39 protein-coding genes (1 of these 39 only partly in view) are annotated in these 40,549 nt (G+C 72.6%); 16 read left to right on the forward strand and 23 right to left on the reverse strand.

Features of this window, described 5'->3' with window-relative positions:
* The 3 genes from dop to arc all read right to left on the reverse strand — a co-directional run.
* Positions 1-1,166 carry the 5' portion of a depupylase/deamidase Dop gene (gene dop / locus NLX85_RS20230; RefSeq protein ID WP_091308764.1) on the reverse strand. 352 nt of this gene lie to the left of the window's left edge, so the window shows 1,166 of its 1,518 coding nt (coding positions 1-1,166); its start codon is at positions 1,164-1,166; its stop codon lies off the left edge, out of view.
* A 161-nt stretch (positions 1,167-1,327) separates the two neighbouring features.
* Positions 1,328-2,083: a hypothetical protein gene (locus tag NLX85_RS20235; protein ID WP_254337377.1), complete on the reverse strand. Its 756-nt coding sequence runs from the start codon at positions 2,081-2,083 to the stop codon at positions 1,328-1,330.
* Between the two features lie 94 nt (positions 2,084-2,177).
* Positions 2,178-3,959 carry a proteasome ATPase gene (gene arc / locus NLX85_RS20240; protein ID WP_254337378.1) on the reverse strand — a complete coding sequence of 594 codons (1,782 nt, stop codon included), beginning with the start codon at positions 3,957-3,959 and terminating at the stop codon, positions 2,178-2,180.
* 177 nt (positions 3,960-4,136) lie between these two features.
* Between arc and NLX85_RS20245 the strand changes: the two genes are divergently transcribed.
* Positions 4,137-4,430 carry a ferredoxin gene (locus NLX85_RS20245; protein WP_107077135.1) on the forward strand — a complete coding sequence of 98 codons (294 nt, stop codon included), beginning with the start codon at positions 4,137-4,139 and terminating at the stop codon, positions 4,428-4,430.
* 51 nt (positions 4,431-4,481) lie between these two features.
* Here NLX85_RS20245 and NLX85_RS20250 read toward each other — a convergent pair whose 3' ends face one another.
* The 3 genes from NLX85_RS20250 to NLX85_RS20260 form a co-directional block, all read right to left on the reverse strand.
* Positions 4,482-5,054 carry a hypothetical protein gene (locus NLX85_RS20250; protein ID WP_254337380.1) on the reverse strand — a complete coding sequence of 191 codons (573 nt, stop codon included), beginning with the start codon at positions 5,052-5,054 and terminating at the stop codon, positions 4,482-4,484.
* A gap of 167 nt (positions 5,055-5,221) precedes the next feature.
* A complete protein-coding gene (locus NLX85_RS20255) occupies positions 5,222-6,178 on the reverse strand; it encodes a tRNA (adenine-N1)-methyltransferase (RefSeq protein ID WP_254337381.1) in 957 nt (318 codons plus the stop codon).
* Positions 6,175-7,317: a site-2 protease family protein gene (locus NLX85_RS20260; protein WP_254337383.1), complete on the reverse strand. Its 1,143-nt coding sequence runs from the start codon at positions 7,315-7,317 to the stop codon at positions 6,175-6,177. Before NLX85_RS20260 ends, NLX85_RS20255 begins: the two co-directional genes overlap by 4 nt.
* A 140-nt stretch (positions 7,318-7,457) precedes the next feature.
* Between NLX85_RS20260 and NLX85_RS20265 the strand changes: the two genes are divergently transcribed.
* The 3 genes from NLX85_RS20265 (at position 7,458) to NLX85_RS20275 (ending at position 10,350) form a co-directional block, all read left to right on the forward strand.
* Complete coding sequence (locus tag NLX85_RS20265; protein ID WP_254337385.1) at positions 7,458-8,366, forward strand: PD-(D/E)XK nuclease family protein; 909 nt, start codon at positions 7,458-7,460, stop codon at positions 8,364-8,366.
* Between the two features lie 77 nt (positions 8,367-8,443).
* Positions 8,444-9,637: a sensor histidine kinase gene (locus tag NLX85_RS20270; RefSeq protein ID WP_254337387.1), complete on the forward strand. Its 1,194-nt coding sequence runs from the start codon at positions 8,444-8,446 to the stop codon at positions 9,635-9,637.
* Positions 9,638-9,666: 29 nt separating this feature from the next.
* On the forward strand, positions 9,667-10,350 hold the full coding sequence (locus NLX85_RS20275; RefSeq protein ID WP_254337389.1) for a response regulator transcription factor: 684 nt from the start codon (positions 9,667-9,669) through the stop codon (positions 10,348-10,350).
* Positions 10,351-10,368: 18 nt separating this feature from the next.
* Here the strand turns inward: NLX85_RS20275 and NLX85_RS20280 are convergent, their stop codons facing one another.
* Together NLX85_RS20280 and NLX85_RS20285 are read right to left on the reverse strand one after the other, a co-directional pair.
* Positions 10,369-12,456: a glycogen debranching N-terminal domain-containing protein gene (locus NLX85_RS20280; RefSeq protein WP_254337391.1), complete on the reverse strand. Its 2,088-nt coding sequence runs from the start codon at positions 12,454-12,456 to the stop codon at positions 10,369-10,371.
* Complete coding sequence (locus NLX85_RS20285; protein ID WP_254337393.1) at positions 12,453-12,875, reverse strand: SCP2 sterol-binding domain-containing protein; 423 nt, start codon at positions 12,873-12,875, stop codon at positions 12,453-12,455. Before NLX85_RS20285 ends, NLX85_RS20280 begins: the two co-directional genes overlap by 4 nt.
* A 162-nt stretch (positions 12,876-13,037) precedes the next feature.
* On the opposite strand from NLX85_RS20285, the gene NLX85_RS20290 reads away from it, so the two are divergent.
* The 4 genes from NLX85_RS20290 to NLX85_RS20305 all read left to right on the forward strand — a co-directional run bounded on the left by NLX85_RS20290 (position 13,038) and on the right by NLX85_RS20305 (position 19,042).
* Positions 13,038-13,418, forward strand: a complete 381-nt coding sequence (locus NLX85_RS20290; RefSeq protein WP_254337395.1) for an SCP2 sterol-binding domain-containing protein — start codon at positions 13,038-13,040, stop codon at positions 13,416-13,418.
* Complete coding sequence (locus NLX85_RS20295) at positions 13,415-15,454, forward strand: glycogen debranching N-terminal domain-containing protein (protein ID WP_254337396.1); 2,040 nt, start codon at positions 13,415-13,417, stop codon at positions 15,452-15,454. Before NLX85_RS20290 ends, NLX85_RS20295 begins: the two co-directional genes overlap by 4 nt.
* 271 nt (positions 15,455-15,725) lie before the next feature.
* Positions 15,726-16,493 carry an ABC transporter ATP-binding protein gene (locus tag NLX85_RS20300; RefSeq protein ID WP_254337398.1) on the forward strand — a complete coding sequence of 256 codons (768 nt, stop codon included), beginning with the start codon at positions 15,726-15,728 and terminating at the stop codon, positions 16,491-16,493.
* The gene (locus tag NLX85_RS20305; protein WP_254337400.1) at positions 16,493-19,042 is read left to right on the forward strand and encodes an ABC transporter permease; all 2,550 of its coding nucleotides are present in this window, start codon (positions 16,493-16,495) and stop codon (positions 19,040-19,042) included. The genes NLX85_RS20300 and NLX85_RS20305 overlap by 1 nt, the downstream gene beginning before the upstream one ends.
* Positions 19,043-19,101: 59 nt before the next feature.
* Here the strand turns inward: NLX85_RS20305 and NLX85_RS20310 are convergent, their stop codons facing one another.
* From NLX85_RS20310 to NLX85_RS20320, 3 genes are all read right to left on the reverse strand, one after another.
* Positions 19,102-19,749: an HAD family phosphatase gene (locus NLX85_RS20310; protein ID WP_254337402.1), complete on the reverse strand. Its 648-nt coding sequence runs from the start codon at positions 19,747-19,749 to the stop codon at positions 19,102-19,104.
* Between the two features lie 114 nt (positions 19,750-19,863).
* A complete protein-coding gene (locus NLX85_RS20315; protein WP_254337404.1) occupies positions 19,864-20,613 on the reverse strand; it encodes a neutral zinc metallopeptidase in 750 nt (249 codons plus the stop codon).
* A 97-nt stretch (positions 20,614-20,710) separates the two neighbouring features.
* On the reverse strand, positions 20,711-21,208 hold the full coding sequence (locus tag NLX85_RS20320; protein WP_254337406.1) for a hypothetical protein: 498 nt from the start codon (positions 21,206-21,208) through the stop codon (positions 20,711-20,713).
* A gap of 57 nt (positions 21,209-21,265) precedes the next feature.
* On the opposite strand from NLX85_RS20320, the gene NLX85_RS20325 reads away from it, so the two are divergent.
* Entirely contained in the window at positions 21,266-21,682 is a 417-nt protein-coding gene (locus NLX85_RS20325; RefSeq protein ID WP_254337407.1) for a hypothetical protein, read from the forward strand.
* 15 nt (positions 21,683-21,697) lie between these two features.
* On the opposite strand, the gene NLX85_RS20330 is transcribed toward NLX85_RS20325, so the two are convergent.
* Entirely contained in the window at positions 21,698-21,910 is a 213-nt protein-coding gene (locus NLX85_RS20330) for a hypothetical protein (RefSeq protein WP_254337409.1), read from the reverse strand.
* 51 nt (positions 21,911-21,961) lie between these two features.
* Here NLX85_RS20330 and NLX85_RS20335 point away from each other — a divergent pair, with 51 nt between their 5' ends.
* From NLX85_RS20335 to NLX85_RS20345, 3 genes are all read left to right on the forward strand, one after another.
* On the forward strand, positions 21,962-22,777 hold the full coding sequence (locus NLX85_RS20335; RefSeq protein ID WP_254337411.1) for a class I SAM-dependent methyltransferase: 816 nt from the start codon (positions 21,962-21,964) through the stop codon (positions 22,775-22,777).
* An 88-nt stretch (positions 22,778-22,865) separates the two neighbouring features.
* Complete coding sequence (locus NLX85_RS20340) at positions 22,866-23,267, forward strand: YciI family protein (RefSeq protein WP_254337413.1); 402 nt, start codon at positions 22,866-22,868, stop codon at positions 23,265-23,267.
* Positions 23,268-23,270: 3 nt separating this feature from the next.
* Positions 23,271-24,518 carry an RNA polymerase sigma factor gene (locus NLX85_RS20345; RefSeq protein ID WP_254337415.1) on the forward strand — a complete coding sequence of 416 codons (1,248 nt, stop codon included), beginning with the start codon at positions 23,271-23,273 and terminating at the stop codon, positions 24,516-24,518.
* A gap of 52 nt (positions 24,519-24,570) precedes the next feature.
* Here the strand turns inward: NLX85_RS20345 and NLX85_RS20350 are convergent, their stop codons facing one another.
* Positions 24,571-24,750 (reverse strand): hypothetical protein, encoded by a 180-nt coding sequence (locus NLX85_RS20350; protein WP_107074514.1) that lies wholly within the window; start codon positions 24,748-24,750, stop codon positions 24,571-24,573.
* Positions 24,751-24,948: 198 nt separating this feature from the next.
* Positions 24,949-26,778 (reverse strand): glycoside hydrolase family 15 protein, encoded by a 1,830-nt coding sequence (locus NLX85_RS20355; protein ID WP_254337417.1) that lies wholly within the window; start codon positions 26,776-26,778, stop codon positions 24,949-24,951.
* Between the two features lie 216 nt (positions 26,779-26,994).
* On the opposite strand from NLX85_RS20355, the gene NLX85_RS20360 reads away from it, so the two are divergent.
* A complete protein-coding gene (locus NLX85_RS20360) occupies positions 26,995-27,654 on the forward strand; it encodes an HNH endonuclease family protein (RefSeq protein WP_254337419.1) in 660 nt (219 codons plus the stop codon).
* A gap of 63 nt (positions 27,655-27,717) precedes the next feature.
* Here NLX85_RS20360 and NLX85_RS20365 read toward each other — a convergent pair whose 3' ends face one another.
* Both NLX85_RS20365 and NLX85_RS20370 read right to left on the reverse strand, forming a co-directional pair.
* Positions 27,718-28,143 carry a nucleoside deaminase gene (locus tag NLX85_RS20365; protein WP_254337421.1) on the reverse strand — a complete coding sequence of 142 codons (426 nt, stop codon included), beginning with the start codon at positions 28,141-28,143 and terminating at the stop codon, positions 27,718-27,720.
* Entirely contained in the window at positions 28,140-28,991 is an 852-nt protein-coding gene (locus NLX85_RS20370) for a TIGR03619 family F420-dependent LLM class oxidoreductase (protein ID WP_254337423.1), read from the reverse strand. The genes NLX85_RS20365 and NLX85_RS20370 overlap by 4 nt, the downstream gene beginning before the upstream one ends.
* A 93-nt stretch (positions 28,992-29,084) precedes the next feature.
* On the opposite strand from NLX85_RS20370, the gene NLX85_RS20375 reads away from it, so the two are divergent.
* On the forward strand, positions 29,085-29,543 hold the full coding sequence (locus NLX85_RS20375; RefSeq protein ID WP_254337425.1) for an Lrp/AsnC family transcriptional regulator: 459 nt from the start codon (positions 29,085-29,087) through the stop codon (positions 29,541-29,543).
* An 8-nt stretch (positions 29,544-29,551) separates the two neighbouring features.
* Here NLX85_RS20375 and NLX85_RS20380 read toward each other — a convergent pair whose 3' ends face one another.
* The 3 genes from NLX85_RS20380 to metH all read right to left on the reverse strand — a co-directional run bounded on the left by NLX85_RS20380 (position 29,552) and on the right by metH (position 34,546).
* A complete protein-coding gene (locus NLX85_RS20380; protein WP_254337427.1) occupies positions 29,552-30,334 on the reverse strand; it encodes a 1-acyl-sn-glycerol-3-phosphate acyltransferase in 783 nt (260 codons plus the stop codon).
* Between the two features lie 25 nt (positions 30,335-30,359).
* Positions 30,360-30,965, reverse strand: coding sequence for a TetR/AcrR family transcriptional regulator (locus tag NLX85_RS20385; RefSeq protein ID WP_254337429.1), 606 nt, complete (start codon positions 30,963-30,965; stop codon positions 30,360-30,362).
* A 65-nt stretch (positions 30,966-31,030) separates the two neighbouring features.
* A complete protein-coding gene (gene metH / locus NLX85_RS20390) occupies positions 31,031-34,546 on the reverse strand; it encodes a methionine synthase (RefSeq protein ID WP_254337430.1) in 3,516 nt (1,171 codons plus the stop codon).
* A gap of 215 nt (positions 34,547-34,761) precedes the next feature.
* Here metH and NLX85_RS20395 point away from each other — a divergent pair, with 215 nt between their 5' ends.
* Together NLX85_RS20395 and NLX85_RS20400 are read left to right on the forward strand one after the other, a co-directional pair.
* Positions 34,762-35,631, forward strand: a complete 870-nt coding sequence (locus NLX85_RS20395) for a PAC2 family protein (RefSeq protein WP_030504102.1) — start codon at positions 34,762-34,764, stop codon at positions 35,629-35,631.
* A 114-nt stretch (positions 35,632-35,745) separates the two neighbouring features.
* On the forward strand, positions 35,746-36,537 hold the full coding sequence (locus NLX85_RS20400) for a GntR family transcriptional regulator (protein WP_254337432.1): 792 nt from the start codon (positions 35,746-35,748) through the stop codon (positions 36,535-36,537).
* Between the two features lie 124 nt (positions 36,538-36,661).
* On the opposite strand, the gene mshC is transcribed toward NLX85_RS20400, so the two are convergent.
* The 4 genes from mshC to NLX85_RS20420 all read right to left on the reverse strand — a co-directional run bounded on the left by mshC (position 36,662) and on the right by NLX85_RS20420 (position 40,211).
* Positions 36,662-37,900, reverse strand: a complete 1,239-nt coding sequence (mshC, locus tag NLX85_RS20405; protein WP_254337434.1) for a cysteine--1-D-myo-inosityl 2-amino-2-deoxy-alpha-D-glucopyranoside ligase — start codon at positions 37,898-37,900, stop codon at positions 36,662-36,664.
* Between the two features lie 67 nt (positions 37,901-37,967).
* Positions 37,968-38,786 carry an SCO1664 family protein gene (locus NLX85_RS20410; protein ID WP_254337436.1) on the reverse strand — a complete coding sequence of 273 codons (819 nt, stop codon included), beginning with the start codon at positions 38,784-38,786 and terminating at the stop codon, positions 37,968-37,970.
* On the reverse strand, positions 38,783-39,361 hold the full coding sequence (locus NLX85_RS20415) for a DUF3090 domain-containing protein (RefSeq protein ID WP_254337438.1): 579 nt from the start codon (positions 39,359-39,361) through the stop codon (positions 38,783-38,785). The genes NLX85_RS20410 and NLX85_RS20415 overlap by 4 nt, the downstream gene beginning before the upstream one ends.
* Positions 39,362-39,509: 148 nt before the next feature.
* Positions 39,510-40,211: a histidine phosphatase family protein gene (locus NLX85_RS20420; protein WP_254337440.1), complete on the reverse strand. Its 702-nt coding sequence runs from the start codon at positions 40,209-40,211 to the stop codon at positions 39,510-39,512.
* Positions 40,212-40,549: the final 338 nt, after the last annotated feature.

Consider the following 40,549-nt stretch of genomic DNA (forward strand, 5'->3'; position numbering starts at 1 on the left):
TTGTGCGAGCCCCAGCCGAGCTTCTCCCGCTCCCGGTAGCCCTCCAGCAGCCGCAGCTTGGCCACCCAGTCGAGCTCGTCGGCGCAGAGGAAGGCGTCCCGGCCGAGCCGGTCCAGCACGCTCTCCCAGCGGTCGAGCACGTCGGCGGTCTGCGCGTCGACGTCGCTGCCGTAGCGGTCGTCCACGAAGGACCGGACCCGCTCCAGGTACGCCCACTGCACGTCGAGCGCGGTCAGCTTGCGGCCGTCGCGCAGCCGCATGAGGTGCTTGAGCGACGGGTCGTGGCTGACCGCGCGCAGCTCGCTGACCGGGTCGGCGATGCCCAGGTCGGCGCCGAGCGCCTTCTCCTCGATCATGGTGAGGATCAGCGCCGTGGTGCCGACCTTCAGGTAGGTGGAGATCTCGGAGAGGTTGGCGTCGCCGATGATGACGTGCAGGCGGCGGTACTTGTCGGCGTCGGCGTGCGGCTCGTCCCGGGTGTTGATGATGGGTCGCTTGAGGGTGGTCTCCAGTCCCACCTCGACCTCGAAGAAGTCGGCGCGCTGGGAGATCTGGAAGCCGCTCTGGCCACCGTCCTGGCCGATGCCGACCCGGCCGGCGCCGCAGACGATCTGCCGGGTGACGAAGAACGGCGTCAGGTACGCCACGATGTCGGCGAACGGGGTCTGCCGCCGCATCAGGTAGTTCTCGTGGGCGCCGTAGCTGGCGCCCTTGTTGTCGGTGTTGTTCTTGTAGAGGTGGATCGGGTGGGTGCCCGGGATGGTGGCGGCGCGCCTGGACGCCTCGGCCATCACCCGCTCCCCGGCCTTGTCCCAGCGCACCACGTCGAGGGGGTTGGTCACCTCGGGCGTGGAGTATTCGGGGTGGGCGTGGTCGACGTAGAGGCGGGCGCCGTTGGTGAGTATGACGTTGGCCAGCCCGAGGTCCTCGTCGGCGAGCGCCTCGGCCGGGTCGTAGGCCGCTCCGGAGTAGGTGAAGCCGCGGGCGTCGCGCAGCGGCGACTCCTCCTCGTAGTCCCAGCGGGCCCGGCCGCCCCGGTTGAGTTCCGGTCGCGCCCCGTAGGCGTTGACCACCTGGGAGGAGGTGACCATCGGGTTGGCCCCGGCCTGGCCGGGCACGGAGATGCCGTACTCGACCTCGGTGCCCATGATCCGTCTAACGCTCATCGACCTGCCCGCTCCGCTCGCCCGTCCCGGTCCCCCGTCACGTCGAGAGTAGTCGCCGCTTCGACGGTAGGTGGCGCGCCGGGCCCCGGCGCGCGCCGTTCCCTGGTACGCGGTGTGGGCGGGACGGCGTCCTCCGTCCCGCCCACGTCCGTCGGGAGGGGTCAGAAGACCTGGTACACGTCGGCCGTCGCGTCCTCGGTCTCCGACGCCTGCGGCGCGCTGATGGCGAGCGGCTCGCCGAAGCTGTGCAGCTTCAACTCGTTCCTGATCGCTCCGGCCGCCGTGTCGAAGGTGTAGGTGAGCAGGGTGAGCCGCCCCTCGGCGTCGAGGGTGGCCTCGAACGGCACCGACTTCTGCTTGAGCACCTTGAACGTCCGCCGGAGCATGGCGCGCTGGCTCTCGCTGCCCGCCGCGGCGATGGCCTTCTCGGAGTCGGCGACGCCCGTGTAGCGGCCATCGCCGGTCCGCTCGGCGGAGACGACCCCGCCGAGGATGCCGGCCTGCGCCCGGAAGTCGAGGCCCTGGGCCAGCTGTCCGTCCGGCCGGAGGCGGTCCCGGTCGAGCTTCAACCAGGGTTTGCCGGCCGAGTCGTCCTGCCGGATGTAGACGGCGTCCTCGGTGACGACCACGGTGACCGGGTCGGGAGTCTTCATGTGCAGCGTCATGCGGCCGGTGTCGGGTTCGACGGCGGAGGTCATGGTGATGGTCTGACCGGCCGCGGAGATGAGGACGTCCAGCTTGGCCGTCTGCTCCAGGCTCCGGTCGAAGCCCTGCCGGACCGCGGCGACCGGGTCGGCGACGACCGTGGAGGCGGACGCTGAGGCGGCCGGCGCGGGGCCGGCGTCGTCGGCGGTGCCGCAGGCGGTCAGCAGGGCGGCGAGGCCGAGGGCCAGGGCCGGGACGAGTGATCTTCGCACGCGAGGGACCTTAGCGGTTGCGTAGCGCTTCCGTGGCCCTACGGGAACGGCGGCCGGGGCGGCGCCTGCACGGCGCCGCCCCGGCCGACCGACCTCAGAGGTACTGGCCGGTGTTGCTGGCGGTCTCGATGGACCGGCCGGCCTCGGCGCCCTTGCCGCCGGAGACGAGCGTGCGGATGTAGACGATCCGCTCGCCCTTCTTGCCGGAGATGCGGGCCCAGTCGTCGGGGTTGGTGGTGTTGGGCAGGTCCTCGTTCTCGCGGAACTCGTCGACGCAGGCGTCGAGGAGGTGCTGGAGCCGGAGCCCCTTGCGCCCGGAGGTGAGGAACTCCTTGATGGCCATCTTCTTGCCCCGGTCGACGATGTTCTGGATCATCGCGCCGGAGTTGAAGTCCTTGAAGTAGAGGACTTCCTTGTCGCCGTTGGCGTAGGTGACCTCGAGGAAGCGGTTCTCCTCGGTCTCCGAGTACATCCGCAGCACCACGGCGTCGATCATGGCCGCGACGGTGGCCTGCGGGTCGCCGCCGTGCTCGGTCAGGTCGTCCGGGTGCAGCGGCAGCCCGGAGAGGATGTACTTGGAGAAGATGTCCTTGGCCGCCTCGGCGTCCGGCCGCTCGATCTTGATCTTCACGTCGAGCCGGCCGGGGCGCAGGATCGCCGGGTCGATCATGTCTTCCCGGTTGGAGGCGCCGATGACGATGACGTTCTCCAGGCCCTCCACGCCGTCGATCTCGCTGAGCAGCTGCGGGACGATGGTGTTCTCCACGTCCGAGGAGACGCCGGAGCCGCGGGTGCGGAACACCGAGTCCATCTCGTCGAAGAACACGATCACGGGGGTGCCCTCGCCGGCCTTCTCCCGCGCCCGCTGGAAGATCAGCCGGATGTGCCGCTCGGTCTCACCGACGTACTTGTTCAGCAGCTCGGGGCCCTTGATGTTGAGGAAGAAGCTGGTGTGCCTCTCCTTGCCCTCCCGCTCGGCGATCTTCTTGGCCAGGGAGTTGGCGACCGCCTTGGCGATCAGCGTCTTGCCGCAGCCGGGCGGGCCGTAGAGCAGGATGCCCTTCGGCGGCCGGAGCTGGTGCTCGCGGAACAGGTCGGCGTGCAGGAAGGGCAGCTCGACCGCGTCGCGGATCTGCTCGATCTGCGAGTGGAGGCCACCGATGTCGGTGTAGTCGACGTCGGGCACCTCCTCCAGGACGAGCTCCTCGACCTCGCTCTTCGGGATCCGCTCGTACGCGTACGCCGAGCGGGGCTCGATCATGAGCGAGTCGCCGGCCCGGATCGGCGAACCGATCAGGGTCTCGGCGAGGTGCACGATCCGCTCCTCGTCGGAGTGCGAGACCACCAGCGCGCGGTCACCCGGCGCGCCCTCGGGACCCGCGAGGATCTCCTTGAGCATCACGACCTCGCCGACCCGCTCGTAGCCGAACGCGTCGACGATGTTGAGCGCGTCGTTGAGCAGGACCTCCTGGCCGCGCCGGAGCTCGTCGACCTCCAGCGAGGGCGAGACGGCCACCCGGAGCTTGCGCCCGCCGGTGAACACGTCCACCGTGCCGTCGTCGTGCTTGGCCAGGAAGACGCCGTAGCCGCTCGGCGGCTGGGCGAGGCGGTCGATCTCCTCCTTGAGCGTCACGATCTGCGCGCGAGCCTCCTTGAGGGTGCTCACGAGCCGTTCGTTGTTCTCGGTCAGCCGCGCCAACTGCGCCTGGGTGGCGGCCAGCCGCTCCTCGAGCTGCCGGACGTGTCGGGGGCTTTCGGTCAACTTGCGCCGCACCAGAGCGAGTTCCTCTTGAAGGAACGCGACCTGCGTGGAGAGATCGTGGGCCTCCTTCTCCCACCGTGCGGCGCGCGAGTCCGCGTCGTCGCTGCGTGCCACGTCCCACCTCCCCGGGGGGCTTGAACGTTCTGAGCTAACACTAGCCGCTATGAGCCCGATTCGGTCCTCCGCAACGCGCTCGTCACCGAAGCTTGATCGCCAAGGGCTGGTCGACGGGCGGGTACGGGCGTTCGGGTACCGTCGGAGCGTGGGACGGGAGAACATGGGGGGTGCTTCGTGACCGACGTCGCGACGGACCAGTTGCAGGTCTGGGTCGATCAGGACCTGTGCACGGGTGACGGGCTGTGCGTGCAGTACGCGCCGGAGGTCTTCGAGTTCGACGTCGACGGCCTCGCGTACGTCAAGGGGCCGGACGGCGAGCTGCGGCTGGCCGCGGGCGCCCGGGTGGACGTGCCGGAGCACCTGCGCCTCGAAGTGATCGACTCGGCGAAGGAGTGCCCGGGCGAGTGCATCCACGTGGTGCGCGCCCGCGACGGCGCCGAGGTGGCCGGCCCGGAAGCCGAGGACTGACCTGACGGGCGCCGCGGGCCGGGGACCGACGTCCCCGGCCTGTGGCGTCTCTTACAGCAGCGGGCGGCCGACGACCGAGGCGACCAGCCGGGCGAACTCCTCCAGCCGGGCGATCTGCCCGGCGCCGCCGTCGTCGAGGGTCTTGCCGAAGCGCAGCGCGTCGTGCCGGGGCGCGCCGACCGCCTCGTCGCTGGGCGGCGCCTCGTCCAGCGAGCTGAGCAGCAGGTAGACGTCGATGCTGTCGACCCGGACCTCGCCGGTGTCGGAGCGGGTGAGCCGCCGGCGGCAGCCCACCTCGGTGACCGTGGAGACCGGCACCACCCGCAGCGAGGAGGTCATCGAGCCGGGCGGCCCCTCCCCCGGCGGGACGTCCTCGCCGTGCCAGAGCACCAGTCGGCTGCCGTCGCAGACGACGACCTCCTGCCACACCCCGTTCACCTCGTTGACGAAGCGTTCCAGGGTGAAGCCGAGCACGGAGGCGCCGCGCAGCACCCCGCCCAGGGCGTCCAGGGCGATGTCGGGGTCGCGCAGGTAGGCCCGGGCGGCCGACTCCAGGTCGGCGTAGGGCGACCAGTCGGGGAACACGGCGGGCAGGTCGCCGTTGCCGTAGCCGGGGCTGCTCATGCCACCGCCTCCCGGCCCGCGCGCCGCCACCGGTCCGGACCGCCGGGACGGGCGCGGCGCCCGCCGCGTGCCCCGATCCGCTCGCTCATGCCACCGTCTCCACCCGCTCGGTGTCGTCCCCGCCGGGAAACATGATCCGCTCGCTCATACCCGTCCGCGCCGCGGGGTCACGCCCGGTCCGGCTCCTCGGCCGCGGCGGCCGTCTGCCGGGCCGCCTCGGCGGCGCGCAGCGCGTCCCGGCGCTGGGCGTACGCCTCGGCGCCCTTGCTGGGCTTGCGCCGCCGCGGCGGCGCGGTGACCCCGGGGGCGAGCTTGCGCGCGGAGACCAGGAAGGCGGTGTGCGCGATCATGCGGTGGTCGGGCCGGACCGCGAGCCCCTCGGCGTGCCAGTCCCGGACCAGCGACTCCCAGGCGCGCGGCTCGGTCCAGCCGCCCCGCTCGCGCAGCGCCTCGACCAGTTCGGAGAGCTGCGGCGTGGTGGCCACGTAGCCGATCAGCACGCCGCCGGGGACGAGGGCCCGCTCGACCATGTCGAGCATCTCCCAGGGGGTGAGCATGTCGAGGATGATGCGGTCGAAACCGGTCTCGGTGCACTCGGCGACGTCGCCGACGTGCAGCCGCCAGGCCGGGTGCGGGCCGTTGAAGAACGCCTCGACGTTGCGGCGGGCGATCTGGGCGAAGTCGTCGCGCACCTCGAAGGAGTGCAGCTCACCCTCGGTGCCGACGGCCCGCAGCAGCGAGCAGGAGAGGGCGCCGGAGCCGGCGCCGGCCTCCAGGACCTTCGCGCCGGGGAAGATGTCGCCCATGGCGACGATCTGCGCCGAGTCCTTCGGGTAGATCACCTGGGCGCCGCGCGGCATGGAGAGCACGTAGTCGGAGAGCAGCGGGCGCAGCGCCAGGAACGCGGTGCCGCCGCCGGCCGTGGTGACCACGCTGCCGTCGGGGAGGCCGATCAGGGTGTCGTGCTTGAGGATCCCCCGGTGCGTGTGGAACTCCTTGCCGGGCTCCAGCGTCACGGTGTGCATCCGGCCCTTCGGGTCGGTCAGCTGGACCCGGTCGCCGGGGCGGAACGGCCCCCTGTGCACCGGGGGCAGCGCCGGGACGGTGGAGTTCTCTGCGGTCACGTGTTCGTCTTCCGTTTGGGTTCCAGGAGCTGGGCGAGATCCGCGATGTGCAGCACGCCGACCACATCTTCGCCTGCCGTCACGACGTACTGTGCGCCCGGGTGGGTGCGCACGGTCTCCAGCACCCGTTCGCCGTCCGCGCCGACCGGCAGCGCGGGCACGCTGGCCAGGTCGCGGGCCACCGCGTCCACCGCGAGCCACGGGCGCCGTTCCGGGGGTACGCCGGCGGCGCGGGCCGGGTCGACCAGGGCGACCGGGCGGCCGGTGGAGTCGACCACGGCGAGCGCGGCGTCGGGGGTGGCCCCTTCGGCGCGGCGGCGCTGCGCCTCGGCGAGCGGGGTGCCGGTGGGCACCGGCAGCAGCGGGCGGGCCAGCCGGGCCAGGTCGACAAGCGGCAGGCGGCGGCCGATGCGGGCCATCCGGATGGACTGGCCGGCGCCCCGCCACAGGGTCACGGCGACGAGCAGCATCAGCGGCAGGGCCAGCGGGGCGAGCGCCCGGCGCAGGGTGAGCAGCACCACCAGGGCCAGGGTGGCGACCGCCACGGCGCGGCCGATCCAGCCGGCCACCTCGGTGCCCCGGTGCCGGTCCCGGGTGACCGCCCAGACCGCGGCGCGCAGCGCCCGGCCCCCGTCCAGCGGCAGCCCGGGCAGGCTGTTGAAGACGGCCACCACGACGTTGCTGACCGCGAGCTGGAAGGCGAGCTGGTGGGCGAGGGTGCCGGCGGGCAGGGCCAGGGTGGCGGCGACCGCCCCGGCGCCCAGCACCGCCGAGACCGCCGGGCCGGCGAGGGAGACCAGGAGGTCGACCTTGGGGCTGGGGGCGTCCCGGTCCATCTCGGTGTAGCCGCCGAGCAGTTCCAGGGTGATCCCGCGCACACCGATGCCGTAGCGCCGGGCGGTCAGCGCGTGGCCCAGCTCGTGCAGCAGCACCGAGCCGAGCAGGGAGACCACGAAGCCGAGGCCGACCAGGTAGCCGCCGAGGTGCCCGAGGTCGAGCTGGCGGCGGGCCAGGGCGGCGTAGAGCACCGTGACGACCGCGGTGAGCAGCAGCATCGAGGCGTCGACACGCAGTGGCACCCCGAAGATCCGGCCGAGGGTCAGCCCGGGCCGGCGCGACGGTCGGGTCCGCTGCTCCATCGGCCCGATGCTACGTGAGCGCGAGGAGTGAGCCGCTTCTGCGAGCCCCGCAGTCGCGGACGAAGGACGGCACGCGGCGACGATCATGCACCGGTGCGGCGACGGCCGCCCTGTCACACCGGTGCCCTAACCTTCCGGGCATGACGGCGGAACCGGTGATCGACACGCAGCCCGACCCGACGGCCCCGCCGCCCACGGTGCGGGCGTCGCTGTCGCCGTCGCGGGCGGCCGATTTCAAGACCTGCCCGCTGCTCTACCGGTTCCGCAGCATCGACCGGCTGCCCGAGCGCCCGACGGTGGAGCAGGTCCGGGGCACGCTGGTGCACGCCGTGCTGGAGCGGCTGTTCGACCTGCCGGCGGCGGCCCGCACCCCGGAGTCGGCCGGCGACCTGGTCGCTCCGCAGTGGGACCGGCTGGTCACCGAGCAGCCGGAGCTGGCGACGCTGTTCGCCGAGGGCGACGCGGCGGGCGTGGAGGGGTTCCTCCGCTCGGCGGCGGCGCTGCTGGAGGGCTACTTCACCGTCGAGGACCCCCGCCGGCTCGAGCCGGCCGAGCGGGAGGCGCTGATCTCCGCGGTGGTCGACGACGAGCTGCTCATCCGGGGCTATCTGGACAGGCTCGACGTGGCGCCCGACGGCGCGCTGCGGGTGGTCGACTACAAGACCGGCGGCGCCCCGCGGGAGGCGTTCGAGGCCCGGGCGCTGTTCCAGCTGAAGTTCTACGCCCTGGTGCTGTGGCGCACCCGGGGGGTGGTGCCGCGGGTGCTGCGGCTGCTCTACCTCAAGGACGCCGAGGTGTGCGACTACTCCCCCGACGCCGACGAGCTGCTGCGCTTCGAGCGCACCGTGGTGGCGCTCTGGCAGGCCATCGAGCAGGCCACCGCGCGGCAGGATTTCCGCCCCCGGCCCAGCCGGCTCTGCGACTGGTGCAGCCACCAGGCGCTGTGCCCGAGCTTCGGCGGCACCCCGCCGCCGTTCCCGGTGGCCGGCCCGGCCGACCCGCTGACCGACGCCCGCTCCCGGCCGGCCGCCCCCGGCGCGGACGAGTGAGTCTCCTCCTCACGGAGGAGGCGGGGTTCGGCATCGGCGACGACCGGCCGGCTCCGGGCGGCGGCTAGCGTCGACGCATGACGAACCGGCTGCGCGCGTGGGCGCGGGAGCGGCCGCTGGCCGTGGACGCCGGCCTGGCCGTCGCGCTGGCGCTGGTGGACGCGGCGTTCCTGCTGCTGACCCCGCGGGAGCTGCGGCCCGACCAGCTCTGGGCGGCGCTGGGCTGGAGCGTGCTCTGCGCCGCCCCGGTGGCGATCCGCCGCCTCGCCCCGTGGCCGGCGGTCGGCGCGGCGGTGGCCACCCTGGCCGCCCCGGTGCTGTTCAACCTCGCGCCCACCACCCAGGGGCTGACCTTCGTCGTCCTCACCTACACCATGGCGGCGCACCGGCCGCTGCGCCCGGCCAGCCTCGCCGCGCTGCTGCTCTGGGTGCCGGTGGTGTTGGCGAACCTGGTCGCGCCGCTGGACGGCGTGCTCACCATGGGCCCCGGCGTCCTGGTGCTCAACAACCTGCTCACCGCCTCGGTGGCGTACGCGGTGGGCCGCGCGGTGCAGGCCCGCCGGCAGACCACCCGGATGCTGCGGGAGCGGGCCCGGATCGCCGAGGCCACCCAGCGGTCGCTGACCGAGCAGGCGGTCGCCGACGAGCGGCGCCGGATCGCCCGGGAGCTGCACGACGTGGTGGCTCACCACGTCAGCGTGATGGGCGTGCTGGCCACCGGGGCGCGCCGGGTGCTGCGCCGGGACCCGGACGCGGCGGACGAGGCGATGGCCACGGTCGAGGAGACCGGGCGGGCGACCCTGCGGGAGCTGCGCCGGCTGCTGGACGTGCTGCGCACGGACGCCGAACCGGCCGCCGAGTTGACCCCGCAGCCGGGGTTGACCGGCATCGAGGCCCTCGTCGAGCAGGTCCGCGACGCCGGGCTGCCGGTCACGTTGCGGGTCGACGGCACGCCCGGCCCCATGGAGGACGGGGTGGCGCTGACCGTCTACCGGATCGTGCAGGAGGCGCTGACCAACGCGCTCAAGCACGCCGGCCGGGCAACCGCGCTGGTCCGGCTCACCGTCACCGACGGCTTCCTGGCGGTGGAGGTCACCGACACGGGCCGCGGCCCGGCGCCGGTGCCCGACCGGATCGGGCACGGCCTGGTCGGCATGCGGGAACGGGTCGCCCTCTACGGTGGGGTCCTGCGGACCGGTCCGCGGCCCGGCGGCGGCTTCCGGGTGTACGCGCGGATCCCGCTGGAGTCGACCGGGGCGGTCCCGGCGTGACCGGCGCCATGGCCGAGCGAGGGAGACCGATGACCGACAGCACCGCCACCCGACCGGTGCGGATCCTGCTCGCCGACGACCAGCCGCTGCTGCGTACCGGTTTCCGGATGGTGCTGGGCACCGAGGACGACCTGGACATCGTGGCGGAGGCCGGTGACGGCGTGGAGGCGGTGGAGCTGTCCCGGCGGCTGCTGCCGGACGTGGTGCTCATGGACATCCGGATGCCGCGGATGGACGGGGTGGCGGCCACCCGGGCGATCGTGGACGCCCGGCTGCCGGTGCGGGTGCTCATCCTCACCACCTTCGACCTGGACGAGTACGTGGTCGGCGCGCTGCGCGCCGGGGCCAGCGGCTTCCTGGCCAAGGACGTGCCGGCCGAGGACCTGGTCACCGCGATCCGGACGGTGGCCGCCGGGGAGGCGGTGGTGGCGCCGCGGATCCTGCGCCGGCTGCTGGACCGCTTCGCCGACGTGCTGCCCGACCCGGCGGCCACCCCGCCGAAGGCGCTGGACGCGCTGACCGAGCGGGAGCGGGAGGTCCTCGTGCAGGTGGCGCGCGGGTTGTCCAACGCCGAGATCGCCCGGGAGCTGTCGGTGAGCGAGACCACCGTGAAGACCCACGTGGGGCACGTGCTGACGAAGCTGGGCCTGCGCGACCGGGTGCAGGCGGTGGTGCTGGCGTACGAGACGGGGCTGGTGCGGCCCGGCCGCTGATCGGCTCGGACACCGCGGTCACTGGGAGGCGGCCACCTCGGCCACCTGGCCCCGTGCGTCCCGCTCCCGGGGCGCCACCGTTCCGATGGCGTCGACCCGACCCCACCGGCCAGGAATGTCGAGCAGCTCGATCCGGCCGAACCGTTCGGGCATTTCCGGCTCGACCACCAGATCCTCGCCGTACGGCTCGAGCCCCAGCAGCGTGCGCACCAGCAGCAGGGGCGCTCCGGTGGCCAGGGCCTGCGGGTTGTTCGCCGCGGGATAGGAGACGGGGTGCCCGGTCAGCTCGCGCTCGTAGCCGCCGAACGCCTCCGGGAGGCGGCCCTGAAAGTGCCGGGCCGCGTCGAGGATTCCCTCGGCGATGCGTCCCGCCTCGCGGTGGAAGCCGTAGCGCCGCAGGCCCCAGGCGATGAAGGCGTTGTCGAAGGGCCAGACGGTGCCGACGTGGTAGCCCAGGGGGTTGTACCGCCCCTCTCCTTGCGCGAGCGTGCGTACGCCCCAGCCGGAGAAGAGTCGGGGGCCGAGGAGGTGTTCGGCGATCCTCGCGGCGCGGGATTGCTCGACGATGCCGCTCCACAGCAGGTGGCCGATGTTGGAGGAGAGGGCGTCGACCTGGTGGCCCTCGCCGTCGAGGGCGAGGGCGTAGTACTCGCCGTCGGTGACCCAGAAGTCGCGGTTGAAGCGTTCCTTGAGTTCGGCGGCCTCTCGTTCCAGGCGGTCGGCGTAGGCGGGATCGTGCCAGAACTCGCGGGCGAGGCGGGCGCCGCGGATCTTCGCGTCGTAGGCGTAGCCCTGCAGCTCGCAGGTGGCCCGGGGCAGGCCGGGCAGCCGCCCGTCCCGGAACGAGATCGCGTCCCAGGAATCCTTCCAGCACTGGTTCTCCAGGCCGGTGCGCTCGTTGCGGCGCTGGTACCAGACGTAGCCGTCGCCCATGATGTCGCCGTACTCGTCGATCCAGTGCAGGGCCGCGCGTGCCTCGTCCTCGAGCTCACGCACCGTGGCGGCGTCCCCGGTCCACCGCTCGTACTCGTCGAGCAGGACCACGTACAGCGGAGTGCTGTCGGCCGCTCCGTAGTAGGGCGCCTGGGGGCGCTCCTCGAACGCGACCATCTCGCCGTAGCGGAACTCGCGCAGGATCTTGCCCGGCTCCTCGTCCCGGAAGTCGTCGAGCACGGCACCCTGGTCGATGCCGAGCATGCGGAGGGTGTTGACGGCGAGTTCCGGCGCGAACGGCAGGGCCTGCAGGCTGGTGAGGATGGGGTCGCGGCCGGTGAGGGTCGCGTTCCATGGCAGGCCCGCCGCGGGCATCGGCTCGGTCGGCAGCGTCAGCGGCGCGAAACGCAGTGCGGCGAGATCGATCAGGCTGCGCCGGTAGGTCCACTCGAGGGGTTGCCAGTCGCAGCTCATCACCGGAGCCTTGTCGAGCCACTGCCGCAGGTCGTCCTGGAGCCGCGCCTTGTCGCGTCGGTGGCGCCCGGGATACACATGCTCCCGAACGTCCTCGCCGTCGGGGCGCAGCACCAGCCCCTGGACATGCAGCATCGTGGTCCACTGCCCATGCCCCTCGATGCGGATGTGGTAGGTGAGACCCTGTTCGTCGATCTCCGCGGGCTCGGACGTGGAGATCACCGTCTCCCGCCAGAGCTTCTCCCGCACATAACCGATGTGCAGGCGCCCGTCCTCCACACGCCGGTAGAGCCGGCCCGGCGGCGTGCGTTCCTCTCCGACCACCAGCAGCGGGATGAAGTCGCAGTCGGCGTCCAGGCGGACGGTGACCTCGGCCGGTTCCCCGGAGTGGTTGAGCACCGTCAACCGCTCCTCGAAGCTGCCGGCCACGGACCGTTCGCGGATCACCGACACCTTGGCGTCCACGTAGTGCGTCGGCGCTCCCGGCACCAGGAAGAACCGCACCTCGAAGTAGGACGGGTCGTCCATGGCCAGCGTGCTCACCCGTTCGCCGTTCACGGTCAGCCGCCACAGCGAGAGGAACCGGGTGTCGAACGAGAAGAACCCGCACGGGACGGTGGGCTTGGCCTCGATGTCGCCGCTGCTGTCGCTCAGTACGAAGATGTTCCCGTCCAGGATTCTGACGAGTTGCGTCCTCATCGCCGCCCCCCACCCTGACGGGCGGCGACGCGGGGATGACGCGAGCCCGGCGGCGGCGCGAAGAGCCGCTCGAGCAGCACGACGAACCGGAATTTCCCTTCGGACGTGATGTCGTTGCGCAGCCACGCGGGCAGCGGTTTGGCCTCGCCGCGCACCATCCGTTCGAAAAAGGCGTTGTCGGACCGGATGACCGCGTCGGCGTCGCTGTTCTGCTGTGACACCCGGACGCCACCGCCGCGGATCTCCACGAGCCAATGGTCGATCTCGTCGTCGTGCTCGAGGTCGAACCGTAGGGTTCCGGACGTCTTCCTCAGCACACGTTCGTGGCCGTGACGTTCAAGCTCATCGAAGAACCTCCTGGTCACCTCCGACATGGCACCACCACCCCCACGGATTTCGCGCCGGATCACCAGCAGCATTGCTCCGATCCCGGTGTTCAAACCTCGGCCGAGAAAGGGAGCGGCGGGCGGTGGCGGGCGGCCGCGGCGACGTTCACCCGTTCCGGGTGACGCGGCGCCGAACCGCTCCGCGTCATGGTGACGTCGCGGTTTCATGGGCCGGGACCACCGGAGGGCAGGCCCATGTCGAATCCCAGTGCGAACTTCTTCGACGGGCTGAGCCGCCGTGGCCATGAGCCCCTCCTCGAGGAGGCCACCGGAACCATCCGTTTCGACCTCCGCCACGAGCGGGGAATCGACCGCTGGCTCCTGATCATCGATCGTGGCGATGTCCGCGTTTCGGCCGACGGTGGTGGCGGGGCCGACTGTGTCGTCCACAGCAGCAGGGAGCTCTTCGACCGGATCGTCACCGGCGGGTCGCACATCTACACGGCGTGGGTACGCAACGAACTCACCGTGGAGGGGGACATCCGGCTGGCCCGGCTCATCCAGCGGCTCATGCCGGGGCCGCCCGCCGCCCATCACCCTCGGGACTTTGCCCGTCAGCGGAGGGGTACGGCATGAGTGACGGCCTCGTCCGGCTGCTCGACGGCAACACCTTCGTGGTCAGTGAGGAGACCGGCGACATCGACGCGTCCCCCACCATCCCGAGCGGTCTCTTCTCGTTCGACACCAGATTCCTGTCGAAGTGGATCCTGTCCATCAACGGCGAGCGGGTCAGCCCTCTCACCGTCGAGGAGATCGAATACTTCGAGAACCGCTTCGTCGTCGTCCCGACCATGCCCACACCTCTTGCCGACGTCAGCGTCTCGGCGATCCGCGACCGCTCTATCGGCGGCAGCTTCACCGAGCGGCTGACGCTGGTCAACCACGAACCCAAGCCTGTCGAGCTGCGAATCCGGATCGACGTCGCGAGCGACTTCGCCGATCTCTTCGAGATCAAGGATGTGCGGAACAAGCGAGGGCGGTACTACATCCGGGTCGGCGGCGGATGCCTGCGTCTCGGCTATCAACGGGACAAGTTCCGCCGGGAGACCCTGATCTCGTCCACCGCGCCGGCACAGATCGACGAACAGGGACTCACGTACGACGTGCGGCTCGGGCCGCACGACCGATGGACCACCGAGCTGCACGTGCAGGCGCTGGGCCTGGACGGGCGCGACCTTCGGGAGAGCCTGCAGGGCGCACGGGGCCGCGTCCGGAAGCAGATGCGGCAGGACCTGGCCGACTGGCTCGCGGCGGCACCCCGCCTCACGTGCGACTCGCCGACACTGGCGAGCACCTACCGGCGCAGCCTGGCCGATCTCGCCGCACTGCGATTCATGCCGTTGACCGCCGGCGGGCACGCCCTTCCCGCCGCCGGCCTGCCGTGGTTCATGGCGATCTTCGGTCGGGACAGCATCCTCACCAGCATCCAGGCGCTACCGTTCGCCCCCGAACTCGCCGCCACGACGCTCCGCCTGCTGGCGCTCCTGCAGGGCGTCGTCCTCGACGACTTCCGCGATGAGGAGCCGGGCAAGATCCTCCACGAGATCCGGTACGGGGAGACGACCGGCTTCGAGGAGCAGCCCCATTCGCCGTACTTCGGTAGCGCGGACTCGACGCCCCTCTACGTCATCCTGTTGGACGAGTACGAGCGGTGGACCGGCGACGCCGCCACGGTTCGACTTCTCGAGCGCTCCGCGAGAGCCGCCCTGCACTGGATCGACGAGTACGGCGACATCATGGGCGACGGCTACGTCTGGTACCAGCGCCGCAACGAACGCACCGGCCTGGAGAACCAGTGCTGGAAGGATTCCTGGGACGCGATCTCGTTCCGGGACGGGCGGCTGCCCGGCCTGCCCCGAGCCACCTGCGAGCTGCAGGGCTACGCCTACGACGCCAAGATCCGCGGCGCCCGCCTCGCCCGCGAGTTCTGGCACGATCCCGCCTACGCCGACCGCCTGGAACGAGAGGCCGCCGAACTCAAGGAACGCTTCAACCGCGACTTCTGGGTCACCGACGGCGAGTACTACGCCCTCGCCCTCGACGGCGAGGGCCACCAGGTCGACGCCCTCTCCTCCAACATCGGCCACCTGCTGTGGAGCGGCATCGTCGAGCAATCCCGCGCCGCGAGGATCGCCGAACACCTCCTCGGCCCCCGACTCTTCTCCGGCTGGGGCGTACGCACCCTCGCGACCGGCCAGAGCCGGTACAACCCGATCGGCTACCACGTCGGCACCGTCTGGCCCTTCGACAACGCCTTCATCGCCTGGGGCCTGCGGCGCTACGGCTTCCACCGCGAGGCGGGACGCATCGCCAAGGGGATCATCGATGCCGCCGGGTTCTTCGACGGGCGACTGCCGGAGGCGTTCGGCGGCTACGAGCGCGAGCTGACCAGGTATCCCGTGCTGTATCCCACAGCGTGCAGCCCGCAGGCGTGGTCCACCGGCACTCCCCTGTTGCTGCTGCGCACGATGCTCGGTATGGAACCACGGGGCGAGCACCTGGTGACCAGACCGGCCGTGCCGCCGGGAATGGGCCGGATCGAACTGCTCGACATCCCCGGACGGTGGGGCCGGGCCGGCGCGCTCGGACGCGCCCGCCCGGAGCGCCACTGACCGCCCGCGGGCGAGGTGGCGCCGGTCACCTACCGTGACCATCGGCGGCGAGGCGTGGTTGACCATGACGCGACGTGAGGTTCTAGCGTCGGCGGCGCCGGCCGGTCAGGGATGACCCTGAGCCGGCCTCGGGGGTGACCCCAACGGAAATTTCGGCGACGGTTCCGCCCCGGGGCGGACGGATCCGCGCCCGGCGGCACCGAGGATGGAACTGCCGCACCGGCCAGCGGGGGCGGTGCGGATCAGCAGGCTGACGGAAGAGGTAGATGACGTGACCGCGACGGTAGGGCAGCAGGCGCAGGCCGCGGCCCGGGCCAGCGACGTGTGGAAGGTGTACGGCAGCGGCGAGGCGCAGGTCATCGCGCTGCGGGGGGTGAGCGCCGAGTTCGAGCGGGGCCGGTTCACGGCGATCATGGGCCCGTCCGGCTCGGGCAAGTCGACGCTGATGCACTGCCTGGCGGGCCTGGACTCGGTGACCCGGGGCACCGTCATGATCGGCGACACCACGGTGACCGGGCTGGGCGACGCCGGCCTCACGAAGCTGCGCCGCGACAAGGTGGGCTTCATCTTCCAGCAGTTCAACCTGCTGCCCACGCTCACCGCGCAGGAGAACATCCTGCTGCCGCTGTCGATCGCCGGCCGCAAGCCCGACCCGGCCTGGTACGACACGGTGATCGACACGGTCGGCCTGCGGGACCGGCTCGGGCACCGCCCGGCCCAGCTCTCCGGCGGCCAGCAGCAGCGGGTGGCGTGCGCCCGGGCCCTGGTCTCCCGCCCCGAGGTGATCTTCGCCGACGAGCCGACCGGCAACCTGGACTCCCGCTCCGGCGCCGAGGTGCTCAACTTCCTGCGCAACTCGGTCCGCGAGCACGGCCAGACCATCGTCATGGTCACCCACGACCCGACCGCCGCCGCGTACGCCGACCGGGTGGTCTTCCTCGCCGACGGCCAGATCGTCTCGGAGCTGATCGAGCCGACCGCCGACACGGTGCTGGACACCATGAAGAAGCTCGACGCGCCGGCCGAGGTGGGCAACTGATGTTCCGGGCCACGATGAAGAGCCTGCTGGCGCGCAAGCTGCGGCTGCTGCTGTCCGGCCTGGCGGTGGTGCTCGGCGTCATGTTCGTCTCCGGCGCGTTCGTGCTCACCGACACCCTCGGCCGGTCCTTCGACGCGGTCTTCTCCGACGCGTTCTCGGAAGTCGACGTCAACGTGGCCGCGAAGCCGAAGGTCGCGCTCTCCGAGGTCGAGGGCGAGCAGGTGGCCGCCCCGGTGCCGGCGTCGGTCGTCGACCGGGTCAAGTCGGTGCCGGGCGTGACCGACGTGCGGGGCGTGGTCAACGCCGACGGGGCCCGGCTGATCGGCAGCAACGGCAAGGTGGTCACCTCGTTCGGCCCGCCGCAGCTCGGCGAGAACTGGCTCGGCGAGAGCGACCTGCTGAAGCTGCGCGAGGGGCGCGCGCCGCAGGCCGACGACGAGATCGTGGTCAACGTCGCGCTCGCCGAGGCCGCCAAGGTCAAGGTCGGCGACCGGGTCGGCGTGCTGACCCTGGCGCCGAAGAAGGAGTTCACCCTGGTCGGCGTCTTCGGCTACAGCGGTGGCCGGGACTCGGTCGGCGGCGTCAACGAGGTCGCCTTCACCACCCCGGTCGCCCAGCAGCTGATGCTCGGCAAGGCGGACGTGTTCTCGAACGTGACCGCGCAGGCCGCCGGCGGCACCACGCCCGAGGCGCTGCGCGACGACGTGGCCCGCGCCCTCGGCGCGGACTTCGAGGTCAAGACCGGCAAGCAGCTCGCGGACGACGCGTCCGCCAGCCTGAAGGAGGGCCTGTCCTTCTTCAACAAGATCCTCCTCGGCTTCGCCGCCGTGGCGCTGCTGGTCGGCACCTTCCTGATCCTCAACACCTTCTCGATCATCGTCGCCCAGCGCACCCGCGAGCTGGCGCTCATGCGGGCCATCGGCGCGAGCGGGCGGCAGGTCATCGGCTCGGTGGTGCTGGAGGCCGTGGCGGTCGGCCTGATCGCCTCGGTGCTCGGGCTCGCCGCCGGCATCGGGGTCGGCGCGCTGCTGGCGTACCTGTTCGGCAAGCTCGCCGGCGGGCTCACCCTCGCCGGCCTGGGCGTGCCGCCCGCGGCGGTGATCGGCGCCTTCGCGGTGGGTCTGGTGATCACCGTGGTGGCGGCGCTGCTGCCGGCGCTGCGCGCCTCGCGCATCCCGCCGATCGCCGCCATGCAGGACGTCGCCACGCCGGACCGGCCGCTGACCAAGGTGACCGTCGGCGGGTCCGTGGTCACCGCGATCGGCGCGGGCCTGCTCTTCCTCGGGCTCGGCGGCCACGCCGGCGACAACACCCTGGCCACCATCCTCGGTGGCGTGCTGTTCGCCTTCATCGGCGTGGCGCTGCTGACCCCGCTGATCAGCCGGCCGGTCGTCGCCCTGCTCGGCTCGATCTTCGCCTGGTCGGTGCCGGGCAAGCTGGGCCGGCTGAACTCCGGCCGCAACCCCCGCCGCACCGCGATCACGGCCGCCGCGCTGATGGTCGGCATCGCCCTGGTGACCGGGGTGACGGTGATCCTCGACTCGGCCAAGGGCAGCATCAGCGCGCTGGCCGAGGACACCATCAAGGCGGAGCTGGTGATCTCCGGCGCCCAGGCGGGCCCGCGGCCGGCGAGCTTCGACCCGGCGGTGCTGGAGAAGGCCGCCGACATCCCCGGGGTGCAGCTGGTCGACGGCGAGTACGGCGACATGGCCACGGTGAACGGCGAGCGGACCTGGGTGGCGGCGTCCAGCGACGTGGCCGCGCTGGAGCGGATCTTCGGGGCGAAGGCCAGCTCCGGTGACATCAGCCGGCTCGGTCCGGACCAGATGCTGCTCAGCTCGGACACCGCGAAGTCCCGCAACCTGTCGGTCGGCTCGACGGTGACCGTGCAGCTGTCCCGGGGCGAGGCCCGCACCTACACGGTCAGCGGCATCTACGAGAGCTCGCAGCTGACCAACCCGGTGGTGCTGCCGCCGCAGGCGGCCACCGACTTCGCGATCCCGCAGCCCATCCAGGGCTTCGTGCAGCTCGCCCCGGGCACCTCGGTCGACGCGGTGCAGCCGCAGATCGAGCGGCTGCTCGCGGACAGCCCCGAGGTGTCGGTGGCGGACCGGGCCGCGTTCATCAAGCAGCAGACCAGCCAGCTGGACACCCCGCTGCGGATGATCCAGATCCTGCTGGCGCTGGCCATCGTGATCGCGGTGCTGGGCATCATCAACACCCTGGCCCTGTCGGTGCTGGAACGCACCCGCGAGCTGGGCCTGCTGCGGGCCATCGGCCTGCGCCGGGCGCAGACCATGCGGATGATCACGGTGGAGGCGGTGGTGATCTCGATCTTCGGCGCCCTGCTCGGCGTCGTGGTCGGCACCGGCCTCGGCGCGGCCGTGGTCCGGGCGCTCAAGGACGAGGGCATCACCGACCTGGTCCTGCCCTGGAGCCAGATGGTGACGTTCCTGGTCCTGGCCGCGATCATCGGTGTGGTGGCCGCGGTGCTGCCCGCCATCCGCGCGGCGCGGATCAACGTGCTGGGCGCCATCGCCCACGACTGACCCGCCACGACACGAAAAAGGGGCCCCGCGAACGGCGGGGCCCCTTTTCCGCGTACCGGTCAGGCGGGGCGTTCGCCGAGCAGGGCCGCGAGCAGCTCCAGGTCCGCCGCGGTCAGGCTCTCCAGCTGGTGTACGCCGTCCGTCGGCGGCAGCGGCACCTCGGCCGGGACGGCCAGCACGGCGGCCCCGGCGGCGAGGGCGCTGGCCACCCCGGTCGGTGAGTCCTCGATCGCCACGCACCGCTCGATCGGCACGCCGAGCAGCCGCGCCGCGGTCAGGTACGGCTCCGGGTGAGGCTTCGCCGCGTCCACCTCGTCGCCGCAGACCACCGCGTCGAAGCTGTCCCGGCCGAGGGTGTCGAGGGCGACCTCGACCAGCGGCCGGGTGCTGGAGGTGACCAGGGCGGTGGGGATGCCGGCGGCGCGGACGGCGCGCAGCAGGGCCAGCGCCCCCGGCCGCCAGCGCAGCCCGTCGCGGAACAGCTCCAGGATCCGGGCGTTGATCCAGTCGGCGCTGGCCTGCGGGTCCCGCTCCGGCTGGCCCAGGTCGTCGTGCACGATCCGCATGGAGACGGCCATGCTGGTGCCGATGATCGCCGTGCGGGCGCCCTCGGAGAGGGTGCCGCCGTAGACCGCCGCGAGTTCCTGCAACGCGACGTCCCAGAGCTTCTCGCTGTCGACCAGGGTGCCGTCCATGTCGAAGAGCACGGCGGCGGGATGTCTGCTGCTCAGCGGGGGCCTCCTCGGGTGCGGGTACCCGCCGATCCTCTCAGCCGGGCCGCGCCGGACGGTCACCGTCCCCGGCGAGGGTGACCTGCGGCATCAGCCGAGGCCGCAGGCGTCCAGGGAGTTCTCGTAGCCGCGGAAGAACGAGTCGGTGCGCTGCTCGGCGGTGCCGTGCGAGCCCTCGGCGAACCAGGGCTGGTTCGGGTCGTCGCCGACCGCCAGCAGCCCTTCCCGGAACTCGTCCAGGTCACCCTCGGCCAGGGTCAGCGTCCCCGAGCGCACGTTGTCACCGATGTACGCCCCGGCCATGCAGTCCGCCTGCAACTCCTGCTGGATCGTGTAGTTGTAGCGGATGCCGAGGCGCACCTGGACGCCGTGGGCGTACTCGTGGCCGAGCAGGTAGAACAGGAAGGCGTCGCCGACCTGCCGGAAGGCTCCCACCGACCAGTTCACGTCGTAGGCGATGAAGTCGCCCGCCGAGCAGTAGACCGCGTTGTTGCGGGGCAACCCCTCGCCGCCGCAGGAGACCTCGCCGGACCTGGTGTACGGCACCACCCGCCGGATCGGCTGGAACTGCTTCCCGGAGGCCCGGAACCGGTCGGTCCAGTAGCGCTCAGCGATGCCCACGGCGTCGGAGAAGTCCTGCTTGAACTCGGCCACGCTGGTGGTGCCGTCGGCGCGGGTCGAGTCCGCTCCGGGGGAGGCCGCCCGGCCGCTGTCCCGCGGACCGGGCTGCTCCGGCTCGCCCTGGTCCAGCCCGCCGCCCATGCAGCCGGCCGCCACCACCACGGCCACCAGCAGCCCGGCCAGTGGCCCCGGTCGCCGACGTCCCGCCTTCTCCCCCACCGCTGCCTCCCGGCTGAGTCACTGTGTCAGCGCAGTACCCCGACCGCACGGGGTTGATGCCCACCGGGGATCACGTGCCGGCGGCGGCCTTCGTTCATCAGTCGGCGGCGGTGAACAGCAGCAGCGCCCGGTCGGGGTCGAACTGGACGCTGGCCCGGGTGCCCGCGTCGTACGCGGGGCTGCGGCGCCAGCGCACCTCCGGCGGCACGTACGCGCTCAGGCCCGGCCAGACCTCCACGGCCCCGCCGGTCACGGGCGCCCACGGGTAGCCGGCGGCCAGGGCGCGGGCGTCGGCCGGGGCCAGCCGCACGATCCCCTGGTACCGGCTGTCGGTCGGTCCCGGCGCGCGGGAGCAGGCGAAGCTCGGGTGGTCGACCTGCCAGTGGATCTCGGCGTACTCCCCGATGCCGGGCACGTCCTGCGCCGTCCAGTGCCGGTCGGTGCGGACCTTCGTCTCCTCGGCGGCGACCTGCGCCGCGCAGTCCCGCTCCTGCCCTCGCTCGGCCCGCGCCAGCCAGAACACACCGCCGCAGGCGGCGAGCAGGACGACGCCGGCCGCGGCGAGGACGGTCACGAGCAGCGGTCTGCGTTTCACGCCGGCAGGGTAGCCGTCGCCGGCCACCCCTGGTGGCGCCCCGGTACAGTGCCCGGCGTGACTGACCACGTGGCCCACGCCAGCATCGTCCACTGGCGACGGAGCATCTGGAACGGGCGCCGCTGCGTGCCGGTGCTCATGACCCTCGACCAGGGCTGGCTGCGGGCACGCGACCGGGCCGGCGCGGAGGTGTTCGCCGTCCCGGCCGGTCAGGTCGCCGGCCGGTTGACCCGCCTCGGCACGCTGCTGCTGACCGTCGACGGGCGCCGGTACGCGCTGGTGGGGCGCGGCGCCAGCGTCTCGCCGGACCCCAGCCCGGAGCAGAGGCGTGAACTCGTCGACTTCTGGGCCCACCGGACAGCGCCGACCGGCGACGGGCCGGGCTTCCTCGACCAGCTCTTCAACGGCGCCGCGGCCTTCAACACGCGGTCCTGGCGCACGGCCCCGGCCGCCGGCGGGGCCGGGGTGCGCTGACCACGCCGGACGGTCTCACCCGCTGAAGCCGTGCCCGCCGTTGTTCCAGCCGTCGTGCTGCGCGTGCTCCCGCTCGGCCGCCCGCCGGTGCTGCTCCCCGCGGGCCGCCCGGACCGCCGCCGGATCCTCCTCGGTGGCCCGCCGCCGCCGGTCCCGCCAGGAGACGTAGCCCACCACCGCGGCCACCACCACGGCCACCACCGCCAGTGTCACCAGCACCGTCGTCATGCCCGTGACGGTAGGACACTCGCGCACCCCGGTCGCGGCTACGCTGCGGCGATGATCGACACGGACTTCGACGCCCATGAACGGTCCCGGTGGGCGGGCCGGGCCGAGGCGTACGCACGCAGCTTCGGCCGGCTCTGCGCGTACCCGGCGGAGGCGCTGCTGGACGCGGCGGCGGTGCGGGCCGGACGGCGGCTGATCGACGTCGGCACCGGGCCGGGCACCGTCGCGGCGGCGGCCCTGGCCCGCGGCGCCGAGGTGGCGGCGGTCGACGCCGAGCCCAGCATGCTCGACGCGGCCCGGCGGACCGCGCCCGGCGCCGAGGTCCGCGCCGCGGTGCTGCCGCACCTGCCGTTCCCGCCCGGCGGTTTCGACGCGGCGGTGGCGAACTTCGTGCTCAACCACGTCGGCGACCCGGCGGCCGGCCTGGCCGAGCTGCGCCGGGTGGTCCGCCCCGGCGGCCGGGTCGCGGTGACCGTCTGGCCGTCCCCGCACCCGCCCCTGCAACGGCTCTGGGGTGAGGCCGTCGCCGCCGCCGGCGTCGCGACACCGCCCGACCTGCCCCGGCTGCCGCCCGAGCGGGACTTTCCCCGCACCGAGGCGGGATTCGCCGGGCTGCTGGCCTCCGCCGGGCTGGCGGACGTCCGGTGCGTGACTCTGACCTGGGCGCACCGCACCGACCCGGAGGACTGGTGGGCCGGCCCGGCCGCCGGCATCAGCGCCATCGGCCTGGTGCTGCAACGGCAGCCGGTGGCCGTGCGTGAGCGCATCCGCCGGGAGTACGACCGGCTCGCCGCCCCCTACCGGCACGCCGACGGGAGCCTGGCGCTGCCCACCGCCGCGCTGCTCGCCTCCGCCCGGGTCGACTGATCCACCCTAGGCTGGTGTCCGGGTGGGCTCCGTGGCTCCGACGTCCCCGGTGAGCGGCGCCGCGGGGCGCCGGCCGAGAGGAGACACCGTGAAGTACCTGATCATGCTCTACGGCAGTCAGCGGGACTACGACGCGATGGCCGGGCGGCCCGGCGACGAGCCGCCGATGAGCCCGGAGCAGCTCGCCGCCATGCACGCCCACATGGAGGCGATCCACAAGGACCTGGCCGAGACCGGGGAGCTGGTCGACGCGCAGGGCCTGTCCGCGCCGGTGCACGCCCGCCGGGTCCGGCTGCGCGGCGGGGCGCCCGTGGTCACCGACGGCCCGTACGCCGAGACGCAGGAGGTGCTGGCCGGCTACACGCTTGTCGAGTGCGCCAGCTTCGACCGGGCCACCGAGATCGCCGCCCGGTTCGTCAACCCGGACGCCGGGGGCGAGTACGTCGACGTGCGGCCGATCGTGGACGGCGTCGAGGAACTCCAGGGCTGACCGGTGCCCGCGGAGCGTGTCGAGGAGCTGCCGCGTGCCCTGGCGCCGCAGGTCCTCGGCGCGCTCGTCCGCCGGTACGGGCACTTCGACACCGCCGAGGACGCCACCCAGGAGGCGCTGCTCGCCGCCGCCACCCGCTGGCCCGTCGACGGGCTCCCGGACGATCCGAGGGCGTGGCTGATCACCGTGGCGTCCCGCCGGCTGACCGACCTGCTCCGGGCCGAGCAGGCCCGGCGCCGCCGGGAGGACGGGGTGGCCCGGGAGGCGCCGGCGGACCGCTGGGTGGCGCCGCCCGCGGACACCGTGCCGGACGACGCCGACGACAGCCTCGTCCTGCTGTTCCTCTGCTGCCACCCGTCGCTGCCGCCGGCCGGGCAGATCGCGCTGACCCTGCGCGCGGTCGGCGGGTTGAGCACCGCCGAGGTGGCCCGGGCGTTCCTGGTGCCGGAGGCGACCATGACCCGGCGGATCACCCGGGCCAAGCAGCGCATCCGGGACAGCGGCCTGCCGTTCGCCCCGCCGGCCGGCCCGGAGCGGGCCGCCCGGCTCGACGCCGTGCTGCACGTGCTCTACCTGATCTTCAACGAGGGGTACGCGAGCACCGCCGGGGAGCGCCTGCACCGGCCCGACCTGTGCGCCGAGGCGATCCGGCTGGCCCGGATGCTGCACCGGCTCACCGACGACGCCGAGGTGACCGGGCTGCTGGCCCTCATGCTGCTCACCGACGCGCGCACCCCGGCGCGGACCGGCCCGGACGGCATGCTGGTGCCGATGGCCGAGCAGGACCGGCGGCGCTGGCGGGCCGACCGGATCGCCGAGGGGACGAGGCTGGTCGGTGCGGCGCTGCCCCGCGGGACGGTCGGGCCGTACCAGCTCCAGGCGGCGATCGCCGCGCTGCACGACGAGGCCCCCGACGTCGAGTCGACGGACTGGCCGCAGATCATGGCCCTCTACGAGATGCTGCTGGCCCTGCACGACAACCCGGTGGTCCGGCTCAACCACGCCGTGGCGATGGCCATGGCGCGCGGGCCGCGGGCCGGTCTGGCGCTGATCGACGCGCTGGCGGCCGACCGCCGGGTCGCCGAGGACCACCGCCGGTACGCGGCCCGGGCGCACCTGCTGGAGCTGGCCGGGGAGCCGGACGCGGCGCGGGAGGCGTACCTGGCGGCGGCCCGCCGGTCGATGAACCTCACCCAGCAGCGCTACCTGCACGGCCGGGCGGCCCGGCTGGGCCCGCTCACCGCCGGTTGAGCACGCGCGCGTCCGGGCGCCCTCGCCGGGCGCCTGGCGTGTGGAGCGACCTCTAGTCCAGGCCGCGCATGATGTGCGGTTCGCCGTCGTCGTCGCCGAAGCAGCGGTGCAGGGTCTGCGCCCGGGCCCACAGGTCCAGGCTGCTCGGCGGCCCGACAGGCGGTGGACCGGCCGGCGCGCTCCGCACGGGGGCCGGGTCCGGCGGAACCTTCGAAGCGATGTCGTCGGTCATCTCCGCCCCTCTCGTCGTACCCCCATGCTCGTCCTCGGACGTCACAGCCGCATCTCCCGGGCTGCGCCGGCGTGGACGGCGGGCCGGGGCCCGCTGCTGGTCGGGGGCGCTTACCCGCCCGGGCCGGCCGGTAACCCCGACTCCGGTCACCGTAGCGGGCCGGACCCGGCGGCACAGCGGGTTTCCCACGCCCGGCGTTCAGCCGCGGCCGTCGAGGAGCCGGTCCAGGTTCGCCGCGGTGCTGATGAGGGCGAGGTGGCTGAACGCCTGCGGGAAGTTGCCGGCCTGCTCCCCGGCCGGGGTGATCTCCTCCGAGTAGAGGCCGAGCTGGCTGCTGTAGGTGAGCATCTTCTCGAAGGTCAACTGCGCGTCGTCGAGCCGGCCGGACTCCGCCAGCGCCTGCACGTACCAGAAGGTGCACATGGTGAAGGTGCTCTCCCCGCCGGCGAGTCCGTCCGACGTGGCGGCCGGGTCGTAGCGGTAGACCAGGCTGTCGGAGACCAGTTCGCCGTCGATCGCCCGCAGGGTCGACTGCCACATCGGATCGGTGGGCGCCACGAGGCCGAGCGAGGGCATGGCGAGCAGCGAGGCGTCGAGCACGTCCGTGCCGTAGTGCTGGACGAACGCCGCACGTCCCGGGTTGTAGCCGCGCGCCATGATCTGCTGGTAGATCCGGTTCCGGGCCTCCGTCCACCGGAGGATGTCGGCGGGTCGCCCGTGCCGGTCGGCCAACCGGACGGCCCGGTCGAGGGCCACCCACGACATCAGTCGCCCGTAGGTGAAGTCCTGACGGCCGGCCCGCGTCTCCCAGATCCCGTCCTCGGGTTCGTCCCAGTGCGCGCAGAGCCAGTCCACCATCCGCACCAGGTGCCGCCAGCTCTCGTGGGAGCCCATCAGGCCGTGCTCGCTGCCGAGGTACACGGCGTTGAGCACCTCGCCGTAGATGTCGAGTTGCAGTTGGTTCGCCGCGCCGTTGCCGATCCGCACCGGCGCGGACCCCCGGTAGCCCTCGAAGTGGTCCAGCACCTCCTCGGTGAGGTCCGGCGAGCCGTCGACGCGGTACATGATCTGCAGGGGCACTCCCCCGGCCTCGGCCTCCCGTATCCGGTCGTCGACCCAGTGCTGGTACTGCCATGCCTCGTCGGTGAAGCCGAGGCTGAGCAGAGCGTGCACCGAGAAGGACGCGTCCCGGATCCAGGTGTAGCGGTAGTCCCAGTTGCGCTCGCCGCCCACCTGTTCGGGCAGCCCGGCGGTGGGGGCGGCGATCAGGGCGCCGGTCGGCGCGTACGTCATGAGCTTGAGCGTCATGGCCGACCGCTCGACCATCTCCCGCCACCGTCCGGTGTAGCAGGAGCGACCGATCCAGCGCCGCCAGAAGTCGCGCGTCTGTTCGAGCAGCTCGCGCGCCTCCTCCGGCGGGTAGGGACGCGGTGGTCCCGGTGCCCCCGTCTCCATGACGAGGCCGCCGGCCTCGCCCTCGTGCAGGGTGGCCAGCAGGCAGACACCCTCCTCGGTCCGCTCGCGCTCGTGTTCGTCACTGAGGCGCTCGGCGTACCGGATGGGACTGAGGGTGAGCAGAGCCTCCGCGCTCCGGAAGATGCTGCCGTCCGGGTGCACCTCCATCTCGTGCCGGTCCCGCCCGTAGTTGAACCGGGGGGTGCACTCCAACCGGAACCGCATGCTGCCGCGGACCATCCTCAGCATCCGGACCAGGCGGTGGTGGTCGGTGGCCCGGTCGCCCGCCACCGGCATGAAGTCCACCAGCTCCCCGACGCCGTCCGCGCTGAGGAAGCGGGTGATGAGGATCGGGGTGCCGGGGAGGTAGAGCTGCTTGCTCGTGTAGTCGACGCCGTCCGGCGTGATCTGGAAGTGGCCGCCGCGACGCCGGTCGAGCAGGCCGCCGAAGATGCTCGGCGAGTCGAAGCGGGGTGCGCAGAACCAGTCCAGCGTGCCGTCCTTGGTGATCAGCGCCGCCGTCTGGAGGTCGCCGATCAGGCCGTGGTCCTCCACCGCGGGGTACGACTGCACCGGGACCTCCCGTCTCGTCTCGCCGCTGCCCCCGGCGTCTACCCCCGCCCCGCCGGCACACACCTGAGCCGCGGCGGTCCCGCCCGGTTGCGCGCCCGAAGCGGCGTCCGTCCGGTTCCCGGTCATCCACTGTTCACAGAACTTGATCTAGACCATTACTTCCAACTCTGTCTATATGGGTGCCAGCACATGCCAATCCCACCCGGATGGAGTCCCATGACCCGCACGCTGCGCGCCACGGCCATCAGCCTCGCCGCGATCCTGGCCGCCACCCTCGGCCTCACCCAGCCCGCCTGGGCCGCCAGCTACTCCGCCTCCCTGACCACCGCCGTCGCCGGCCTCCCCGTGGCCACCGAGGTCCGCACCGGCTACAGCCGCGACCTCTTCCCACACTGGATCGACGCCGACGGCGACGGCTGCAACACCCGCAACGAGGTCCTCTACGCCGAGGCCACCACCAAGCCCACGATCAGCGGCACCTGCACCCTCTCCGGCGGCCGCTGGTACTCCTACTACGACAACGCCTACTGGACGCTCACCGGCGACCTCGACATCGACCACATGGTCCCGCTCGCCGAGGCCTGGGACTCCGGCGCCCGCAACTGGACCACCAGCCGCCGCCAGGCGTACGCCAACGACCTGGGCGACTCCCGGGCGCTCGCCGCGGTCACCGACAACGTCAACCAGGCCAAGGGCGACCAGGATCCGGCCACCTGGATGCCGTCGTACGCCTCCGCCCGCTGCCGCTACATCGGCGAATGGGTCGCCGTGAAGCTCCGGTGGCGGCTCACCGTGGACAGCGCGGAGAAGAGCGCCCTGACCAGCTGGGCCAACAACTGCCCCGCCACGACCATCTCCGTCACCTACGCCTACTGACGCCCGCCCCTCCCCCGACCTTGGAGAGCCTCACGACGACTCTCCAAGGCGGCGGCGGATCCCCTAGTAGTGGTCGTCGATCGGCCGGCGCGCCTCGTCGAACAGGGCCGGCCCCTCGTACCGCACCGGAGGCAGCGGCGGGGTGGCCGGCTTGACCTGCTCGAACTGCTCCGCGGACAGGGCGTACACCACCCGACCGAGGCCGGACTGGGCGATCGCGGTCTCGCACATCGGGCAGGGCTGGCAACTGGTGAACATCGTGGTGGCGGCCGCGACCTCAGGGGCGAGTTCCCGAGCGGCCCAGCGGGCCAGCTTCAGTTCCGGGTGGGCGGTGATGTCGGATTCGGACACCACCGTGTTGTGGTCCTCGACCAGGACGGCGCCGTCCGCACCGACCAGCAACGAGCCGAACGGCCGTTCGCCGGACGCCCCGGCCATGCTGGCGAGTTCCACGGCACGGCGGAGAAACTTCTCGTCGTCGGGAGTCATCTGTCCTCCTGGGATCTGTGGTACGCGGCCACGGCCGCAAGGGTCCGCCAGGCGCGTTCGGGCCGGCGGATCTCGGTCAGGTCGCCGTTGAACGGGTCGAGCACCACCGTCTGCGCGCCGAGCAGGCGGAGCTGGTCGATGTCGGCGACGATCTGGTCGATGGTGCCGACACCGGCAAGCCGGTCCGGGCCGGTGACCGCTTCCCCGGTCTCCCGGAGTGTGATGCGTGGCATCAACGCGGGCACCGGGCGGCCCAGCTCGTCGGCGGTGGCCTTCAGCCGGCCGGCCGCCTCCGCCAGCCATCCGGGCGTGACCCGCAGCGGGTGCCAGGCGTCACCGAGCAGCACGGCGCGACGGATGCCGGCGTCGCTGTTGCCGCCGACCCAGATCGGGATCGCGGCCGTGTCGTAGTCGCCGGTGTTCCGCCAGGCGTCACGCATGACGTGCAGGTACTCGTCGGTCAGCGCGCCGCGCCGCCGGAACGGCACGCCGAGCGCCTCGAACTCCTGCCGGGCCCAGCCGACGCCGACGCCGAGGACGAGCCGGCCGCCGCTGAGCCGGTTGAGGTTCGCCGCCATCCGGGCGGTGAGCAGCGGGTGCCGGTACGGAACGATGAGCACCGTGGTGCCCAGCCGGACCCGCCGGGTCACCCCGGCCAGCCAGGACAGCGTGGTGAACGGCTCGTAGAACGGCGCCGGATACTGCTCGGCCACGTCCGGGGTCACCGCGATGTGATCGGAGACCATCAGCAGGTCGAAGCCGAGGCCCTCGACCGTCTGCGCCCACTGGCGCAGCAGGTCGGGATCGGTGCCCGGGCCGAAGTTCGGTACGTTCACGCCAATCTGCACGCTCCCACGCTAGTCACGCCAGGTCGGGGCTGTGAACACCGTGTTCCCGGCCTTTGCTGGCCTCGGCCGTGAATCCACCGGTAGATTGGCCGCATGGCCGAGGATCTTGATGCTGTCGATTGGTCCATCCTGATCGAGCTGCAGGACGACGGCCGCCTGCCCATCACCGAGCTCAGCCGCCGGGTCAAGCTCAGCGCGTCGGCCACCACCGAACGGGTGAGGCGGCTGGAGGCGACCGGCGTGATCACCGGCTACCGCGCCGAGGTCGACCTCGCCAAGGCGGGCTTCCCCGTGCTCGCGGTGGTCCGGCTGAAGTACCCCGGCAGCCGGCACGAACCGCTGCACCAGCTGCTGGAGCGACGGTCGGAGGTCCTGGAGTGCCTGCGCACCACAGGCGACGACTGTTACGTGCTGAAGGTGGCCGCGACGTCGATGGCGCACCTCGAACAGCTCGTCAACGAACTCGCCGCGCTGGGCAGCACCACCACCAACGTGGTCTACAGCGCCACCCTGCCCTACCGCGGCCCGCGCCCGGCACCGCCCCACTCGTGACCGACGTATCAACGCCCCCGGTATCGATCGGGTCGGGTGTCAGATGCCGGCTGCCGTAGTCGTACACCTTGATCATCGCCGCCGGCCCCGCCGCGGGCACCGTCGTCAACCGTCCGTCCTGGACGAGGTGTCTCCGACAGCTCGTTGTAGCCGTCGGCCGGCTCCTGGCCCGACAGCTCCCTGATTGCCGTCATGATCTCGTCGGTGATGGCGCGCCGGGCCGGCCCGCTACTGCCTGCCGGCTGTTGCGTGAAGTGCAATGGTGTGCCGAACCGCACGGTTATCCGCCCCAGTCGGGGTAGTCGCGCGCCGACGGGCTGGATCTTGTCGGTGCCGAGGACGGCCACGGGGACCACCGGAGCGCCGGAGGCGAGGGCGAGCCAGGCAACGCCGGTTCGGCCGCGGTAGATCCGCCCGTCGCGAGACCGGCTGCCCTCGGGGTGGATGCCGAAGGCTCGCCCGGCCGCGAGGACGTCGAGGGCCACGTGCAGCGACGCCTGGGCCGCCCGGTGGCCGCCTCTCTCCACGGGGATGGCGTTGATGCCGGTGAGGCAGGTGCGGGTCAGCCACCCTTTGAGGCCAGGCAGTCGGAAGTACTCGGCCTTTGCGAGGAAGGCGACCGGTCGGGGTGCCACCAGAGGGATCACCACGCTGTCGATGAAGGAAAGGTGGTTGGCGGCCAGGATCAGCGGACCACGACGCGGGACATTCTCGCGGCCTTCCACCACCGGTCGGAAGGCCAGCCTGCCCAGCGGGGCAAGCACTCGCCGGGTGGTTGTCTGAAGCAGCACGTGATCCTCCGACGGTCAGCAGACGTCACCCGCGCGTAGGCGTGGCAGCCGGTCTGAGATGGGCGTCCAGTGCGGCGCGCAGCAGCGGTTCCACGTTGTCCGTCCGCACCATGATCTGCAGACTGCCCCACTGCCAGAGTTCGGCGATCCCGTGCAGGTTGGCCCACAGCGCGGCGGCGACGACGGATGGCGCGGGTGCGTCGGGCACGTTGGGCCGGGCACGGGAAACCAGGTCAACCAGCACGGCGAACAGGCCCTGGCTGGCCTCCCGCAGACCGATCTCATTGCCCCGCAACAGGTCGCGCCTGAACATGAGCTCGAACATGCCGTGATTGGTACGCGCGAAGTTGAGGTAGAGCCGGCCCAGGGCAAGTAGTTGATCGTAGGGCTCCGTGTCACCACGGGCGTCAATCGTCTCGGCGACCTGCTGGCCGAGCTGCTGATAGCCCACCTGCGCGATGGCCGCCAACAGGGCGAGGTGGGTCGGGAAATAGCGACGCGGCGCGCCATGAGACACCCCAGCCTGGCGGGCGATCTCGCGCAACGTGAGGGCCTGGGTGCCCTCCCGCGCCAGCAGGTCGGCACCAACCGCAACCAAGCGAGCGCGAAGGCTGCTGTCCGGTTCCGGCATAGACAGTGTCTACCACCCTCCCGTAGACACTGTCTATGCCGCCGTAGGTCAGATCGTCGCGACGATCACCTGGCGTTGAAGTAGCTGGCCTCGGGGTGGTGGACGACGATCGCGTCGGTGGCCTGCTCGGGGACGAGCTGGAACTCCTCCGAGAGCTGGACGTTGATCCGCTCGGCGCCGAGCAGCTCCACGATCTTCGCCCGGTCCTCCAGGTCGGGGCAGGCCGGGTAGCCGAACGCGTACCGGCAGCCCCGGTAGTCGGTGCGCAGCAGGCCGGCCAGGTCCGCCGGGTCCTGCTCGGCGACCGTACGCCCACCCGGCAGCACCAGCTCGGCGCGGATCCGCCGGTGCCAGTACTCGGCCAGCGCCTCGGTGAGCTGCACCGACAGGCCGTGCACCTCCAGGTAGTCGCGGTACTCGTTGCCGGCGAACATCTTCGCCGTGTACTCGCTGATCGGCTGCCCGACGGTGACCAGCTGCAACGCCACCACGTCCAACTGCTCGCCCTTCGGCCGGAAGAAGTCGGCCAGGCAGAGCCGGCGCTCCTGCCGCTGCCGGGGGAACGAGAACCGGGCCCGCTCGGCGTGCCCGTTCTCGTCCAGCACCACCAGGTCGTTGCCCTCCGAGTAGGCCGGGAAGTAGCCGTACACCACGGCGGCCTCCAGGACCTGGTCGGCGATGAGCCGGTCCAGCCAGTAGCGCAGCCGCGGCCGCCCCTCGGTCTCCACCAGCTCCTCGTACGACGGGCCCTTGCCGCCCCGGGCGCCGCGCAGCCCCCACTGGCCCAGGAACGTGGCCCGCTCGTCGAGCAGCGCCGCGTAGTCGGCCAGCGGCACGCCCTTGACCACCCGCGTGCCGAAGAACGGCGGGGTGGGCACCTCCACGTCGACGGCCACGTCGGAACGGACCGAGGCGTCGTCCAACTCCGGCAGCGCCTCGCGGACCATGGCCCGCTGCCGCTCCCGCCGCTCCCGGCGGGCCGCCAGGGCGGCCTCCCGCTCCGGGTCGACCACCGGCGCGCCGCCCCGCTTCGCGGCCATCACCCGGTCCATGAGGGACAGCCCCTCGAACGCGTCCCGCGCGTAGTGCACCTGCCCGGGGAACACCGAGCGCAGGTCGTCCTCCACGTACGCGCGGGTGAGGGCCGCACCGCCGAGCAGCACCGGCCAACGCTCGGCCACCCCGCGCGAGGCCATCTCGGCCAGGTTCTCCTTCATGATGACCGTGCTCTTGACCAGCAGGCCGGACATGCCGATGGCGTCGGCCCGGTGCTCCTCGGCCGCGTCGAGGATCGCGTTGATCGGCTGCTTGATGCCGATGTTGACGACGTCGTAGCCATTGTTGGACAGGATGATGTCCACCAGGTTCTTGCCGATGTCGTGCACGTCGCCCTTGACCGTGGCGAGGACGATCCGCCCCTTGCCGTCGTCGTCGGTCTTCTCCATGTGCGGCTCCAGGTAGGCCACCGCGGTCTTCATCACCTCGGCGGACTGGAGCACGAACGGCAGCTGCATCTGGCCGGAGCCGAACAGCTCACCGACCACCTTCATGCCGTCCAGCAGCAGGTCGTTGATGATGGACAGCGGCGTGCGCCCCTCGGCCATGGCCGTGTCCAGGTCGGCCTCCAGGCCGTTGCGCTCGCCGTCGATGATCCGCCGCTTGAGCCGCTCCTCCAGCGGCAGCGCCGCCAGCTCCTCGGCCCGGGTGGCCCGCGCCGAGGCCGCGTCGACGCCCTCGAAGACCTCGATGAACCGCTGCACCGGGTCGTAGCCCTCGCGACGCCGGTCGTAGACCAGGTCGAGCGCGATCTCGCGCTGCTCGTCGGGGATCTTCGACATCGGCAGGATCTTGCTGGCGTGCACGATGGCCGAGGTCAGGCCGGCCCGCGCGCACTCGTGCAAAAACACCGAGTTGAGCACCTGCCGGGCCGCCGGGTTCAGGCCGAAGGAGATGTTCGAGATACCCAGGGTGAAGTTGACCCCCGGGTAGCGGGCGGCGATCTCCCGGATCGCCTCGATCGTCTCGATCCCGTCGCGGCGGGTCTCCTCCTGGCCGGTGGCGATCGGGAAGGTCAGCGCGTCGATGAGGATGTCCTCCCGGCGCAGCCCCCACCGGCCGGTCAGGTCGTCGATCAGCCGGCCCGCGACGCGTACCTTCCAGTCCCGGGTGCGGGCCTGGCCCTCCTCGTCGATGAGCAGCGCCACCACGGCGGCGCCGTGCTCCCGGACCACCGGCATGACCCGCGCGTAGCGGGACTCCGGGCCGTCGCCGTCCTCGAAGTTCACCGAGTTGACCACGCAGCGGCCGCCGAGCATCTCCAGCCCCGCCTCGACCACGGCCGGCTCGGTCGAGTCCAGCATGATCGGCAGGGTGGAGGCCGTGGCGAACCGGCCGGCCAGCTCGCGCATGTCCTGCGCGCCGTCCCGGCCGACGTAGTCCACGCACAGGTCCAGCAGGTGCGAGCCGTCCCGGGCCTGGCCGCGGGCGATCTCCACACAGGCCTGCCAGTCGGCCGCGAGCATCGCCTCCCGGAACGCCTTGGAGCCGTTGGCGTTGGTCCGCTCCCCCACCATGAGGATGCTGGCGTCCTGGGCGAACGGCACGTGGTGGTAGATCGAGGCGACACCCGCCTCGGGGCGCGGCTCCCGGGCCACCGGCCGCCGCCCGCGCAGCCGCTCGACCAGCACCCGGATGTGCTCCGGGGTGGTGCCGCAGCAGCCGCCGACGAGGCCCACGCCGTAGTCGGTGACGAACTGCTCCAGGGCGTCGGCCAGCTCGACCGGGCTCAGCGGGAAGTACGCCCCGTCGGCGGTCAGCACGGGCAGGCCGGCGTTCGGCATCACCGAGACCGGGATGCGCGCGTGCTGGGACAGGTAGCGCAGGTGCTCGCCCATCTCGGCCGGGCCGGTCGAGCAGTTGAGGCCGATCAGGTCGACGCCGAGCGGCTCGATGGCGGTCAGCGCGGCGCCGATCTCGCTGCCCAGCAGCATGGTGCCGGTGGTCTCCACGGCCACCTGGCAGATGATCGGGACGTCCCGCCCCAGCTCGGCGCGGGCCCGCTTCGACCCGACCACCGCGGCCTTGACCTGGAGCAGGTCCTGGCAGGTCTCGATGATCAGCGCGTCCGCCCCACCGGCGATCAGGCCGGCGGCGTTCTCCTGGTACGCGTCCCGCAGCGTGGCGTACGACGCGTGCCCGAGGGTGGGCAGCTTGGTGCCGGGGCCCATCGAGCCGAGCACGAACCGCGGCTGGTCCGGCGTCGCGTACGCGTCGGCGGCCTCCCGGGCGAGCCGCGCGCCGGCCTCGGACAGCTCGCGGATGCGCTCCGCGATGCCGTACTCGGCGAGGTTGGGCAGGTTGGCGCCGAAGGTGTTGGTCTCCACGCAGTCCGCCCCGGCGGCCAGGTAGGCCTCGTGCACGCTCCGGACCACGTCGGGCCGGGTGACGTTGAGGATCTCGTTGCAACCCTCGAGGCCGTCGAAGTCGTCCAGGGTCAGGTCGGCCGCCTGCAGCATCGTCCCCATCGCCCCGTCGGCGATCAGGATCCGGTCCGCCAGCACATCGAGCAACGAAGTCCGCACAGGGCCAGGTTAGTGCGGCGCGGCCGGGACGGGTCACCGCAACCTGCGCTTCCCACATACTGTCAGCGGGATCACCGCGTACGTTTCATCCGGTTCGCCCGAGTGGTCGGGCCGGGCGACCGGCGCGGCCGACGGGCCGCGTCCGGCGGCGGCACGTAGGCTGGCGGACGTGAAGGACATCAGCGACGCGACCGTGCGACGGGTGGGGTGACGGCGTGACCGAGTTCGACGGACTGCCGGTGCTGCGGTCTCCCGTCGCCATCGCCGCCTTCGAGGGCTGGAACGACGCCGCGGACGCGTCCACCGCGGCCGTGGAACACCTGGAGCAGGTCTGGCAGGCCCGGCAGGTGACCGAGCTGGACCCGGAGGACTTCTACGACTTCCAGGTGAGCCGGCCGACCATCACCATGGCCGACGGCGAGACCCGCCGGGTCGAGTGGCCGACCACCCGCTTCATGGTGGCCAGCCCGGAGGGCACCGAACGGGACGTGGTGCTCATCCGCGGCATCGAGCCGAGCATGCGGTGGCGCACCTTCTGCGAGCAGGTGCTGGAGATCTGCCACAGCCTGGAGGTCGAACGGGTGGTGCTGCTCGGCGCGCTGCTGGCCGACGTGCCGTACACCCGGCCCCTGCCGATCAGCGGCAGCGCCTCGGACGCCGACGCCGCCAAGCGCTACCAGCTCACCCCCACCCGCTACGACGGGCCGACCGGGATCGTCGGGGTGCTGCACGACGCCTGCACCCGGGCCGAGGTGGACGCCGTGTCCTTCTGGGTGCACGTGCCCCACTACGCCAACAACCCGCCCTGCCCCAAGGCCACCCTGGCGCTGCTGCACCGGGTCGAGGAGGTGCTCGACCTGCCGGTGCCCATGGCCGACCTGGCCGAGGAGGCCGCCGAGTGGGAGCAGCGGGTGCGCAGCGCCGCCGAGCAGGACGCCGAGCTGGGCGAGTACGTCCGCGAGCTGGAGGAGCGGGTCGGCGACGCCGGCATCACCCCGCTGACCGGTGACGAGATCGCCCAGGAGTTCGAGAAGTACCTGCGCCGCCGGGGCGGCTCCGCCGGCCCCACCGCCGGCTCCTGGTAACACCCTTTCCGTCGAAGCCGGGTCCTGCCGAGGGCCCGGCTTCTTCGTGTCCGGGGTGGCGAGGTCACGTCCTCTACGGCATCCTAGGAACCTAGCTGTCATGAGGAGGCGGGCATGCAGATCAATCCCGGCGCGGCCGAGTTCCCGCACCGGCAGATCGCCGCGCAGCTCAAGGCCCAGGTGCGCCGCGGCGACTGGGGACCCGGCGAGCGGCTGCCGTCCATCCCGGCCATCGCCGAGATGTTCGGCGTGGCCAAGCAGACCGTGCAGCGCGCCGTCGACCAGCTGCGGGTCGAGGGCATCCTGATCACCAAACCGGGCTCCGGTACGTACGTCCGGGGCACCCGGCGCCGGCTCAACCGACTCTCCCGGGGCCGGTACGGCGGCTTCCGCGGCTACCACACCGACCTGGCCGCCCGGTACCGGCAGCAGCTCGTCTCCGTGGGCCGGTCCCCCGCCCCGCCCGAGGTGGCCGACGCGTTCGGGGTGGCCGACGGCACCGAACTGCTCTGCCGGCGGCACCTCGTCCGCACCGACGACTCACCCGTCGAGGTGGGCGCCTCCTGGTTCCTGCCCGCCGACACCGCCGGCACCTCCCTCGAACGGGCCGAGGCGTTCGGCCGCCCGCTCTACCAGGAGGCCGAGGAGGCCACCGGCCGCCGGTACGTCACCGCGACCGACACCATCAGCGCCCGCCAGCCCAGCCGGGAGGAGGCCGAGATCCTCCAGATCCGGCCGGACACCCCGGTGCTGCACCTGCTGCACGTCGCCTACGACGCCCAACGCAAGCCGATCGAGGTCGCCCACGCCACCTGGCCCGGCCCGATGACCACGCTCACCGAGGAGTACCGCATCCCCGCCCCGGCCGAGGACCCCGACCCCGACCCGGGCCTGGTCCTGGGCTGACGCGCCCGGCCAGCCGACCATGGAGTCGTGGCGGTGAACGGAAGCCGCCAACTCGGCAGAACGACCGCCACAAGTCCATGACCAGCCGGGCGTCGGCCCGCGTGCCCGCGGGCGGGGGTGGGACCTACAGGCGGACGCCGAGGAGGGCGTCCACGGTGTCGGCGAACAGCTTCGGGGCGGCGGCGTCGTCGGCCACGCCGGCGAGGGCCTGGTCGGCCCAGGCGTCGGCGACGGCCAGGGCGCCGGGGGTGTCCAGGTCGTCGGCCAGGCGGGCGCGTACGCCGGCCAGAAGCTCCTCGCCCGACGGGCCGGCCGGCGCGGCGGCGGCCCGGCGCCAGCGGGCCAGCCGCTCCCGCGCCGCGACGAGCAGCTCGTCGGTCCACGAGCGGTCGCTGCGGTAGTGCCCGCTGAGCAGCGCCAGCCGCACCGCCATGGGGTCGACCTGGTCGGCCCGCAGCCGGGAGACGAAGACCAGGTTGCCCTTCGACTTCGACATCTTCTCGCCGTCGAGGCCGATCATGCCGGCGTGCACGTAGTGGTCGGCGAACGGGGCCTGGCCGGTCAGCCGCTCGGCGTGCGCCGCCGAACACTCGTGGTGCGGGAAGAGCAGGTCGTTGCCGCCGCCCTGCACGGCGATCCGGTCGCCGAGCAGGTTCAGCGCGATGACCGCGCACTCGATGTGCCAGCCGGGACGGCCGGCGCCCAGCTCGCCGCCGGGCCAGGACGGCTCGCCCTCGCGGGCGCCGCGCCACAGCAGCGGGTCGAGCGGGTCCCGCTTGCCGGCCCGGTCCGGGTCGCCGCCGCGCTCCGGGAAGATCTCCAGCATCTGCTCACGGGACAGGTTGGACTCGTAGCCGAACGCGGGGGCGGCGGCCACGTCGAAGTAGACGTCGCCGGTGCCGTCGTCGAGCCGGTACGCCGCGCCGTCCTTGAGCAGCACGAGAACCTTCTCGGCGATGTCCGGGATCGACTCGACCGCGCCGACGTAGTGCGCCGGCGGGATGATCCGCAGCGCCTCCATGTCCTCGCGGAACAGGGCGGTCTCCCGCATGGCCAGGACCTTCCAGTCCTCGCCGTCGCGCTCGGCCCGCTCCAGCAGCGGGTCGTCGATGTCGGTGACGTTCTGCACGTACCGCACCGTCAGGCCGGCGTCCCGCCACATCCGCTGCACCAGGTCGAACGTGATCATGGTGGCGGCGTGGCCGAGGTGGGTGGCGTCGTACGGGGTGATGCCGCAGACGTACATGCTTGCCGCGCCGTCGGGCTGACTGGGGTGGAGACCTTGCCGCGCCGAGTCGTACAACCTCAGTGGCTCGCCCTTGCCCGGCAGCCGTGGCACCTCATGTCCCGCCCAAGACTCCATGAACGCCAGCCTAACGAGCCGTCAGGCGCTCGGGTGGCGCGCCTCGGGTGATCAACGCGACAGCGGCTCACATGGGCGGCCAGGGCATGGCCGGCCACTCCTCCGGTGGCAGCGGGAACCGCCCGGTCTCCCGCAGCCGGTCCACCCGGGCCGCCACCTCGGCGACCTCGCTGAGGGTGAGGTGCTCGGCCAGTTCGTCGCCGAGCGCCCCGGTGAGCTGGCCGGCCAGCCCGTCGAGCATCTCCACCGCGTCCTGCGGAAGCCGCCGGCCGGCCCAGCCCCAGAGCACGGTGCGCAGCTTCTCCTCGACGTGGAAGCAGACCCCGTGGTCCACCCCGAAGATCCGGTCATCGGCGCCGACGAGCACGTGACCGCCCTTGCGGTCGGCGTTGTTGATCACGGCGTCGAGGACGGCCAGCCGGGCCAGCCGTGGGTCGTCGGCGTGCGCCAGCGCGTACGCGGCCCCGTCGTCGTCGCGCGCCGCGGCGACCGGGAACCAGCGCGGCGGGACCGTCTCGGCCGGCACGAAGCCGACAAGCGGCTCGGCGTCCTCCGGCTCGTCGATCCAGAGCTGGCAGGAGCCGGGACCGAACGGGCCGTCGCGCAGCACCGTCGGCGGCACCAGGTCCCAGCCGGTGGCCTGGGACACCAGGTAGGCCGACACCTCGCGGCCGGCGAGCGTCCCGTCCGGGAAGTCCCAGAGCGGCCGCTCGCCGCGGACCGGCTTGTAGACGCAGTGCGCGGTCACCCCGTCGAGGGTGACGATGCCGCGCAGGGTGGCGTTGGAGGCGTCGACCAGCCGCCCCTCCAGGGTCAGCTCACCGTCGCTGAGCAGTCGCAGCGAGGCGGCGGCACCCTGTCGGGGCTGAAGTTCCGACGAGGTCACCGGTGATAACCGTTGTGCCGGGGGCAGAGGTGACCGGCGGGGTCGAGCGGCTGGCCGCAGAGCGGGCAGGGCGGGCGACCCGCGTTCACCACCCGGCGGGCCCGCTCGATGAACGCGCGGGTCGCCTCGGGGGTCAACCGGACGCGGAGCCGGTCGAGGTCGTCGTCGGGCTCGTCCGGTTCCTCGTCCTCGTCGTCGTCGGCGTCGCCCAGCTCGACCTCGACCTCCGTCTCACCGACGGCGATCGCCTCGATCACCACGGTGGCGGTGTCGACATCGAAGGCCAGGCCCAGGGTGCCGACCCGGAACTCCTCGTCGACCGGGGTGTCCAGCGGGTCGTTGTCGCCGGTCACCGGGGTCGCCTCCGGCAGCTCGACGCCGAACCGGCGCTGCGCCTCGGAGAGCAGCTCCTCCAGCTTCTCGGCGAGCAGGGACACCTGGACCTTCTCCAGCGCGACGCTGACCAGCCGGCCACCGCCGCGCGCCTGGAGGAAGAACGTGCGCTCCCCCGGGGCGCCGACGGTCCCGGCGACGAACCGCTCCGGCGGCTCGAAGGCGTGCACCTGGTGGGTCATACCCACGACCCTATCCGGCGGGCGGAACCGTCGCGCAGCGCACCGACGCCGAATCCGCCCAGGGCGAAACGCCATGGCCGAGCACGGCCGTCGCCGGGCGTGGCGGGCCCGCTCACGGGGCTGCCGTTCCTGGGCGTGGTGGAGCCGCTCACCGGGCCGCCCCGGCGCCGCCGCCCACCGCCGCGTCCGAGTCGGTCGCTTTCGTCGCCCGCCGGCGCCGCTTGCGCGGCGGGACGAGGCCGGCCAGGTCGCCGCCGGTGTCGTTGAGCCGGACCAGGAAGGGCCGCAGCGGCGTGTAGCGGATCGCGGTCACCGACGCCGGGTCGGCCACGATCCGCTGGAAAAGATCCAGGTGTACGCCGAGCGCGTCGGCCACGATCGCCTTGATCACATCGCCGTGGCTGCATGCCAGCCAGACCGCCTCGGGCCCGTGCTCGGCGCTGATCCGGGCGTCCCAGGCGCGCACCGCGGCAACCGCCCGCGCCGACATCGCCGCCATCGACTCGCCCTCGGGGAAGACGGCGGCGCTCGGGTGCTGCTGCACCACCGGCCAGAGCGGCTCCTTCGCCAGCTTCTTCAGCGGCTGGCCCTCCCAGGCGCCGTAGCCGCACTCGATCAGCCCCTCCTCGACCACCGGCTCGGCGCCGGGCAGGGCCAGCTCGAGGGTCTGCCGGCAGCGGATCAGTGGGCTGGTCACCACGGCCGCGAGGGGCAACCCCTTGAGCCGCTCGCCGACCGCCGCCGCCTGGCCGCGCCCGGTCTCGTCCAGCTCGACCGGTTGCCGACCGGCCAGGCCCCCGTCGGCGTTCGCGGTGGTCCGGCCGTGTCGCAGAAGCAGAAGGGTCGCCACGCTTACTACCCTAGGTGCTCCCACCCCCTTGATCGACTCCACCACGCGATGTGGCGGTATCACCGGCCCTTCGACACCGCCACCTCCCCGACCTGGCGTCCAGCGCGCGGGTCAGGCCGCAAGGACATCCGGTCGGGGCTGCGACGATCGATCTGTCCACGGCGCGTGGCCGGGGCATCTCGCGACGGGGTCAGGCGCGCGCTCCATCCGGCGGGCGTGACGGCGGACACGTCGCCGCCCGGAACACCGGACCCGGTCGGGCCGTTGTGCAGAGCGTCGGTGTGTCCAGTGTCCCCGGGCCTCACCTAAATTGCCTTCGCGGAATACCGTCCGGCTGG

Origin of the sequence: Micromonospora sp. A3M-1-15 (assembly GCF_024213425.1) — a bacterium.
Taxonomy (GTDB): Bacteria; Actinomycetota; Actinomycetes; order Mycobacteriales; family Micromonosporaceae; genus Micromonospora; species Micromonospora chersina.

Bases quoted from the DNA above. Each gene is read 5' to 3' on its own strand.
- NLX85_RS20275 (WP_254337389.1), top strand. From the start codon at position 9,667: ATGACCGACAGCACCGCCACCCGACCGGTGCGGATCCTGCTCGCCGAC.
- NLX85_RS20295 (WP_254337396.1), top strand. From the start codon at position 13,415: ATGAGTGACGGCCTCGTCCGGCTGCTCGACGGCAACACCTTCGTGGTC.
- NLX85_RS20385 (WP_254337429.1), bottom strand. From the start codon at position 30,965: ATGCCGGAACCGGACAGCAGCCTTCGCGCTCGCTTGGTTGCGGTTGGT.
- NLX85_RS20250 (WP_254337380.1), bottom strand. From the start codon at position 5,054: ATGAGCAGCCCCGGCTACGGCAACGGCGACCTGCCCGCCGTGTTCCCC.
- NLX85_RS20305 (WP_254337400.1), top strand. From the start codon at position 16,493: ATGTTCCGGGCCACGATGAAGAGCCTGCTGGCGCGCAAGCTGCGGCTG.
- NLX85_RS20265 (WP_254337385.1), top strand. From the start codon at position 7,458: ATGACGGCGGAACCGGTGATCGACACGCAGCCCGACCCGACGGCCCCG.
- NLX85_RS20270 (WP_254337387.1), top strand. From the start codon at position 8,444: ATGACGAACCGGCTGCGCGCGTGGGCGCGGGAGCGGCCGCTGGCCGTG.
- mshC (WP_254337434.1), bottom strand. From the start codon at position 37,900: ATGGAGTCTTGGGCGGGACATGAGGTGCCACGGCTGCCGGGCAAGGGC.
- NLX85_RS20330 (WP_254337409.1), bottom strand. From the start codon at position 21,910: ATGACGACGGTGCTGGTGACACTGGCGGTGGTGGCCGTGGTGGTGGCC.
- NLX85_RS20360 (WP_254337419.1), top strand. From the start codon at position 26,995: ATGACCCGCACGCTGCGCGCCACGGCCATCAGCCTCGCCGCGATCCTG.
- NLX85_RS20280 (WP_254337391.1), bottom strand. From the start codon at position 12,456: ATGAGGACGCAACTCGTCAGAATCCTGGACGGGAACATCTTCGTACTG.
- NLX85_RS20415 (WP_254337438.1), bottom strand. From the start codon at position 39,361: ATGACCCACCAGGTGCACGCCTTCGAGCCGCCGGAGCGGTTCGTCGCC.
- NLX85_RS20365 (WP_254337421.1), bottom strand. From the start codon at position 28,143: ATGACTCCCGACGACGAGAAGTTTCTCCGCCGTGCCGTGGAACTCGCC.
- NLX85_RS20335 (WP_254337411.1), top strand. From the start codon at position 21,962: ATGATCGACACGGACTTCGACGCCCATGAACGGTCCCGGTGGGCGGGC.
- NLX85_RS20350 (WP_107074514.1), bottom strand. From the start codon at position 24,750: ATGACCGACGACATCGCTTCGAAGGTTCCGCCGGACCCGGCCCCCGTG.
- NLX85_RS20400 (WP_254337432.1), top strand. From the start codon at position 35,746: ATGCAGATCAATCCCGGCGCGGCCGAGTTCCCGCACCGGCAGATCGCC.
- NLX85_RS20375 (WP_254337425.1), top strand. From the start codon at position 29,085: ATGGCCGAGGATCTTGATGCTGTCGATTGGTCCATCCTGATCGAGCTG.
- NLX85_RS20260 (WP_254337383.1), bottom strand. From the start codon at position 7,317: ATGGAGCAGCGGACCCGACCGTCGCGCCGGCCCGGGCTGACCCTCGGC.
- NLX85_RS20290 (WP_254337395.1), top strand. From the start codon at position 13,038: ATGTCGAATCCCAGTGCGAACTTCTTCGACGGGCTGAGCCGCCGTGGC.
- NLX85_RS20285 (WP_254337393.1), bottom strand. From the start codon at position 12,875: ATGCTGCTGGTGATCCGGCGCGAAATCCGTGGGGGTGGTGGTGCCATG.